Here is a 56,226-nt window from a genome sequence, read left to right as displayed (position 1 = left end):
TTTCAGGGCCATGCCGAAACTCCTCATGTGAGGGGTTGAAGGTCAGCGGACATTAGAGGGCCGCGTCCCTGACGGCAAATTCCGGTTGCTCATGACCCCATGAGCAACCGGAATAGCGAAGCGGCCAGGGTGCGATCAGGTGCGATATTCGGCGTTGATCTTGACGTATTCGTGAGACAGGTCGGTGGTCCAGATCGTTTCGCTGCAGGTGCCACGGCCGAGTTCGATGCGGATACCGATCTCGCTTTCGGCCATCACCGCCGCGCCCTGCTCTTCGGTATAGCTGGCCGAACGCCCACCCTTGCTGGCAATGCATACATCGCCAAGGAAGACATCGATCTTGCTCACATCCAGCTGCGCCACACCGGCACGGCCGACTGCCGCGAGAATGCGGCCCCAATTAGGGTCGGAAGCGAACAGTGCGGTTTTGATCAGCGGGGAGTGAGCGACCGCGTAAGCGACGTCCAGGCATTCCTGATGGGTCGCGCCGCCGTTGACCTTGACCGTGACGAACTTGGTCGCACCCTCACCGTCGCGGACGATCGCCTGGGCGAGCTCCATGGACACCTCCAGCACCGCCTGCTTGAGCGCGGCGAACAGCGGGCCCGACGCCTGGCCGATCTCCGGCAGCTGCGCCTGGCCGGTAGCGATCAGCATGCAGCAATCGTTGGTCGAGGTGTCGCCGTCGATGGTGATGCGGTTGAACGACTTGTTTGCCGCATCGCGCAACAAGTCTTGCAGTACGCCTTGGGCGACCTTGGCATCGGTGGCGATGTAGCCGAGCATGGTGGCCATGTTCGGGCGGATCATGCCTGCGCCCTTGGAGATGCCGGTCACGGTGACCGTCACGCCGTCATGCTCGAACTGGCGGCTGGCACCCTTGGGCAGCGTGTCGGTGGTCATGATGCCGCTGGCAGCCTGAGCCCAATTGTCGGGTGACAGGTCGGCGAGTGCCGCTTGCAGCGCGGCCTCGATCTTTTCCACCGGTAGCGGTTCGCCGATCACGCCCGTCGAGAACGGCAAGATCGCGCCCTCCTCGACCGAGGTCAGTTCGGCCAGACGGGCACAGGTACGGATCGCTGCAGCCATGCCGGGCTCGCCGGTGCCGGCGTTGGCATTGCCAGTGTTGGTCAGCAGGTAGCGCACACTGCCGGTGACACGCTTCTTGGCCAGCACCACGGGTGCCGCGCAAAAGGCATTGGTGGTGAACACGCCGGCGACGGTGGAACCTTCGGCGCAGCGCATCAACACCACGTCCTTGCGGCCGGGCCGCTTGATTCCCGCCGAGGCGATACCGAGCTCGAAGCCGGGAACCGGGTGCAGCGTGGGAAGTGGACCGAGACCGACAGGCATGGAAGCGCTCCTGAAGCAGTGAAGCCGAAAGGTACGAGTCAGACCTGTTCGGCGCGAATGGATTCAAAAACGCCGCGAGCAGCAGAGCCGGTCGCGGCGCGTGGGTCACAGGCGGGCTTAGCGGATCAGTTCACCTGGCCATGGCAGTGCTTGTACTTCTTGCCGGAACCGCAGGGGCAAGGCTCGTTGCGGCCGATCTTGGGCTCGGTGCGTACCGGCGACGGTACGACGGCGACATCGCCCTCCACTTCCGGCTCGTGCTCGGGCTGATCCAGGGCCGATACTTCGGCGTGCTGGAACTGCATGCGCTGGGCCAGAGCCTCGGCTTCACGGCGCAGACGCGCTTCTTCCTCGACTGGATCCTCACGGCGCACCTGCACGTGAGAGAGCACGCGGATGGCATCGCGCTTGATCGATTCGAGCAATTCCTGGAACAGGGTGAACGACTCGCGCTTGTATTCCTGCTTGGGGTTCTTCTGCGCATAACCGCGCAGGTGAATGCCGTGACGCAGGTGATCCATCGTCGACAGGTGATCCTTCCACAGGTCGTCGAGCACGCGCAGCACGATCTGCTTCTCGAAAGTGCGCAGCGCTTCGCTGCCAGCGGCCTCTTCCTTCTCCTGATAGGTCGCGAGCAACGCCTGCATGATGCGTTCGCGCAGGGTTTCTTCGTAGAGCTTCTCGTCTTCGTCCAGCCACTGCTGGATCGGCAACTGCAACCCGAAATCGCTGTAGAGGCCCGACTCCAGACCGGAGATGTCCCACTGCTCGGGTAGCGACTGCGGTGGAATATGCTCGTTGATGGCGGCGGTCAGCGCTTCCTCGCGGAACTCGGCGATCGTCGCGCCGATGTCTCCTGCAGACAGCAGGCTGTTGCGCATGTGATAGATCACCTTGCGCTGCTCGTTGGCCACGTCGTCGTATTCGAGCAACTGCTTGCGCATGTCGAAGTTGCGCCCCTCGACCTTGCGCTGGGCCTTTTCGATGGCGTTGGTGACCATGCGATGCTCGATCGCCTCGCCCGACTCCATGCCCAGCGCCTTCATGAAGTTCTTCACCCTGTCGGAGGCGAAGATGCGCATCAGGCTGTCTTCGAGCGACAGGTAGAAGCGGCTGGAACCGGCGTCACCCTGACGGCCGGCGCGGCCACGCAGCTGGTTATCGATACGACGCGACTCGTGACGCTCGGACGCGATCACATGCAGGCCGCCCGCTTCGAGCACCTGCTGATGGCGCTTCTGCCAGTCGGCCTTGATCTGCGCGACCTGCTCCTCGCTCGGGTTTTCCAGCGCGGCCACTTCGACTTCCCAATTGCCGCCGAGCAGGATGTCGGTACCACGACCGGCCATGTTGGTGGCAATGGTCACCGCACCCGGCCGACCAGCCTGGGCAATGATCTCGGCTTCCTTGTCGTGATGCTTGGCGTTGAGCACCTGGTGCTCGATGCCCTGCTGCTGCAGCAGATTCGAGACGTATTCGGAGCTTTCGATCGTGGCGGTACCGACGAGTACAGGCCGCCCCTGGGCCCGGCACTCCTGGATGTCCTTGATGATCGCGGCGAACTTCTCTTCCTGGGTCAGGTAAACCAGGTCGTTGAAATCCTTGCGCGCCAGCGGCTTGTTGGTAGGGATCACCATGACCGGCAGGTTGTAGATCTGATGGAACTCGAACGCCTCGGTGTCAGCCGTGCCGGTCATGCCGGAGAGCTTCTTGTACAGGCGGAAGTAATTCTGGAAGGTGGTGGACGCCAGGGTCTGGCTTTCGGCCTGGATCGGCAGTCCTTCCTTGGCCTCGATGGCCTGGTGCAGGCCCTCGGACAGGCGGCGGCCAGGCATGGTGCGGCCGGTGTGCTCGTCGATCAGCAGCACCTGGTTGTTCTGCACGATGTATTCGACGTTGCGATGGAACAGTTTGTGCGCGCGCAATGCCGCGTACACATGGGTCAGCAGGCCCAGGTTGTGCGCGGAGTAGAGGCTCTCGCCTTCGGCCAGCAAGCCGGCCTGAGTCAGCAGCTCCTCGACATACTGATGGCCCTGCTCGTTGAGTTCGATCTGGCGGGTCTTCTCATCAATACTGAAGTGACCTTCCTGGGTCACCACGCCCTCTTCTTCCTCGATATGCTGGGTCAGCCGGGGAATCAGAAGATTGATTTGCTGGTAGAGCTTCGAACTGTCTTCGGCCTGACCGGAAATGATCAGCGGGGTACGTGCTTCGTCGATGAGGATCGAGTCGACCTCGTCGATGACCGCGAAGTTGAGCTCGCGCTGGAACTTGTCTTCCAGGCTGAAGGCCATGTTATCGCGCAGATAATCAAAGCCGAATTCGTTGTTCGTGCCGTAGGTAATGTCGGAAGCATAGGCGGCGCGCTTTTCTTCCGGCGGCTGGAACGGCGTGACGATACCGACCGAGAGGCCGAGGAATTCGTACAGCGGGCGCATCCAGTTGGCGTCGCGGCGAGCCAGATAGTCGTTGACGGTCACGACGTGCACGCCCTTGCCTTCGAGCGCGTTCAGGTAGACAGCCAGTGTCGCCACCAGGGTCTTGCCTTCACCGGTACGCATTTCCGCGATGCGACCTTCATGCAGCGTCATGCCACCGATCAGCTGTACATCGAAGTGGCGCATGCCCATCACGCGCTTGCCTGCCTCGCGGCATACGGCGAAAGCTTCAGGGAGGATCTGGTCGAGGGTTTCGCCCTTGCCGAGGCGTGCCTTGAACTCTTCGGTCTTGCCTCTGAGCTGTTCGTCCGACAGCGAGATCATCTGCTCTTCGAGCGCATTGACGGCCTGAACCGCCTTGAGCATGCGTTTGACTTCACGCTCGTTCTTGCTTCCAAAGAGTTTCTTCAACAAAGGCGCAAACATATCGGCAAAAACTTCCACTCTGGGGATGGAGGGCACGACCGCGGGCCGCCACGGTTTCGTGCGAAGGGGGCATTCTACTCGGAAACCGTTTTGAGGAAAGCGACCTTATTGCGCTGTGCCAGCACGGGCGATATAGCTGGCCGGATTGACCAGACGGCCATCCTTGCGCACCTCGAAATGCACGTGTGCACCCGTGGAACGCCCTGTACTGCCGACAAGCGCTATCGCCTGACCGCGCTGCACCAGATCGCCAACCTGTACCAGGTTGCTCTGGTTGTGTGCATACAGCGTGGTGTAGCCCTCGGCATGACTGACCTCCACCAGATTGCCGTATGCCCCGCTGCGCTCGGAACGCGTAACCACGCCGGCGGCCACGGAAAGCACCTCGCTGCCTGCCTTGGCAGCGAAATCCATGCCGTTATGGGAACTCAGCCGTCCTGTTAGCGGATCACTGCGTCGACCGAAAGGCGAGGACACGTAGCCGAGCATCACGGGACGACCGGAGAGGCTCTCCGCTTCGCTGACACGCCGGTCGGCAAGAAGCTGCTCCAGCACTTCGAGCTGCTGCTCGCGGCTGTCGAGGCGCAACGCCAGCTCGTCGAGCGCCTGCATAAAGGAAGGGGGGCTATAGTCCACTCCCTCCACTGGCTCTTCCAGGCCGCCACGCCCGACATCAAGGGAAAAGTCGAATTCGCTGGCGTCCAGGTCGGCCAGCTCGGTCAGGCGCTCGCCCAGCGCGTCAAGGCGCGTCAGGCGCGCCTGGAGATCGGCGACGTGTAGGCTGAAGGCATCGAGCTGACGCTGGGCGTCCTCGCGGGTGGTGTCGATTCTGGCCAGTTGCTCGCTGAGCAACTGCGCAGCACCGTGCGGTTCCGGCGCCTGAACAGTAGGGGTCATCCAGGACCCCAGCGCGGCACCACCGGCTGCGACCGAAAGCAACACGCCGGCCAGCGCACCGCAAAGCAGACGCAGGTCGAGGTGAAGTGATCGCGTCGCGCCGTTACGGCGGCTCAGCATGATGATGTGCATGTAGTCGTAGTCCCTCAAGTGAAGACGCAGGCCGGCAACGATGATCTGCTACCATGCCGGCTGTTCATTCCCAGGCGTCCTGCCATGTCTTTTCGTCCATTGCCGGCCCGTGCTTCCGCCGCGCTGCTGCGCGAAGCGAAGCCACTCAGGGCCCTGTTCGGCGAAGCTCAACGGCTCGCCAAACTGCAACAGCTGCTGGAAAGCCAGCTTCAACCCGCCGCGCGGGAACACTGCCGCGTGGCGACCTGGCAGCAGGGCGCCCTGCTGTTGATCGTTACCGATGGTCACTGGGCTACCCGGCTGCGCTATCAACAACGTCGGCTATTGCGCCAACTGCAGGCATTCGAAGAGTTCGGGACCTTAACGAAAATACATTTCAAGGTGCAACCGCCCGACGTCCAAAGGCGTGCAGCCGGTCGCATAACGACGATTTCAGCCGGCGCATCGGAGAATATCAAGGCAACTGCCGAAGGAATTTCCGATCCGCGACTGCGCGCCGCGCTCGAACGGCTGGCCAGCCACACGCAGACGCCTGAGCGCTGAAACCCGCAGAGACACCTGTTTCCCGTCAGCTCGTTACCGCACGTTCCTGGGCACGTTAGGATGTGTCGACTCGCTCTGCCGACATACCCGCTCACCTCAGGAGGCTATATATGCTGATCGGCGCTCTGCTCGTCGTGGCCTGGTTCGTACTGCTCATCCGCTATCCGCTACGGGCGTTGCCGATTTCGCTCGGCGCTCTGGCCGGTCTCGGCCTGGTCGCAGCCTGGGTCCTCTGGCAGGAACACCGCGAGAACCAGCTGCTGGCGCGCCTGGAGATGCGCATGAACTACTCACCGACCAGCTGCCCGGCTGAGCGCCCGCTGCAGGTTCAACTGCGCAATCTCAGCGACAAACCCTTGCAAAGCCTGCGCTGGGATATCACCGCTTTCACCCCGGGCAGCCAGCTGGACCTGGTGACCTCAGCCTTCGAGTCGCCGCGCTACCAGGGGCCAGGTGACTTGCAGCCAGGCCAGAACTGGCAGACGTGCCTGCCGACTCCACCCCTGCGCCCGGGGTACCGAGCCAGCTCGCTGGAGTTTCGCGCCGAGCGCCTGCAAGGCAAGTTCGCCGACTGAGCAGCCCCGCAAGACAGCCGAGGCTCGCAATCGCTATGCTGCGGTCATTCCTAATATAAGCAGGAGGCTGCCCATGCCGATCCCCGTCGCGCTCATCACCGGATGCTCCAGCGGTATCGGCCTGGCGCTTGCCGAGGCCTTCCAGGCGGCGGGATACCGCGTATGGGCCACGGCCCGCAAACCGTCCGACCTGGTGGCACTCGACGCGGCAGGGTTCGTCTCCTGGCGGCTCGACGTGAACGACGCCGACATGATCGCCTCGCTGGCAGCAGCGCTGACCGCACAGGAAGGCCGCCTCGACGTGCTGATCAATAACGCCGGCTACGGCGCCATGGGGCCGTTGCTCGATGGCGGCGCCGAAGCATTGCGCCGACAGTTCGAAACCAACGTCTTCGCCCCCGTCGAACTGACCCGCGCCTGTTTCGGTCTGCTGCGCACGACGAGCGGCCTGGTGATCAACATCGGCAGCGTCTCGGGCGTGCTCGTCACGCCCTACGCGGGCGCCTACTGCGCCTCGAAGGCGGCGATACACGCGATCAACGAAGCCTTGCGCCTCGAGCTGTCACCATTCGGCATCGACGTGATGGAAGTCCAGCCCGGTGCCATCGCATCGCGTTTCGGCGAGCACGCCAGCGAACAGGTAGATCAGTTGGTGAGCGAGGCATCGCCCTGGTGGCCATTCAGGAATGGAATCCATGCCCGAGCGCGCGCCTCGCAGGACAACCCTACACCAGCACGGGAGCTGGCCGATGCGGTAATCGCCGCAATAGCCAGGCCCAAGCGGCCGCGTCTGTTACGCATCGGCAACGGCAGCCGCGCGCTGCCAATGCTGGCGCGCTGGATGCCAACGACCGTGATCGACGCCCTGCTGAAAAAGCGCTTCGGGCTGAACGAGCGACCATGAGAGGAGCGCTCGCCGCGCAACTCATTTTACTGTATAAATGAACAGCTATCGCATCTAGCGAATCACTTACCAATGGAGCGGAGGTGGCAAATGGCCGTCGAAGTGGTGTACCGCAGCAGCCGGGATCTGGAGCGTTTATTCATGGATAAAGCCGAAGCTGACCGTTACGACAAGATGCTGGAACTGGCCGAGGCGCTCGCTACGGTCCTGCACAAGGCGGTGCCGTCGCTGACCGAACAGCAGACAGAAGATGTCGGCATCTATATGGCCAGGCATCGCGAGCTCTTCGCCAAGGCATTCAAGAGCAGCCCCGAGGCGCTCTCTGAATTGCCTACGGACGACAGCGCGACCTGACACGCAAGCCCCGCGCCGTCATTCGGCGCCTGCGGGGTGGCCACCGCTCGGACGAAAGGCCAGGCTGCGGGAAACTGTTACCACGTATTTGGGTCCACTGCTGGCAGCCACCTATACAGGTAATCAGCATGAACAGTCCTTTCAAACTGATCAGTGACGTGTTCCAGCCCAAGTACCGAGTCAACTTCAGCATCGAAAAGCCCGACGGCAGCATTCTGCTGACGCTTTCGGATGACAACGGCGTTGCGGTGAAGCGTTTCATGTCCGCAGAACAGTGGCAGGATCAGGAAAAGCTGCAGCGCCTGATCACCAGCTTGAGCATGAGCCTGGCGATCGAGCGCGGCGATTCGTCGTCCAAGGTCGCCGCGTCCAGCGGCCGCCAGATGCCCGAATCGGCCATGGCCTGATCCAACAGCCTGATGCCTGCAGGCTGCCTCGCGTGATCCGCTCGTTACGATAAGAACAACAACAACCTTTCTACCCCTGTACCGTTCCATGCGAACGCGTGCTGGTTTCGCCACGTCCGCGCGAAGGAGAGCCGGACGCTGGACGAAACCGCCTCGGCGAGCTTTGATGAATGAGGCCTCCAATGGAGTTCTCATGAACCCTCGTCACGCCTGCCTGCAATGCCTGAACCGTAAGCCGCCGGACCTTTTCGGTGCCTCGCTCTGGGTAGCCGTCGAACATGACCGCTCGCTGGATATCGACGCGGTGCAGGCCAGCCTGTCGCAGCTTTGCCTGCAGCTGGATGCAATGCTCCCCGTGCTGCCGCCTCGCGAACTGGCCCAGCCACTGCTTCGCCAACTGTGCGCTCTGGGCTTTCACCAGGACGACGATCGCCCGCTGCTGCCCCGGGCGGCGCGAGTGGATCTGGTGCTACGGCGACGCCTGGGACAACCGCTGTCGATCGCGATCATTGCCCTGGAGCTGGCAAGACGGCTGGAGATCCCGCTGGTTGGAGTCAATTTCCCGGGTCATGTCCTGCTCAAGGCGCCGGGCAGTGACCATCTACTCGACCCCTGCACGGGACGGCGCCTCTATCCGCGAGAGTGCCAAGCCCTGCTCGACCGCTACTTCAAGGGTGGACTGGCCCTGCAAGCGCACCACCTGCTCCCATGCGATGCCCGCTATCTGGTGCAGCGCCTGTCGCGCAACCTGCGCCAGCTTCATCAGCAGACCTCAGACCCGCTGGCGGCGCTGCGCGATGCCGAAAGGGTCATCGAACTCGGCTCGCCAACACTGAACGATCATCTGGCGCGGGCTGACCTCTATCGCCTGCTGGAATGCCCCCAAGGTGAGCGCTTCGATCTCGAGCACGCCCTGTTGCTCAGCGAAGACCCGATGCAGCGCATCGCGCTGACGCAGCGTCTACGTTCGCTCCAGCGACCGCTCGCTTTCCACTAGCGCATCGCCCTTGCTCAGAGCAGCGCAAGCGCCTTGGCTTTGGCGACGGCCTGGGTACGACGGGCAACACCCAGCTTGGTGTTGATCCGCCGAGCATGGGTCTTCACCGTATGCAGCGAGATGAACAGTTGCTCGGCAATCTCCAGATTCGAGCAACCCTGGGCGATCAGTTTGAGCACCGTCAACTCACGGTTGCTGAGCACGCTCTCATCAGCCGGGACGGCAGGCTCTTCGACCTCCTGCTCGTATTGCAGCAAGCGTTCCCTCAGGCTTTCGCCGCGGCACGCAGGCAACACGCGAGCGAGCCACTGAGGCTGACGGAGCTGAAATTCGTAGAGCGGCTTGACCAGCTTCTGCCGGGCCGCTTCAGCCAGCGCCCTGCCCAGTTCCACCTCCGCTTCGGCTGGCCGCCCTGCCGCTGCGTAGGCTTCGGCGAGCGTAAAGCGGCACTCACAGGCAAGCCCCAGCTGTTGGGCCTGCACAGATCGCTCGATCAGCTCGCGCAGCCGAACCACCGCCTCCCCCGCATGCCCTTCGAGCACATCGGCCACGGCCAGATAGCGCTGCAGACGCGGTATCAGCTCGTAGAATCCTGAAGGAGGCAGGTAGTCGCCGCCCCGATACAGCTCCTCGACCTGGGCCAGCGCGCCGCGCGCCTTCTTCAGTTCGCCCTGATGCAGCCAGGCGACGCCCGTCAGCAACAGCAGCAACCCGCGAAAACGTGCTTCAGGCACGTGCCGCCACTGCATCAGCCGCTCGGCTTCGCGTAGCCAGTGATAGGCTGCGGTGAAGTCCTGGGTGCGCGCCGCCAGTTCGGCCAGGCCCAGGTAGCCATAGAACGCATAGGAATCGCCGCAGGTTTCGGTCTCCACACGGCCTTTCTGATAGGCGACACGCGCGCCTTCGTCGAGCCCCTGATAGGACAGCAAGTGCCCCTGCAACAACTGCAACCGCCCGAGGATCGGGCTATGGCGCACGGTATCGCGCAGGGCCAGCAAAGCCTCATCCAGCACACCGACGGCGCGGTCCAGCTCGCCAGTGATTTCCAACAGCTGGATGCGGTCGGTACTCAACATGACTTCGTAAAGCACGCTGCCCTTGAGGCGCGCCAGCTTCATACCTTCGCTGTTGTAATGCTGCGCCAGATCGAACCGCCCTTCTGCCATCGACTGCTGCGTCAAGGCCTGGAAGCACAGCACGCGCTGAGCCCAGGCATTGTCGGCCAACACCTCGAGTGCTTGCAGGCAATGCTCGCGCGCGCCCGGCTCACCCCTCAAGCGCGCAACGAAACCACGTAGCGCCTGCCACTGGGCCAGCAACTGCGTCTGCCGCCGCGCATCGGGTTGTGGGAAGAACTTCGCCAAATCGGCCAGGCACTCTTCGGCTTCGTCCAGCCGCGCGCAGATGACCAGCGCCCAGCCGTGAAGAACAATCAGGCGGGTGGTGCTGGCAAACAGCGCATGGGGTAGCTCGCTGCGCCATTTGAGGAAGTGCGAGACGTTTTCCCCGATCAGCAACTGCTCCTGACCGAAGCGCTGCAGGTAATTGGCCGCCACCTCCGGCTGTCCCGCCCATAGGGCATGCTCGACGGCTTCGCGCATCTCCCCGCGACTGGCGAACCACTGGCAGGCGCGCAGGTGAACCTGGGTGGGCAGCACCGCCTCGGGCAGACGCTGGAGGATCAGCGCGAGCGGACGCCACAGCCGATACCACTGGCCGCAGCTGTCGACCTGATGGACGAAGAGCTGGAAGGTCTTGAGCAGCTGCAACAGATCGCTGCCGCCACCTTCGAGCACATGGTCGCAAAGCTCGGCCGAGAAACGCGGCATGCGGGCCAATGCGAAAAGTGCGCGACGCACATCTTCGCCCTGGCCGTCGAGCACTTCACGGTGGATGTAATCGCGCAGCAACGGCGTGCCCGCCCCGAGCCGCTCGCGCAGAGCCTGCTCGTCGGCGTTGAGCAACAACAGACAGACGCCCGCCAGCCATCCTTCGGTGGTGCGCATCAGCTCGTCGAAGGTGTCGCTCGGCAGCCGATGCCCCTGCGCTTCAAGCAACCGTCGCAGTTCGTCCGCGGTCAGCGCCAGTGCTTCGGCCTCCACCTCCAGCAGGTCGCCCTGCAACAGCAGGCGAGGCAGCTTCCAGGCCGGCTGACGGCGACTGCTGACCCACCAAGAAAGCGAGCGAGGGCCCTGCTCGATGAGCGCATCGAGGCATTGATCGAGGTCCGGGCTGACGTGCCGCGGGTAATCGTCGAGCATGATCCACAACGGCCGATGCGATCGTCCGAGCAGCGCGATCAGGTCATCCTGCATCTGGCCATGCCGTTCACCGGAACAGCCGAGGGCGAGACTCAATCGGGTGTAGAGATCTTCAGGGGTGAACGACCGACCACCCAGATCCAGCCAGATGACCTGCATGTCCGATGGAGCCTGGCGCGCGCACTCGCTCATCAGCACGCTCTTGCCGAAACCTGCCGGCGCGCAGATCAGGCGTAGACGGCAATCGGCCGTCAGCAGTGATGTGGCCAGACGAGGGCGAGGCAGATGCAGGGGCGGCAGTCGGGGCACGCCTGCGACATGCAGCGGGGCGGGGGCGGACGCATTGATGGCACCAAGACTGAGGCGTACGGACATGGCTACCTTCTCTCTGCTCGAGACAATCCCTTGAAAAGCGTCGCGGGCATACGGATATGAAAGGAGGCGGCCTCCCTTTTGGCCGCCCTCTTCGCATTACTGCCTAACGTCGCCGGGCCGTCGTTCGCATTATTGTTCGATGGCCTTAATGGCCAACAAGTATCATCTATCCTCCTATTCAACACAAAAAAGGCGGCCAAATGGCCGCCTTATCCAGCAATCGAATACCTCTCGATCAACGTACCCCAGCGTTACGCAGCGCCGCTGGCGTGAAATCGCGAGCGGAAGCCTTGTATCCGTACTGGTGTGGTTTTTCCTCGTTCGACATGCCGATCGCGATGTAGCGACCGGAAATGATGTCGTACAGCGCCTCGAAGGCGTAGGTCGGCACCTTCAGGTTGTAGTACTGGATCATGTGGGCCTCGCCGACCCGCCAGAGCTGACCACGGCCGTCGTATAGCTCGGAGTGGGCAATGTTCCAAGTGTCTTCGTCGATGAAGAATCGACGCTTTCCATAAATGTTGCGCTCACCCTGCTTGAGCGTGGCCTCGACTTCCCACACGCGGTGCAGCTCGTAACGAGCCAGGTCTTGATTGACGTGGCCGGCCTTGATGATGTCGCTGTACTTGAGGTCGCTGGAGGCAATCTCGTAGCTGTTGTAGGGGATGTACAGCTCGCGCTTGCCGACCAGCTTCCAGTCGTAGCGGTCCGGCGCGCCGCTGAACATGTTGAAGTTATCGGTGGTGCGCATGCCGTCGGCGGCGGTACCGGGACCGTCGTAGGCCACCTGCGGCGCGCGACGCACACGACGCTGACCGGCGTTGTAGATCCAGGCCTGGCGCGGCTCCCTGACCTGGTCGATCGAGTCGTGGACCAGCAGCACGTTACCGGCCAGGCGCGACGGCGCCGTTACCCGCTGCTTGAAGAACAGCAGCGCGTTCTTCGCCCGCTCTGGATCGAGGTCGGTCATCTCGCTGGGGAACGCCACCTCGTCCTCGAAGGACACAAGGGTATAACTGCCGTTGGTCTGCGGGGTGGCCTGGACGATGTTGCGACGCACGTTGCCACCACGGTAGGCGGTCAAGTGGTTCCAGATGGCCTCGAGGCCGTTCTTCGGAATCGGGAAGGCGTAATAACGGCTATCGGTGAAATTCTGCAGGCCATTGCCGCCTTCGATCAGTTCAGTGTTCAGCGCGCTCTTCTTCGCTGCCTCGTAGATCGCATCGGGCGCCGCAGCCGTGCGGTGGGTCGGGAAGACCCGCATCTTGTAGGTTTCGGGATAGCGCTTGAACATGGCCAGCTGCCCGGCGGACAGCTTGTCCTTGTACTGCTCGACGTTCTGCGCCGTAATCACGAATTGCGGTTGTTCGTTGGCGAAAGGATTGCCGATATGGCCGGAGGACTTGAGCGGCGCGGCGTTGGTCGGCAGGCCACCCGTCCACTCGGGAATGGTGCCCGCGGCGTTGCCGGCTTTTTCGGCACCCAGCGGGGTCAGGGTGCTGCCGAGCTTGGCCGCCTCCTCTTGCGAAACGGCCGCCATCACGCTGCTGGCGAGCAGGGAGAAAGCCAGCGCACTGATCAGCTTCGTTGTTGTTTTCATACGATTCCACTTCCTCGTTAATCTTGTTTTTGGTCAGAGGCCTTGCGTATCGCTCGCCGATCGGCCAGCAGAAATACCCGGAGGCGTTCCTGCGGCCTGGCGTTGTAACTGAACAGACCTCCTTAGAAGTTCATGCCCACGCTGAGTGCGAGGAAGTCACGGTCAACCAGGGTGTTGTAGTCGCCGCCGAAGAAATCGGTGTACGACAGACTGACGGTGTAAGTGTTCTGGTATTCGGCATCCAGGCCGATGCTGACAGCCTTGGAGCCTTCGTTGAACACCGGGCTATAGCCGTGGACGTCATGCGAGAAGGTAATGTTCGGCGTCAGGTTCACACCTGCGAACACGTTGCTGTAGTTGGCCAAACCCCGCAGGCGGTAGCCCCACGAGTCGGCTGTAGCGAAGCCGTCGTTGCCGTATCGAGCGTTATCGAGACCGTAGATCGAATCACGCCCATAACGCAGGTCGCTCTTGCTTTCCAGGCCGCCGATATGGAGGTAGCCGATCTCACCCACCAAGGTGACCCGGCCTGCGCCCAGCACCTGATCGATGAAGTGAGTGAAGGTGGTTTGCAGCTGGGTCATCTCTTTGCGGTTGTAGCCGCGGTGAACCTGGTCGGCCGCCGCCGCTCCGCCAGCGACGACAGAGGTCGCCAGACGCTGCGTCAAATCGGTGGTATTGATCTGCAGCGGTGCATTCGGACGGTAGCTGATCTCGCCCGACCATGCCGTCCCGGTCGGCAGCGTCGTCGAGAAGCTGGCCCCGTAAAGCCGGATGTCCTCAGGGTATTCCAGATAGTAGGAACCCCTCCCGAGCAGAACCGCCTGGGCGCTGGCCCCTGCACCCAACGCAGCGCCGATGCTGGCCAGATCCGCGTTCTGCAGGGTCACGTTGGGAGTACGGCTGTGGTAGTTCATGAAATACACGCCGTACTCGGCGGCGTCGGCCAGCCAACGCAGCGCTACGCCGTACTGCCCGGAGTCCCGGGCATCGCGGTCACCGGCACGTCTTACCACCACACCTTCGGAGGTCGTGTCGATGCCAAAGCCCGCACGCAGTGCAGCCTGTTGGGCAGGGCTGAACGAGGTGGTGCCCACCGTATAGTTCATGTCGCAGCCATCGGCCAGCACGTCGGACCCGAAGAAGGTTCCGCAGTTATCGACGATGGTCTGGTCCCACTCCAGCTGGTAGAAGCCTTCGACGCTCAGTTGGTCAGACAAACCCTGGGAGAGGTAAACCATGTTCACCGGAATCAGACCTTCCTTGAGTTCGGCACCCGGACGACGCAGGGCGGCGGCGTCCAGCGGGTTGATCGAGTTGATCGAGTTGCCGATGAAGGTGCTTTCGCCCCAGCTGACCACCTGGCGGCCGAAGCGGACGGTGCCGGGCAGGTCGCCTGCCACGTAGTTGTGATAGATGAAGGCGTCGAGGATCTGCGCGCCCGAAGACTGGGCCGCGGTCTTACGATTACTGTCACTGATGTCCTTGAACAGCCGGCTCTCGTCCTTCAGTTCGAAGTCGTACCAGTACTTGCCGCGAACGAACGCGCCGCTGTCGCGATAGCGCAGTTCCAGGTCATGAACGCCTTTGAAGATCTTCGAAAACGTCTCGCCCTTCTTGAAGTTCAGACGGTTGTCATCGCCCGTCTGGGTGTAGCCGGTACCGCCATTGGTCACGCCGACCAGATCCATGTCGCGATCGGTGGTCGACCAGCTAGCGCCGATGGACATGGACGAATCGAACTGCCCCTCGATCTCACCGATGTTGAAGTTCACTGCGAAGGCCGGGGTGGCAGTCCCCAGTGCAATCGCAACGGCGAGCAGTTTTGGCTGGAAGAATCCTTGCCTTTTTGTTGTTGTCATACGGCACTCCTGGTTGGTTCTAATGTGAGCTAACCCTAACCAGACGGTAGAAAGCGGTTAAGCGCACTAAGGTTTGATTTGTCTTGTAATTCTTTAGTATGAATACCCTTCCCAGCACTGGCTCGCGGAGCTGCATTTCGCCAAGGGCGGCTGGCAGGTTCCATCGAGCTTAGTGCCGAAGCCCACCCCTGCAAAGCACAGCGCATCGGCGGTGGCCGGGGCGGGGCATCGCAGGCCACGGGACGCCAGGCCCGCGAGGCAATTGCGTCGCGACGAGACGTGACCGCTCACATTCACGCGCAGGCGATTGCCCTTGCGCATAAAGCGTTACCAAGCACTTGCGGATGGGGTGAAAGGAAACAGCCGAAACCGATCAGCTCTCGAACTGCTGGCGCATCCAGGCGAGATAGCGGTGCGCGTCCGGGTCGCCCTCATGCGGTGCCCAGTCTGGTCGTTCGGCCCCCTCGGGAGCGCGATAAGGGCCGGCCTTGCACTCGAACATCATGGTGTCGGCATCAAGCACGACGAATGCATGAAAGGTCCCCGGAGGCAGGTCAACACCGACACATTCGCCGCCGGCCTCCAGGATCCGCCGTTCGACCACCGCGCCAGCGTCATTGAACACCAGCAGACCGAGTCGACCACGCAGGACCAGGATGCCTTCCGATTTATCGGCTTCGAGGTGGCGATGAGGCGCGATATAGGTATCGGGCTGCAGCCCCACCGCCAAGCGATGGCAGGGTTCGCTCATCTGATGAAACGCGTGATGATGGCGTCGCCGTGTACTGGACCGGGCGGCGCCCGCGAGGTCATCGAAGAGCGCCTGGTCCAGGTAGCGCGGCGCGCTCATTACAGACCTTTTACCGCGTAGATACCGGCCGCGTTACGCCAGTAGCCTTTGTAGTCCATGCCGTAGCCGAAGATATAGCGATCGATGCAGCTCAGCCCGACGAAGTCCGCCTTGAGGTCGGGGCGCGCCTTGCGCTGATGATCCTTGTCGATCAGCACCGCGGTATGAACCGCTGCGGCGCCGGCGTGATGGCAGAAGTCGATGATCGCCCCCAGCGTATGGCCTTCATCGAGAATGTCATCGATGATCAGCACGTCCCGGTCGATAAAGGATATCTCCGGCTTCGCTTTCCAGAAAAGCTCACCACCGCTGGTCTCGTTGCGGTACCGCGTGGCATGCAGGTAGGACAGCTCCAGCGGGAAACCCAGCTTGGTCACCAACTTGCCGGCGAAGATCAGTCCACCATTCATCACGCAGAACACTACCGGATTGCGTTCGGCCAACTCGCCGTTGATTTTCTCGGCCACCTGGTCGATCGCCGCCTCCACCTCGGCTTCGGTGTAGAGGCAGTCGGCCTCGTCCATGACTTGGCGGATATGTGCGAGCTCGGCGGGCATAATGCTTGGTTCTCCAGAAGTGCAGGTGCGGACAGGCAACCAGCCTAGCAGCCATTACCGCCAGGTGGCATACACAGCGATCCAACGGGCCGCTGCGTCCAGATAAAAGGGCGCGACGATACCCATCCTCGGGGCGAGCGGCAAGCCGCAGGGCCCGATCCGCATAGCCGCTGGCCTGGGGATGCTTTAATCTAAGCCGGTTTTTTTGCCCGCCGGAGCCGTCATGCCCATTCAAGAGATCCGCCATCCGCTGATCCGTCACAAGGTCGGCCTCATGCGCCGCGCCGACATCAGCACCAAGAACTTCCGCGAACTGGCTCAAGAAGTCGGTTCCATCCTCACCTATGAAGCCACGCGGGACCTGCCGCTCGAGCATTATTCCATCGAGGGCTGGTGCGGGCCGGTCGAGGTCGAGAAGATTTCCGGCAAGAAGATCACCGTGGTGCCCATCCTGCGGGCCGGTATCGGCATGCTCGATGGCGTGCTCAGCCTGATTCCCGGCGCAAAGGTCAGTGCGGTGGGCATCGCACGCAACGAGGAAACCCTCAAGGCGCACACCTACCTGGAAAAGCTGGTTCCCGAAATCGACCAGCGCCTGGCGATGATCATCGATCCGATGTTGGCCACTGGCGGCTCGATGGTCGCGACCATCGACATGCTGAAGAAGGCTGGCTGCAAGGAGATCCGCGCGCTGGTACTGGTCGCAGCCCCGGAGGGCATCGCCGCCGTGGAGAAGGCCCACCCGGACGTGACCATCTTCACCGCCTCGATCGATCAGAAGCTCGATGCCAACGGCTACATCATTCCCGGCCTGGGCGATGCGGGCGACAAGATCTTCGGCACCAAGCAGAAGGACGTCTGAGCATGCAGGAACACATGAGCGATCCGCTCTGGCGTCAGGCGCTGGCCGGCTCGCAGATGCTGTTCGTGGCATTCGGCGCGCTAGTGCTGATGCCACTGATCACCGGGATGGACCCCAACGTCGCCCTTTTCACCGCCGGCCTGGGCACCCTGGTGTTCCACCTGGTCACCCGCAACCAGGTGCCGGTTTTCCTGGCGTCGAGCTTCGCCTTCATCGCCCCGATCCTGGCGGCCCAGGTCGAGTTCGGCCTGCCAGCGACCCTCGGGGGCCTGGTCGCGGCGGGAGTCATGTACATGCTGCTGGCCGGTGCGGTAAAGCTCAAGGGCACCGGCTTCATCGACCGCCTGCTGCCGCCCGTGGTGATTGGCCCGGTGATCATGTCGATCGGCCTGGGGCTCGCCCCGGTGGCGGCGAACATGGCGATGGGCAAGGCCGGTGACGCCAGCGTGCAGCTGGTACCCTACGACACCGCATTGATGATCTCGCTGCCTGCGCTGCTGACCACACTGGTGGTGGCGGTGGTCGGCAAGGGCATTTTCCGCCTGGTGCCAATCCTGGCCGGTGTGGCCGTTGGCTACCTCCTCTCCTGGCTGCTGGGTGTGGTGAGTTTCGCGTCCATCGCGGCCGCGCCCTGGCTGGCACTGCCGAAGTTCGTCGCTCCCGAGTTCCACTGGGGGGCGATCCTGTTCATGCTGCCGGTCGCCATCGCGCCGGCAATCGAGCACATCGGCGATGTCCTGGCGATCGGCACCGTGACGGGCAAGAACTACCTGAAGAAGCCCGGCCTGCACCGCACCCTGCTCGGCGATGGCCTTGCCACCTCGGCGGCAGGACTGCTGGGTGGGCCGCCCAACACCACCTACTCGGAGGTGACGGGGGCCGTCATGCTGACGAAGAACTTCAACCCACGAGTGATGCTGTGGGCCGCTGGCGTCGCCATCGTGCTGGCCTTCATCGGCAAGTTCGGCGCAGCACTGCAGAGCATCCCGGTACCGGTCATGGGCGGCATTCTGTGCCTGCTGTTCGGCTCCATTGCGGTGGTCGGGCTGAACACGCTGATCCGTCACCAGGTCGATCTTTCCGAAGCGCGTAATCTGGTGATCGTCGCGGTGACGCTTGTGTTCGGTATCGGCGGGATGGTCATCGGGGCAGGCGATGTCAGCCTCAAGGGCATCTCGCTGTGCGGAATCATCGCCATTCTGCTCAACCTGCTGCTCCCCGGCGGCCACGGCTGGCGTGACCGCGACGGCCACGACCCGCTCACTGACGACTAACCGGCTGGCTGAAAGGCGCGCTCGGGCGCGCCTTTTTCATGCCTGAGCTTTGCCAGCGAGCCAGAGACTGCTGCTCAAATGGCCTGAGCGGCCCGACGACAAAGCTGCGCCAGTGCCGTGACCCAGCGAGGGTGATCGTTCATGCAGGGCACCAGTGCCAGTTCCTCGCCTCCCGCCGCGATGAACTGATCGCGTCCGCGATCACCGATTTCTTCCAGCGTTTCGATGCAATCGGCGACGAATGCCGGACACATCACCAGCAGTCGCTTCACGCCCTGCGCGGCGAGCTCGTCGATCCGCGTCTCGGTGTAGGGCTCAATCCACTTGTCCTTGCCCAGCCGGGACTGGAACGACACCGACCATTGGCCCGGATGCAACCCCGCGCGCTCAGCAAACAGTTCGGCGGTGCGCAGGCACTGACTGCGATAACAGCATGCAAGCACCTCGTCGCTGACCCCGTGGCTGTCGGCGGCGCGCAGATCATGTCCAGCATCCTTGACCAGCTTGCGGATATGCCGCTCGGGCAAGCCATGAAAGCTCAGCAGCAGGTGGTCGAAACTCTCCTGCAAGTGAGGCCGCGCACTTTCAACCAGCGCATCGAGGTATTCGGGCTGATCGTAGAACGGCGGCAGCACATTGATCTCGAACTTCAGCCCGTGCTTGGCGACCACCCGTCGCGCTTCTTCAATCGCGGTAGTGGTGGTGCTGTCGGCGAATTGGGGATAGAGCGGCGCCAGGGTCAGGGTGTCGACGCCCCGCTCTGCCAGGCGCAGCAGGACCGGCTCGATCGACGGCTCGCCATAGCGCATCGCGAGTTCTACCGGCCCCTGGGTCCACTGCGCTTGCATCTTCTCCTGCAGCCGCCGGCTGAGCACGATCAGCGGCGAACCCTCCTCCCACCAGATCGACTCGTAGGCGCGTGCCGATTGCGCCGGACGTCGGATCAATATCAACGACACCAGCAAGCGCCTCAAGGGCCAGGGCAAGTCGACGACATTGGGATCCATCAGGAACTGGTCGAGGTAGCGACGCACATCGCCGACCTGAGGTGAAGCAGGCGAACCCAGGTTAACCAGCAAAAGCGCATGGGTCATGGCAGATCCTATCGATAGAGCCGGCAAGCCGACGTGAACGTGGCGTCATTATAAAAACGCCCGGCCCTGTGTGCCGCTTATAAACATTGATGGGCTCGATTGGGTTTTTTTCGCTGCGCCGGGAAGACCATCGGTCAGCAAATCCAGCCGTGAAGGTCGTCGCGCAACCACGAGCAAACCATCCGTTTTAGTCTGTCGAGATGACAAGGCGTATTGCGCCCAGCCCTGAGGTCTGATTAGTTACTGGCTGCAATCTGCAGGAGCACCGAGCGCCCGCATGGCATCCCGGCCTGCTGCCCCGGCCTGCAAGAAACGAGGATAACCATGAGCATCCCCATCGCCATCATCGGCACCGGCATCGCCGGGCTATCCGCCGCACAGGCTCTGGTCGAGGCGGGCCTGGACGTTCAATTGTTCGACAAAAGCCGCGGCAGCGGCGGACGCATGGCCAGCAAGCGCAGCGAAAGCGGCTCGCTCGATCTCGGCGCACAGTACTTCACCGCCCGTGATCGCCGCTTCGCCGAAGCGGTGCAGCAATGGCGCGCCCGGGGCTGGGCAGCCGAGTGGACACCGGCCCTGTATCACGCCCGCGAGGGTCGCTTGAGCCCGTCGCCGGACGAACAGGTTCGCTGGGTCGGCACGCCGCGCATGAGTTCGATCACCCGCGCCATGCTCGGCGCGCTACCCGTGCAGTTTTCCTGCCGCATCACCGAGGTGTTCCGCGGAGACCAGCACTGGCACCTGCAGGACGCCGACGGCAACAGCCATGGCCCGTTCAGTCACGCCATCGTCGCCACCCCTGCCCCGCAGGCGACCAATCTGCTGGCGGCGGCCCCCAAGCTTGCCAGCGTGGCGGCCAGTGTCACCATGGAGCCCACCTGGTCGGTGGCGCTGAGCTTTGCAGAGCCGCTCGACACCCCGGTCGAAGGCTGCTTCGCCCAGGACAGCCCACTCGACTGGCTGGCGCGCACCCAGAGCAAGCCGGGCCGCGCGCCCAGCCCTGACAGCTGGGTGCTGCACGCCAGCAGTGAATGGAGCCGACACAACCTGGACCTTTCCAAGGAGTGTGTCATCGAAGCCCTGCACGGCGCATTCGCCGAGATGATTGGATGCGCCGTACCACCTCCGGTCGAAAGCATCGCCCACCGCTGGCTCTATGCCAGACCGGCGACCGCCCATCAGTGGGGTGCTCTGTCCGACGGCGACCTGGGCCTTTATGCCTGCGGCGATTGGTGCTCGTCCGGGCGAGTCGAAGGCGCCTGGCTCAGTGGCCAGGAAACGGCCAAGCGACTGCAGGCGCATATCGCCAACCACGCATGGAATTGACCTGCGATCCGGCCGCTATCGCGGCTGGCGCCCGCCTCGCAGAACCGCACCGCCCGGCCGCCAAGCATGCACTCGCGCCTGGCGGACGTTAGACTGCGCCGATGAACGACTCGCTGATCCCGCACCAAGACCTCTCCCCCCAAGAACCCGCCGTTAGCTGCTCGACCTGCGCCGCCTGCTGCTGCCGGCTGGAGGTCATGCTGATCAGCGAAACCGGAGTTCCCGAGCGCTATATCGAGACCGACCGTTGGGGTGGCCAGGTGATGCGCCGACTCGACGATGGCTGGTGTGCGGCACTGGACCGCGACAGCATGCGCTGCACCATCTACGCCAACCGTCCATGGATCTGCAGGGAATTCGAAACAGGCTCGCAGGACTGCCTGGAAGAGCGCAGCGACCTGCTGGTCGCCTACCGCTGAAGCGGGCGGATCGACGGCGCGATCCGCCCGTCAGGCTCAGAACGCCATGCGGTAGTGCACCGCGTAGCTCTCGACGCCGTCGTTGGGCTTCTTGATGCCCGCGTTGGAATAATGGATCGCCCGCACACCGATTTCGTGCCCGCCGTTGAAGCGAAGGCCCAGGCCGATGCGGTCTTCGAACTGGAAGGCAGTGCTCAGGTCGTTGTTTTCCAGCTCGGTGTTCTCGAACAGCGCGACGCCGATACCCGCTTCGATATAAGGCCGCACGGTCTGTCCGGCGAACTCGTAAACGAACACGGGCGCGAACGAAAGGCTGTGGTTGGCGGTGGTCTCGTCACCTTCCCAATAGGTGTAACCAGCATCCCAGTAGCCGGTCAGTCGGCCAACACTGGTCTGGAACCAGCTTCTCTGGAAATCGAACTGCGCCCCCAGACGGTAGGTCATGGTCGATTCGCCAGTCTGGCCGACCGCCGCAGTCAGCGACATGGCGTTAGCAGCTACAGGTGCCAGAGAGCAGGCTGTCAGCGCAGCCAGGGCGATCAGTTTTTTCATCGGAACATCCTTATCGACGCGGAAATGAATTATTTTGTATCGACTTCATGTCAGAAACCAGGCGAAGCGGGGAGTTCCTAACCGGAGAAAAACGACACCTCTGCCGCCTCGCCCCAGAGCGCCGGCAACACCTTTTCCAGACGCTGCGGATCGCCGCTGCTCCAGAACTCGACACCCCCTGCGCCCGGCCGCCTCAGGCCCTTTTCGGCGAGCAACGCCTCGAGCCGTCTGGCAACCGCTTCGCCGGTATCGATCAGGCTGATATCGGCCGGCAGCATCTCGCGCAGCAGCGGCTTGATGAAGGGATAATGCGTACAGCCGAGGATCAGCGTATCGCAGCCGGCCTCAAGCAGCGGCGCGACGAAGCTTTCGAGCAGTTTTCGTGTATGCGCCCCGTCCAGCGCCCCCGCCTCGATGCACTCGACCAGCCCCGGACAGGGCTGAGTCACGACCCGTACGTCGCTGGCGAACCGATCGAGCAAGGCGGCGAACTTGGCGCTCTGCAGGGTTCCCGTGGTCGCGAGCACGCCCACCACGCCGCTGCGGGTAGCCCGCGCGGCAGGCTTGACGGCGGGTTCCATACCAACCAGCGGCAGGTTTGGATAACGCTCGCGCAGCTCGACGATGCCCGCGGCCGTGGCCGTATTGCAGGCCACCACCAGGGCCTTGGCGCCGCGCTCGAGGAGGAAGCGGGCAATCACCTGGCAGCGTTCGCGGATGAAGGCCTGGGTTTTCTCGCCATAGGGGACGTGGCCGCTGTCGGCCAGATAGAGCAACGACTCGCCCGGCAGCCGCGATCGGATCTCGCGCAGTACCGACAGCCCGCCCACGCCGGAATCGAATACCCCGATGGGCGCATGACTAGCCACTGAGGCCACCACACACCGCGCAGGCCGGGTCGCGCTTGACGCGCAGCTCGCGGATCCGCGAGGAAAACCCGTCGATCAGCAACAGGCGCCCCACCAGCGGCTCGCCGAAGCCGGCCAGCAACTTCAGCGCCTCGAGCGCCTGCAGGCTGCCGACCAGCCCCACCAGCGGCCCGAGCACACCAGCCTCGCTGCAGGTCAACTCCCCTTCGCTGCCATGACCATAGAGGCAGTGGTAGCAGGGACTGAGCTCATCTCGCGGATCGAACACCGAGAGCTGCCCCTCCAGACGGATCGCCGCACCGCTGACCAGCGGTTTGCGCGCCTCCACACACGCCTTGTTGATCGCCTCGCGAATGGAGAAGTTGTCGGTGCAGTCCACCACCAGGTCAACCGCCTGTACCGCGGTCTCCAGCGAGTCGGCATCGAGCCCCGCCCGATGCCCCTGCGTCACCACCTCGGGGTTGAGCGCGGTAAGTCGTGCGATAGCCGAATCGACCTTGGACAGACCGACCGACTCGGTGTCATGGGCGATCTGCCGCTGCAAATTGGTCAGATCGACCTGATCGAAATCGGCCAGATGCAGTTCGCCGACACCGGCGGCGGCGAGGTATAGCGCGACCGGCGAGCCCAACCCCCCAAGCCCCACGATCAGCACGCGGCTGCCCTTGAGCTTGAGCTGCCCCTCGATATCGACCTGCTTGAGCAGGATCTGCCGGCTGTAGCGCAGCAGTTCGTCGTCAGTGAGCATCGCCACCCTCCTCCGGGACAGGCAGGTTAGAGGCCAGCCGCCCGAGGCTGACCCGTGGATTGCCGCCCAGATCCGTGCGGCTGCGGACCTGGACGAACCCCTGCGCGATCAGCAGCGCCCGCACCGCGTCGGCCTGATCGTAGCCGTGCTCGAGCAGCAGCCAGCCGTCGGCCTCCAGGTGCTGCGGCGCCTGATCGATGATCAGGCGAATATCGTCCAAACCATCGTCACCGGCCACGAGCGCGCTGCGCGGCTCGAAGCGCACATCGCCCTGGGTCAGATGGGGATCGCTTGAAGGAATGTAAGGGGGGTTGCTGACGATCAGCGCGAAACGCGCATCCGCCAGACCGACGAACCAGTCACTCGCCATGAAGCTCGCGTTGCGCACGCCAAGCCGCTGGCGATTGCGCTCGGCCAACGCCACCGCCGCCTCGATCCGGTCGACGCCCAGCACCCGCCAGGCGGGACGCTCGATCGCAAGAGCCAACGCAATAGCGCCGGTTCCGCTCCCCAGATCCAGCACCCGGGCGGTCACAGACGCGGGCAGCACATCAAGGGCGGTTTCCACCAGCAGTTCGGTATCCGGGCGGGGAATCAGGGTATCCGGCGCGACTTCCAGATCCAGGCTCCAGAAGCCCTGCCGGCCAAGGATGTAGGCGACCGGCTCGCCCTGCCGCCGACGCGCCAGGCTGGCCGCGAAACGCTCGGCCGCCTCGGCCGGCACTTCGCGTTCCGGCCAGGTACGCAGATAGCTCAAGGGTTTGTCGAGTGCAGCGGCCAGCAGCCATTCGCTGTCCACCCGAGGACTCGGCGAATCGGGCAGGTCGGCGTTTTTCAGCAGTGCGGCAATGGTGGGCAGTAGCATCTGGGATCCGGCAGGCAGAACATCCATGGCGGCAAAATTATCGGCCACCGTCTCGGCGGTGGCACGCATCAATCGCCCAGCGCGGCCAACTGATCGGCCTGGTACTCGAGCAGCAGCGGCTCGATCACCTGCTCGACCGCGCCCCCGACCACCTCGTTGAGCGAATACAGGGTCAGGTTGATGCGGTGATCGGTCACCCGCCCCTGGGGAAAGTTGTAGGTGCGGATTCGCTCGGAGCGATCACCCGACCCCACCAGCAGCTTGCGCGTGTCGGAAATCTCCTTGTGCGCGGCGGCGTCCTGCTGGTCCTGCAGCTTGGCCGCCAGCCAGGCCATGGCCTTGGCGCGGTTCTTGTGCTGCGAGCGTTCCTCCTGGCACTCCACCACGATGCCGGTGGGCAGGTGCGTGATGCGGATCGCCGAATCCGTCTTGTTCACGTGCTGGCCGCCCGCACCGGAAGAGCGGTAGGTGTCGACGCGCAAGTCGGCGGGGTTGATCTCGATGGCCGTCTGCTCGTCCGGCTCTGGCAACACCGCGACGGTGCAGGCCGAGGTGTGGATACGGCCCTGGGACTCGGTTTCCGGTACGCGCTGAACGCGGTGGGCGCCGGATTCGAACTTGAGCTTGGCGTAGACGTTGTCGCCTTCCACCCGTGCGATCACTTCCTTGTAGCCGCCATGCTCGCCGAGGCTTTCGGACAGGATCTCGACACGCCAGCCCTGACGCTCGGCGTAGCGCGAATACATGCGGAACAGATCCCCGGAGAAGATCGCCGCCTCGTCGCCACCCGTGCCGGCACGAATCTCGAGAAACACGTTGCGTCCGTCGTTTGGATCCCTGGGCAGCAGCATCCGTTGCAAGTCCTGCTCGAGCCGCGCCAGGTGCTCACGTGCCTGCTCGACTTCTTCGGCAGCCATTTCCCGCAGGTCGGGGTCGCTGTCCTTGAGCAGCGCCTGGGCACCTTCCAGATCGCTCTCCACCTTGCGCAATTCGCGGTAGGCACCGATGACCGGCTCGACCTCGGCGTATTCCTTGGAATAACTGCGAAATTTGTTCTGGTCGCTGATCACTTCGGCATCGCCGAGCAGCGCCGTCAGTTCCTCGAAACGATCCTGCAGGGTGTCGAGCTTGTTGAGCAGCGAGGCTTTCATCATTTGTCCGGGCTCTCGTTGAGAGCGAAGAGTTCCTGCGCCATGGTCAGGGCCTCGATACGGCCTTCGGCAGAAAGTTTTTTCAGCTGCACGCTGGGTGCATGCAGCAGTTTGTTGGTGAGTCCGCGGGCAAGCGCCGCCAGCACGTCATCGGCGGACGCGCCGTTGGCCAGCAGTCGCTGCGCGCGGGAAAGCTCTTCATCGCGAATACGCTCGGCCTGCTGACGATAGGCCTTGAGCACGTCCACCGCGGCCAGCTCGCGCAGCCGCAGCATAAAGTCTTCGGTGCCAGCGGCCACCAGCTCTTCGGCGGCCATCGCGGCGCCCTGGCGACTTTTGAGGTTTTCGGCGACGACCTCATGCAGGTCGTCGACCGTATAGAGGTAGACGTCGTCCAGCTCGCCAACCTGCGGCTCTATGTCGCGCGGCACCGCAATGTCGACCATGAACATCGGCTTGTGTTTACGGCGTTTGAGTGCCTGTTCGACAGCACCCTTGCCGAGAATCGGCAGCTGGCTGGCCGTGGAGCTGATGACGATGTCGCTATTGGCCAGCTCGTCCGGAATGTCGGCGAGCAGGATCGCATGAGCACCGAACTGCTCGGCCAATGCACTGGCGCGCTCCAGCGTACGGTTGGCGACGACGATGCGCTTGACGCCCTGCTCGTGCAGGTGCCGGGCAACCAGGGTAATGGTCTCGCCCGCGCCGATCAGCAGCGCCTGGCTGCGGTCGAGGTTGCTGAAGATCTGTCGCGCCAGGCTGACCGCGGCAAAGGCCACGGAGACCGGGTTCTCACCGATGGCCGTATCGGTCCGCACCGTCTTGGCCGTGCTGAACGTGGCCTGGAACAACCGCCCAAGCAATGGTCCGACGCTGCCCGCTTCCCGCGCCACGGCATAGGCGGACTTCATCTGCCCGAGGATCTGCGGCTCGCCGAGAACCATCGAGTCGAGCCCGGCGGCGACGCGCATCATATGCCGCACCGCTTCGTCGTCCGTGTGCACGTAGGCGCAGGCCTTGAGATCGTCCAGGTCGAGGCGGTGATAGCTGGCCAGCCAGGCCAGCACGGCGTCGGCCTCCACCTGATCCTGCTCCAGGTAGAGCTCGCTGCGGTTGCAGGTCGACAGGATCGCCGCTTCGCGAGTAGCCGTAACCCGGCACAACTGCTGCAGAGCTTCAACGGTCTGCTCGGGTGTGAAAGCCACGCGCTCACGGACGTCCACCGAGGCGGTCTTGTGGTTGATGCCAAGCGCGATGAAGGGCATGCAGGGTCGCTGACTAAAAAACGGAGCCCGCAATTGTCCTACTTCGCCTGATCCAGAACAACCACCGCCGCCAATTGTCCCAGCTGCTGTTGAACCCAGCCGACCACCTCGCCAGGGCCGCCCCATGTGCTTGCCCCATGGCTTGTGTCATCATGCCGCGAACGCAGAGCAGCCGTACCCATACCTATGAAAAAACACTTCGCCCTCACCGCCATGCTGCTTCTCGGTGGCTGCCAGACCTTCGCGCCGCCTGCCTCCGACAGCACCGCACCGGCAGAGGGCGCAGCACTCGAATCGCCAAAAGTCGAGCCCGCCCACTACGGCACCTTCAGCCGCGAATCGCTCTATGCATTGCTGGTCGCCGAACTCGCCGGGCAGCGCAATCGCTTCGACATCGCTCTGGGCAACTACGTCCAGCAAGCCAACGCCACCCAGGATCCCGGCGTGGCCGAGCGAGGCTTTCGCATCGCCGAGTACCTCGGCGCCGAGCAGGCCGCCCTCGACACAGCGCTGATCTGGGCCCGTAACACCGATAGCCTCGACGCCCAGCGCGCCGCCGCGATCCAGCTGGCACGTGCCGGCCGCTATGAAGAATCGCTGGAGTTCATGGAAAAGGTGCTCCAGGGGCAAGGCGATACGCATTTCGACTTCCTCGCGCTTTCGGCCGCCGAGACCGACCCGGACACCCGCGCCGGGCTGCTGCAGAGTTTCGACCAGTTGCTGGTCCGCAATCCCGGCAATCCGCAACTGTTGTTCGGCAAGGCGGTGCTGCTGCAGCAGGACGGCAAAGCCGAAGAAGCGCTCCAACTGCTCGAATCCCAGCAGGCAGACAAGCAGCAGGTGCCTTCTATCCTCTTGCGCGCCAGGCTTCTGCATGTGCTCGATCGCGGCAAGGAAGCCCTGCCGCTGCTCGAGCGCAGCCTGCGCCTGCACCCGGAAGACAAACGCCTGCGCCTGACTTACGCGCGGATGCTGGTCGAACACGAACGCCTCGACCAGGCGATGGGCGAATTCGCCACCCTGGTCCAACAGTACCCAGGCGACGACGACTTGCGCTTTTCCATGGCCCTGGTGTGCCTGGAAGCCGAAGCCTGGCGCGAGGCGATCGTCTATCTGGAAGAGCTGATCATGCGCGGCAGCCATGTGGACGCGGCCTATTTCAATCTCGGCCGCGCTCGCCAGGCACTGGGCGAGACCGACGAAGCGCTTGCCGCTTTCGCCGAAGTCGGGCCGGGTAACGACTACCTGCCCGCAAAACTGTTCCAGACCCAGCTGCTGTTCCAGAACGGTCGCGACGCGCAAGCCACCCAGCTTCTAGCCGAGGCCCGTAACGAGCAACCCGACTACGCCATCCAGCTGTACCTGATCGAAATGGAGGCGCTGTCGGGCGCGCAGCGTAACGATCAGGCCTGGCAGGTGATGAGCGAAGCGGTACACCAGTTTCCCGATGACCTGAACCTGCTCTACACCCGCGCGATGCTGGCCGAGAAGCGTGGGGACTTGGCGGCCCTGGAAAAGGACCTGCGTTTCATCATCGAGCGCGATCCGGAAAACGCCACTGCACTCAATGCGCTGGGCTATACGCTGACCGACCGCACCAGTCGCCACGAAGAAGCCAAGGTGTTGATCGAACAGGCGCTGGCGCTCAAACCCGACGACCCGGCGATCCTCGACAGCCTCGGCTGGGTGAACTTTCGACTGGGCAATTACGCCGAAGCCGAGCGCCTGCTGCGTCACGCGCTGGAGCTGTTCCCCGATCATGAAGTGGCCGCACACCTCGGCGAGGTGCTCTGGGCCCAGGGCAAGCAACGCGAGGCACGTCGCGTGTGGGCCGATGCCCTGAAACAGCAACCCGACAGCGAGATCCTGCGGGACACGCTGCAGCGCCTGACCGGCTCGGAGAAACCCTGACAGATGACCGTTTTGCGTAATTACCTGCTTATCGGACTGATCGCCCTGCTCGCTGGCTGCGCCGGCATCACGCCGCACGAATCGGTGGAAGGGCCCGGCAACGCAGCCGCCTGGAGCGATCACAAAAGCCGGATCGCCTCGCTCGACGGCTGGCAGATCAGCGGCAAGGTCGGCATCCGCGCCCCGCGGGATTCGGGCAGCGGCACCCTGTTCTGGCTGCAGCGCCAGGACTATTTCGACATTCGCCTGTCCGGCCCACTCGGGCGCGGAGCGACCCGCCTGACCGGCCGCTCCGACGCTGTGACGCTGGAAGTCGCCGGCCAGGGACGCTTCGAAGCCGACTCTCCCGAGGCGCTACTGGAAGCCCAGCTTGGCTGGCGATTGCCGGTCTCGCATCTGCTCTGGTGGGTACGCGGACTGCCGGCGCCCGACAGCCGCAGCCGTATCGGCCTCGACAGTGACGGCCGACTGGCTCGCCTGGACCAGGACGGCTGGCAGGTCGAGTACCTGAGCTATCTGGAACAGGATGGCTATTCACTGCCTGAGCGAATCCGCCTGCAGGGTCACGACCTGCAGGTGACGCTGGTGATCAAGGACTGGCAACCACGCGAGCTGGGGCGCTGATGCCGACGCTGTCCCTCCCCGCCCCCGCCAAGCTCAACCTGATGCTGCATATCGTCGGCCGCCGCGCCGACGGTTATCACGAGCTGCAGACGCTGTTTCAGTTCCTTGATTACAGCGATGAGCTGCATTTCATCCGACGCGACGACGGCCAGATCCGCCTGCACGGTGAGCTCACCGGTGTCGATCACGAAAGCAACCTAATCGTTCGAGCAGCACGCCTGTTACAGCGCGAAAGCGCCACCCGATATGGCGCCGATATTCGCCTCGAAAAGCGCCTACCCATGGGCGGCGGCCTCGGAGGCGGCAGCTCGGACGCGGCCACGACACTGCTGGGATTGAATCGCCTCTGGAACCTGGACATAAACCCTGAACGCCTAGCCACACTAGGCCTGAGCCTGGGTGCGGACGTCCCGGTGTTTATCCATGGGCGGGCAGCGTTCGCGGAAGGTGTGGGTGAGCGCCTCACCTTCGTCGAGCCCGATGAGCCCTGGTTTCTAGTCGTGGTTCCGCAAGTCTTTGTCAGCACAGCAGAAATTTTCTCTGCGCCGGAGTTGACACGAGATACCCCTCCCATTAAAGTGCGCACCGTTCTCGAGCGGGGCGGTCAGAATGACTGTCAGTCGGTTGTCGAGGAGCGTTACAGCGAAGTACGTAACGCTTTGATCTTGCTAAACAAATTTGTTTCAGCTAGATTAACCGGCACTGGTGGTTGTGTATTTGGGGCCTTCCCCAACGAAGCCGAAGCTGTTAAAGTCGCGGCCCAACTTCCAGCCACCCTGCCAGGTTTCGTAGCCAAGGGTAGCAACATCTCGATGTTGCATCGGAAGCTGCAAAGTCTGTCCTGAGACAGGATGCCGAACGGCATCTACACGATACAGGGGCGTCGCCAAGCGGTAAGGCAGCAGGTTTTGATCCTGCCATGCGTTGGTTCGAATCCAGCCGCCCCTGCCATTTTCTTTCATCAGGTCCACCCTCAGCCGGCAGGTACTGCGCGTGTCCAAGATGATGGTCTTCACGGGGAATGCCAACCCCGATCTGGCCCGGCGTGTCGTACGTCAGCTGCATATCCCTCTCGGTGACGCCTCCGTCGGAAAATTTTCCGATGGCGAGATCAGCGTTGAAATCAACGAAAACGTTCGCGGCAAGGATGTGTTCCTCATCCAGCCTACGTGCGCACCGACCAACGATAACCTGATGGAACTGGTAGTGATGGCCGACGCCTTCCGCCGTTCTTCAGCTACCCGCATCACTGCGGTACTCCCCTACTTCGGTTACGCCCGCCAGGATCGCCGTCCGCGCTCCGCTCGCGTGGCGATCAGCGCGAAAGTCGTCGCTGACATGCTGACCGTAGTGGGTGTCGACCGCGTGCTCACCGTCGACCTCCACGCCGACCAGATCCAGGGTTTCTTCGACATTCCCGTCGATAACATCTATGGCTCTCCGGTTCTGGTGGACGACATCGAAGACCAGCGCTTCGACAACCTGATGATCGTCTCCCCCGATATCGGTGGTGTGGTGCGCGCGCGTGCCGTGGCCAAGACGCTCGGCGTGGATCTCGCGATCATCGACAAGCGCCGGCCGAAGGCCAACCAGTCGGAAGTCATGCACATCATCGGCGACGTTGAAGGCCGTACCTGCGTACTGGTCGACGACATGGTCGACACCGCCGGCACCCTTGGCCATGCGGCCAAGGCGCTGAAGGAGCATGGCGCAGCGAAGGTCTACGCCTATTGCACGCATCCGGTACTGTCGGGCCGCGCTATCGAGAACATCGAAAATTCGGTTCTCGATGAGCTGGTGGTGACCAACACCATTCCGCTGTCGGCCGCCGCGCAGTCCTGCACACGCATTCGCCAACTGGACATCGCGCCAGTGGTGGCTGAAGCGGTTCGCCGCATCAGCAACGAAGAATCGATCAGCGCGATGTTCCGCTAAGGCCTCGCGCCTCAGCTATCACGCCGACGACATACGCCCCGCCACCGTGCGGGGCTTTTTGCCCAACCGCCCGAGCGCTGGTCGCAAGCGCTGCGGGCGTTGTTGTTATTTTGGAGAAACACAATGACCGATTTCACCCTGAATGCCCAAGCGCGTTCCGACCTGGGGAAAGGTGCGAGCCGCCGCCTGCGTCGTAACGCCAGCCTCGTTCCTGCTGTCATCTACGGCGGCGACGAGGCTCCTCAGTCCATCGCTATCCTGGCGAAGGAACTGGCCAAGCTGCTCGAGACCGAGGCTTCCTTCAGCCACGTGATCAGCCTGAACGTCGATGGCACGGCCGAGCCTGTGCTAATCAAGGCACTGCAGCGCCACCCGGCCAAGAGCTTCGTGCTGCACGCCGACTTCATGCGCGTCGTCGAAGGCCACAAGCTGACCGCTACCGTTCCACTGCACTTCATCAACCAGGAATCTTCCGTGGGCGTGAAGCAGCAAGGCGGCGAAGTACTGCACAACATCAACGAAGTCGAAGTCTCCTGCCTGCCGCAAGACCTGCCGGAATTCATCGAAGTCGACTTGGCCAAGGTCGAGATCGGTCAGGTTGTACACATGACCGACATCAAGCTGCCGAAGGGCGTTGAGCTGGTATCGCTGGCGCATGGCAGCGACCTGCCAGTTGCCAACATTCACGCCCCGCGCGTGAGCAAGGAAGACGCACCGAAAGAAGAAGGCGCCGACGAGTAATCCACTCGTTTCAGCCTGAGGAAGGGCCCCCGACGTGACCGCCGTACAACTGATCGTTGGCCTGGGAAATCCAGGCCCGGAATACGACCAGACCCGGCATAACGCGGGGGCCCTTTTCGTTGAGCGACTCGCTGACCGGCAGGGCGCCAGCCTCAGCGTCGATCGCAAGTACTTCGGCCTGGTCGGTAAATTCCGTCATCAGGGCGAAGATGTCCGGCTATTGATTCCCACCACCTTCATGAACCGCAGCGGCCAAGCCGTCGCGGCACTGGCGGGTTTCTTCCGGATACCTCCCGAGGCCATTCTTGTGGCCCACGACGAACTCGACATGCCTCCGGGGGTCGCCAAACTCAAACAGGGCGGCGGACACGGTGGTCACAACGGCCTGCGCGACATCATCGCCAGGCTCGGCAATCAGAACAGCTTTTATCGTCTGCGCCTTGGCATCGGCCATCCCGGCCATGCGAGCCTGGTGTCCGGCTATGTACTGGGCCGCGCGCCCCAGGCCGAACGCGAAATGCTCGACACCGCCATCGGCTTTGCGCTGGACGTCACGCCGGAGATACTTACCGGCGACTGGACCCGGGCGATGCAGCGACTGCATAGCCAGAAGGCCTGAACCTAACTCCGAGGCAACACATCATGGGATTCAACTGCGGCATCGTCGGCCTGCCCAATGTCGGCAAGTCCACCCTGTTCAACGCCCTCACCAAGTCCGGCATCGCTGCGGAGAACTTCCCCTTCTGCACCATTGAGCCGAACAGTGGCATCGTGCCGATGCCGGATCCCCGCCTGCAGGCCCTGGCCGACATCGTCAAGCCAGAGCGCATCCTGCCGACGACCATGGAGTTCGTCGACATCGCCGGCCTCGTCGCGGGCGCATCCAAGGGTGAAGGCCTGGGCAACAAATTCCTGGCCAACATCCGCGAGACCGATGCGATCGCCCATGTGGTGCGCTGCTTCCAGGACGACAACGTCATACACGTGGCCAACAGCGTCGATCCCAAGCGCGACATCGAAATCATCGATCTGGAACTGATCTTCGCCGACCTCGACAGCTGCGAGAAGCAGCTCCAGAAAGTCACGCGCAACGCTAAGGGCGGCGACAAGGAAGCCCTGGCCCAGAAGGCCTTGCTGGAAAAGCTGATCCCCCATTTCACCGAAGGCAAGCCTGCACGCACCCTTATGCGCAGCCTCGGCGATGACGAGAAGCAACTGGTACGCAGCTTCCACCTGCTGACAAGCAAGCCGGTGATGTACATCGCCAACGTGGCCGAAGACGGCTTCGACAACAACCCACTGCTCGACGTGGTCAACGCCATCGCCGCAGCCGAAGGGGCTATAGTGGTGCCGGTGTGCAACAAGATCGAGGCCGAGATCGCCGAGCTCGACGATGGCGAGGAAAAGGACATGTTCCTCGAATCGCTGGGGCTCGAAGAACCGGGCCTGAACCGCGTGATCCGCGCCGGCTACGAACTGCTCAACCTGCAGACCTACTTCACCGCCGGGGTCAAGGAAGTGCGCGCCTGGACGGTGAAGGTTGGCGCCACCGCGCCACAAGCCGCCGGCGTGATCCACACCGACTTCGAGAAAGGCTTCATCCGCGCCGAAGTCGTCGCCTATGACGACTTCATTGCCTACAAGGGCGAGAACGGTGCAAAGGACGCGGGCAAATGGCGCCTGGAAGGCAAGGATTACATCGTCAAGGACGGCGACGTGATGCACTTCCGCTTCAACGTCTAACCACGCGCCTGTCAAAGAAGCCCGGCCATGCGCCGGGCTTTTTCGTTATGCCGTCATCGCCCCTCTCGCCGTCATGCGCTCAAGCGAGGGTTCTGCTCGAGGTAGTCTCGATAGAAATCCAGGCTTGCGAGATTCTTGTCCTTGGCCTCGAACATGATGTCGAACCGGTCGAGAAATTCGCGCGCATAACGATTGGTCCAGCGGTTCCACATGCGCTTGCTGTGGCTGTAGAGATCGCGCTTGCTGACATGCTGCAGGAGCGCAGGCATTTCCAGCTTGTCGTCTGCGCTGAAACCGACCTCCATCAGGCTTTCCGGCGGTTGCGAGTAGTGCATGGTCGGCCGCACGCCACGCCAGCTTTCGAGGATCCGGTCGATTCGCGGATCGTTCGGATCGATATAGCGCTCCTCGTTGATCCAGCAATGATGGATGTCGAGCACCACAGGCGCGAGATCTGCCAGTGCCAGACAATCATCAACGCCGTAGGTCCTCTCCTCGTTTTCGAAAGTGATGCAATGGCGCGCCTCCTGCGACAGTCGAGGCCACAGCACCCGAATGCCCTCCCCGCCCAGCCGGCCGGCGATATGCACGTTGCACTTGAAGTCCTGAAACTGCCGCCCATAGCCCATCATGCGAATCATGTCGGCGTGGTATTCGAATTCGGCCAGGCTGTTCTCCACCACCTGCGGCTTGTCCGAGCCGAGTACGCAGTACTGCCCCGGATGCATCGACAACCGAATGCCATGCGTGCGGGCGCGCTCCCCGATGCGAGCGAAGCGCTCCTCGAGTAGCGCCCGTACTTCGGCACATCGGTAAAACTCGCTGACCTGCGCGTGACTGTAGAACGGTAGAAGATCGCTACTCAATCGGAGCATTCGCAACGGAGCAGGCAGGGTGGCGACGTAATCGAGCAACCGTAATTGCGCGTCCAGATTGTGGGCGATGATGCTGTGGAGCTTCTCCTGCGCCTGATCCTGCGAGACGCTGTTGAGCCAGCGCAGGGTCGTCGAGCGGGGATTGAAGGTGCGCTCGATGCTTTCCAGCTCCTTGAGCGACTCGCTATGGCCGGGATGCCGGTACATGCAGGCAAAACCAAGTTTGTACATCTTGAGCTCCGCTCGGGCGGCGCAAGCTTTCGGCCTGCGCGAGAAGGTCTAGACGTTAGTGCCCGTTTAGCCGTCAGCGTGCCGCTGGACCGACGAAGCGTGTGTCGCTTACCAGGACATGGGCTGGTCCACCTGACGCTGATTGCGGCTCAGCACGCCGAAATCTTGCGCCAGACGCGCGCTCGCCCCGCCGGGGACCAGATCGCCGCGAACATGGCCTCGACTTTCACCAGGATCGAGTTCGAACAGCAGCTCGTGCTGACCAGGCCGCTGCAGCCGTAGGCGCACTGGCAGTTCAGCGCCGCAGTCGAGACTGAACTCGGCGCTGCCGAACGCCACGGGCGGAAACGCCCACGAGGCCTCGTCAGCTTGTAGAGCGCCACTGGAGCTCTGACATCCGCTGCGGTCACCCTTCAATTGCATGTCGCCACCGAAGCGAGCCTGGAGCAGTCCCAGCTCACCGCCCTGCATCCACTGCAGGTCGCCTCCCGTCACGACCGCTCGCCAGCGCCACGGCCAGCCTGAAAGCCGCGCCTGCCAGTCACCCTCGCCGGCTCGCCCGAGCCGTACATCGAGCACGCCGTTGGCGCGCAGTTGCCAGGCCCATGGACCGATCGGCTGGTTGCGCCAGTACAGTCGCTCGGCCGTACCCGCATACAGCGAGCCCTCCACGCCCTGGACACGCATATCGTCAGGCAATACCCGAGGCAGCCACTGCGCCGCCGGCCAAAACAGCAAAAGGCCGAGCAGCATGGCAAGCAGTAGCAGGCACGGCAGAACGAGCCGCGCTAATGCAGAGCGCGGGCGGCTCATTGCCGGACCCCAGGCACAGGCAGGACGCCCAGGCAGTGCGGAAGAAGGGATAACGAAGAACGATCGAAGCCAGCCATCGAGATACGCCTGCAAGTAGCCAGCGCACATGCGCCAAGCCCGCTTGTCTACCTGCTAGCCCGCCCGCGTGCAACCACGACAGGCCATTGCCTCCGCAAAACGGCCGCCGCCCTCTCGCTAAGCGCTTGAAAGCACGTAAAAAAGCGCACCGGCAGGGTTGACAGCACGAACGCGGCCGAGAATAATGCGCGCCACTTGGCTACGTAGCTCAGCTGGTTAGAGCATAGCATTCATAATGCTGGGGTCCGGGGTTCAAGTCCCTGCGTAGCCACCATATTGAAAAGGGGTTCAGCGAAAGCTGAACCCCTTTTTTCTTTGCCTGCGATTCAAGCGCGCCCCTCGATGCGGGCCCCTTCTCGATGACCTGCGCGCCGCGCAGCATCAGCCGTTCGTGCAGGTTCCCAGCCGACCTCTGGGCAGGAACGAACGCCGCTCATCCTCGCCACCCCATCTGGATGCACCCTTTGCGCGGATTGGGTTCAAATGTCGCGCCTTTGAATGTTCCGGAGACGCGCCCATGCTCAGAACGATCGCCCTCGCCCCGCTTCTAATCCTATTGGCGGCCTGCCAGACGGTGGAAACAGTGCCGCCTGCAGCTGCCGACGACGAATACATCTTCGCCTGCGACGGTGCCAGCGCCGGCTGGGCCGATTGCGAAACGCTTGCGCGCAAGGCCTGCCCAAACGGCTACCGGACACTCGATGACGAGCAAAGCACGAGCCGCACCGAGCTGCGTATCCGCTGCACCCCGGACTGAGACGGGACCGGGTCGAACGGCCGTTCACCAGGCAAGAAAAAGCCCGCTCAGGGCGGGCTTAAAACACATCAAGGGAGCTTGGGCTGCTCCTTCAGCCTGGTACCGACTTTACGCCGCAAGGCGTCAAGTTACCGTGAAGGACATGTAAAGAACATGTAAGGAGCCCATGGCATTTAACCAGCATCGCTGGTCGCCTATCGCTCAGGCCCGGTACCGTTAGGCCGCCTCTTGTCGCAACGGCCCTCACCCACATGCGGTCGGTGCGCCAGCGGTGGACGACTGACCCTACACTCCGGCGCGACGCGTTTCATACGCGTCTTTCGCCACCGCCGTTCGCGCAGGTAGGCCGACGGCAGAAACAACGCGTCGTCCAGATAGCGCTTCACCAGGCGACGAGGGTCGCTAAGCATTCGGTGCAGCCACTCCAGACGCATCCGCTGTATCCAGAGAGGTGCACGCTTTAGGGTTCCAGTGGCAAAAGAGATCGAAGCACCGATGCAGAACCCCATTCCAGTGCGCTCGTCCCGGCGAACCAGGCTGGCCAGGATTTCCTGTCGCGGCGCACCGACTGCATAAAACACCAGTTCGGATGGGGTTTCACGGACGAACTTCAGGCAGCGCTCGACGTCTTCAGGGCGGTCGATGAACCCCATCGGCGGGTTGTGGTGGAACAGGCAGATCGATGGATAAAGGATGCGCAGCCGCTCGCACTCCTCATCCGTGGCACCGATGAGCACCAGCCGCAGCCGTTGCTTGTCGGCCCAGCGAAGCAGGTCCAGGGTCAGGTCGCTGCCCGGAATGGTCTGCTTGATAGCGATGCCCAGGCGACGCATCAGCCATTCGAGGATGCGGCTATCGCAGATGCGCAGCCTGGCCCCTGCATAGGCTTTGCGCAGCTCCCCGCTGCGTTGCAGCAACACCAGATGATCGACGTTGGGGGTGACCACGTATGAATAAGGCTTATGAACCGCCTTGGCGATATCGCTCAGCAGAGACGCTTTGCTACCGGTGTAGAAATCCACGCCAAATGCCCAGGCAGTCTCTTGTGACAGCATATCGCCCCCGTTTGAAATGCGAGACCGGTCGGCCCGAACACGGCCAACCACATCGAACAACGGTTCAGAGGCACACACCGGAAAAGGTCTTCAGGGCTGTAATAGCTGATCTAGACCGCCTCGAACACGTAGAGGCATTCTTTCAATGCAGCTGGAATGACACAACCCGCCGGGCGAAAAATGTGAAGAGGTCTTTTTTCTTGGGACTGCAATAGACCGTTCGTCGGCGAGCGACGCGCGCCTAGAAGCGATCGTGATGTCAGCAAGACATGACGCGAGGATGATTCAAGGAAAGGGAAAGCGAAATATATTCATGATGTTACGAAGCGGCTGGAGACTAACCTTGCTGGCAGCCTCCAGGACGCGCATCACTGCACGGCGTGCAATTGACGCACTGCGGGGCTGCGTTGCTGCTTGTAGGCCAGCGCGGCAGCCGGAACCGGAGTGATCCGCCCGGTTTCCAACCAGGTGCGCAGGCGGCTGGCATCGGCGATGTGGGTGTATTTGCCAAAGGCGTCGAGCACCACGAAGGCGACCGGACGGCGGTTCATCACCGTGCGCATGACCAGGCAGTGGCCAGCATCATTGGTGAATCCTGTTTTGGTCACCTCGATCTTCCAGTCCGGCTTGCGCACCAGGCTGTTGGTGTTGCGGAAGCCCAGCGTGTAGTTCGGCTTGGTGAAGGCGACGGTCCGCTCGGGCGTGGCGCTAAGCTGGCTGATCAGAGGGTACTTGCCGGCCGCCTGAAGCAGACGCACCAGATCGCGCGCAGTCGAGACATTGCCCGCGGATAAGCCGGTCGGCTCAACGAAGTGGCTATGACTCATGCCGAGCGCATGCGCCTTGGCGTTCATCGCCTTGATGAAGCCGGGCACCCCGCCGGGATAATGGTGGGCGAGACTGGCCGCCGCGCGGTTCTCCGAGGACATCAGTGCAAGCGACAGCATGTCACGGCGACTGATGACGCTGCCCAGGCGCACCCGCGAATAGACGCCGCGCATTTCGGCGACATCGCTGATCACGATCGGCAGACGTTCGTCCAGCGGCAGGTTGGCGTCGAGGGTCACCATGGCGGTCATCAGTTTGGTCACCGATGCGATCGGCGCGACCGCATCGGGATTACTCGAATAGAGCTCCTTGCCGGTTTCCAGATCCACCAGCATGGCGCTGCCGGCGGCCAGTTCCTGGACAGCGGTGGACGTTCGGCTGGTCGTTGCAGCTGCGCTGGCCGCGCCGAGTGCAAGGGAAGAAAACAGCAGGCAGAGAATTGAATGACGGAGTTTCACGACAGCTCCTGGGCGTGGCGGACAGCGTAGCGCTTTGCTGGCGCAGTGTACGCTTCGGGACGCCATCGGCAACTATCGCGTCTGTAATCACACGAATGTGATGCCCCGCCTTGCCAGAACCGCGCTCATCAGAGGGCCCAACGGGTCAACGAAAAGCCGGGCGCGTTGCCAGCAGAAGACCGGCGAAGATCATCGCCCCGCCCACCCAATGGAAGAACTGCAGCGTTTCGCCGAGCACCAGCCAGCCGAGCAGTGCCGTGAACAGCGGCATCGAATAGCTGGTAATCGCCGCCTTCGCGGCGCCGACCACCCGCACGCCATGGTTCCAGGCCAGATATGCCACCAATGAAGCGCATACCGCCGTATAGGCAACCGCCCCGAGGTTGCTGGCCGTTACCGCAAAGCCGCCCACGCGCGACAGCTCCCACAGGTAGAACGGCAGGATCATCGGCACGCCGAGCAACACCAGCGTGCCCAGCAGCACCAGCGGCGGCAGGCCGAGCGCCGGCGTCCAGCGGCGGATCAGCAGCGTATAAAGCGCCCAGACCACCACTGCCAGCAACATCACCAGATCGCCCGGGTTGAACGCCAGGCCGGCAAGGTTGGCCAAGCTGCCGCGGCTGATCAGGGCGACCAGCCCGGCTGCCGCCACGCCAAGCCCGATCCAGCTGCGCCGCTCGGGCCACTCGCCGAACAGCAGGCCGCCGCCGATGAAGGTCGCCAGCGGCAGGCAGGTATTGACCAGGGTGAGGTTGATGGCCGCCGTGCTCTGGGCAGCGGTATAGAGCAACGAGTTGTAGCTGCTGATACCGAGTGCGGCGAGTACCGAGAGGCGCCAGCCGGCACGGCTGAGCGCAATGCGGTGCTGCCACATAGGTTGCACGACGAAAGGCAGCAGGAGCACCAGCGCCGTGACCCAGCGCCAGAACGACAGGCTCAGCGGCGGAATGTCCTGGTAGAACGCCCGAGCGACCAGGGCATTGCCACCCCAGCATAGACACGCGACGAGCAAGCCGCAGTAGGCGAGAACCAGGCGCGACGGCACGGTCAGGCTTGGCCGAGTGGGCGCAGGCGATATTGCGGCGGCAGTTGCTCGGGACCGCTGACGGTGACGTTGAGGTTCTTCCAGAGGCCGTCCTTGATCCCGTAGATGCAGCCATGCACCTGCAAGGACTGCCCGCGATGCCAGGCATTCTGGACGATGCTGGTGTGGCTGACGTTGGCTACCTGCTGGATCACGTTGAGTTCGCACATCCGGTCCACCTGCTCCTCCTCGGTCGGCAGGCTGGAGATATGCTCACGGTGCTCGTAATACAGGTCGCGGATGGTACGCAGCCAACCGTCGATGAGGCCCAGCTGGCCGTCGCGCATCGAGGCACGAACGCCACCGCAGCCGTAGTGGCCGGTTACCAGGATGTGCTTGACCTTGAGCACGTCGACGGCGAACTGGATGACCGACAAGCAATTCAGGTCGGTATGCAGCACGACGTTGGCGACGTTGCGGTGCACGAACAGATCGCCCGGGAGCAGCCCGACGATCTCGTTGGCCGGCACCCGCGCATCGGAGCAGCCAATCCACAGGTATTCGGGTGTCTGCTGCTTGGCCAGCTTGGCGAAGAATCCGGGATCTTCTTCCTTGATCGCTTCAGCCCAGCGCTTGTTGTTCTCGAACAGCGAATCCAGATCGCTCATCATTTGCCCCTCTGACAGCCGACACGCACCTTACGAATCGATCCCGCCTTTGACAAGCCTGTCGAGAACGGGGTCACACCCCCTTATGACGCGTATGCCTGCGCGCTGAGGTCCTTGGGGCGCGATACGAACGAGCGCAGATCACGCAGGAAGTTATCGCGCCAGGCGTCCAGATCGGCGGCACGGATCGCCCGCATCATGTGCTCGTAGCGGTCCTTGCGTTCCTCGAGCGGCATGCGAAGTGCGCGGTCCAGCGCTTCGGCCATGCCGATGCGGTCGTAGGGGTTGATGATCAGCGCCGAGGTCAGCTCGCGCGCGGCGCCGGCAAAGCGCGACAGCACCAGCACGCCGGGGTCGGCAGGGTTCTGCGCGGCGACGTATTCCTTGGCGACCAGGTTCATCCCATCTCGCAACGGCGTGACGAATCCGATGTTGGCCGCTCGGAACAAGCCCATCAGCACCCGCCGATCATGGCTCTTGTTGAGATAATGCAAGGGCGTCCAGTCGAGGTCCGAAAGGCGGCCGTTCAGGTGCCCGGCCTCGCTTTCCAGCTGCTCGCGGATGCGCTGATAGGTTTTGACGTCCGAACGCGACGTCGGTGCGATCTGGATGAACTCGACGTTACGCCGGTGCTCGGGGAAACGATCGAGAAACTCCTCGTAAGCCAGAAAGCGCTCGAGCAGCCCCTTGGAATAATCCAGCCGGTCGACACTGATGATGGTCTTGCGTGGACCGCCTTCGGTATTGCGGCCCACCGGATGTCGGCGACCTTTATAGGATTCGGCTACCTTGGCGATCTCGTCGGGCACCACGCCGATCGGGTAGACGCCGGCGCGAAAGTTCTGCCCGTAGGCGGTCAGGCTGCCGTCGGATTCGACCAGGCCACGAACCTCGCGCACGATGTAGTCCTGAAACGCCAGCCGGTCGGTTTCAGTCTGGAAGCCGATCAGGTCGTAGTAGCACAACGTCTTGAGCAGTTCGTTGTGCGGCGGGATGGCGGTGAGAATTTCCGGCGCTGGAAACGGGATATGCAGGAAGAAGCCGATGCGGTTGCGAATGCCGAGCATCCGGCAGGCCTCCGCGAACGGGATCAGATGATAGTCGTGGATCCAGATGATGTCGTCAGGCTTGAGCAGCGGCTTGAGCTTTTCGGCCAGCATCACGTTGACGCGGCGATAGCCGTCGTACTCTTCACGACTGTATCGGGCCAGATCGATGCGGTAATGGAAGATCGGCCAGAGCGTCGCGTTGGAAAACCCCCGGTAGTACTGATCGTAATCGCGCTTGTTGAGACCGAGAGTGACGTAATTGATGTTGCCTACCACCTCGCTATGGGTCTGCGGGTTGGCAGAGACCTCACCGCTCCAGCCGAACCAGATCCCGCCAGATTGGCGCAAGGCTTCGTATACGCCTACGGCCAGACCGCCAGCCGCCGGCTTGCCTTCGCGAATGGGCGCGACTCGATTGGAAACCACGACTAAACGGCTCATGACTGTCCTTCACTCTTATTTTTCGTAGAAACGGCACCCGGCGCTTCGGCAGCGCTCAGCAACTCGTTCAACCAGAGGCTGACGGCAGCGACGGAATCGAACCGCTGCCTGGCTAGCGTTTCGCCAGTGCCCACTTTGTATGTATAGCCCCCCAGCTCATCGACCACGGCAAAACCGGCCTCGTCGGTGAGATCGTCGCCAACGAAGACCGGCACACGCCCGTTGAACGGCGCTTCGCGCATCATGTCGCGGATGACTTCGCCCTTGCTCGCACCCTTGGGTTTGAGTTCGAACACGCACTTCCCCGGCTGCAGGCTCAGCACGTCGGCATAGCGCTGGGCAAAATCCTCGGCCAGTTCGCGCACCTGCGGCTCGAGTTCGGGCGCCTGGCGATAGTGCAGGGCAAAGGCGACGCCTTTGTTTTCCAGGCGCAGGCCGGGGTATCTGTCACAGGCCGTAGTCAGCTCCTGCTCGATGCGCTGCAAGGCCTGGGCATCCAGGGCCAGATGATGAAGCGTGCCATCAATGCCGCGACGTTCTGCGCCGTGAACGCCGGCAGCGGGCAGACGCAACGGTGAGAGCAGACGGTCGAGTTCTTCGATACGGCGACCGGAGACGACCGCCACCGGCACACCAAGGGTCTGCAATTGCTCGATCGAGCGCAGAGTCACAGGTGGGATGAACACTTGTTCCGGACGGGGCTGAATTTCGGCCAGCGTTCCGTCGACATCGAAGAAGAAAGCGCAGTGCCGGAGATCCAGCGGGGATGAATCCTGTTGAGTAGTCATGCCTTTCAGACTGCCGATCGGCTCCGGTGGTTCGCCTTTTTTGCACAGCCGGCGACGCTGACGTACTTGTCCGGCTCGCCGTCGCATCGCCTGAATCTTTCGCTGGCTGCTCGGGTCACACCTGCAAGACCACTGTTTCCAGCAGGAGGATTCCATGAACGACAAACCCTACACGCCTACCGAAATCGATGATACCGAAGATCGCATGGGCTCGATGGAGCTGCTTGACTTCGACCAGCGCAAGGACGACCGGGTCGGGCGCATCGGTGATGAAGTACCTGCCCAGGAGGTCGAGAACACCTTTCCGCCCGAGCGTGAGGCCGAAGCCGGGATGACTGTCGGTGAGGTGCCGTCCGGCGAGACGACGATGGATGACCTGTCGCCTGAAACCCAGATCCCCGACGACGGCTCGCGCTCGCCGAACGAGAAAGGCCACGGGCTTCCCACCGACCAGGACCTTTCCGTGGTCAGCGAGCACAGCATTGGCGCCGACACCGGGCTCGATGAGGCCGAAGAAGGACGCCGTCACCCTCTGGACGGCAAGCCCTGGGATGGGCCGGCCGACGGCGACGAGGACACTGGCGTCAGCGAGGGCAACGCGGTACTCAGCAACGACGAGGACGTGCTCTCGGACGAAGAACTCGAAGGCGACGCGCCCCTCGACTCGGGGCGCGACAAGGCACCGGGACGCTGATCAATCCAGCAGCGTGCAGGCCATCACCAGCGCATCTTCGCGCCCGCCGGCGGCCGGGTAATAACCGCGCCGCCGGCCGATCTCGTTGAATCCGTAGCGCTCGTAGAGCCGGTAGGCCGGCAGGTTGCTGGCACGCACCTCGAGAAAGCACTCGCGGGCCTCGCACTCCCGAGCACGCAACATCAGGTGTTCGAGAAGGCGAAGCCCCAGCCCACGCCCCTGGCTTTGCGGCTTGACCGTGATGTTGAGCAGATGCGCTTCGTCGAGGATTACGTTGATCACGCCGTGGCCGACCTGCTGTTGCCCCTCGAACATCACCCAGCATTCGTAGGAGCTGAGGCTGTCGGTAAATATGCCGCGGGTCCAGGGATGGCTGAACGCCGCGAACTCGATCTTCAGTACTTCATCGATATCCGCCTCGGTCATCCGGCGGAAACTTACCGCATCGCTCATGTCTGCTCGTTCCAACGGGCCTTGCTGCGGCGCAACGCCTTCCACAACTCCGCCTTGCGCTCGGGTTCTTCCATCATCTGTTCGAGGCCCGGCATGGCGAACGCGGCGCCGATGCCCTCGACATTCAGCTCACGATTGCAGGCATCCGCCTCGACTTCGCCAGCGAAACGCAGCGCAGGCAGGCCGACCAGCCAAAGGCAGGCACAGCGGGCCTCTTCGAGCTCCACCGCGACCACGCCCTGAACGTAGTCACGTGCGGCCTGGGCGCCCTGGTCGAGGTTGCCGCCGTGCAGCAGCGGCCAGCGGATCGGCTCGCCGTCACCGACCTGGGTGGGGCTGTCTGGCAGCCCGGCTGCACGCAGCAAATCCTTGAGCAGCAGATAGGCCGGGTCGCGGCTGGCAAAGGGCTCGCCAGTGGGCAACTCGACCAGCAAGAGACAACTGCCGGCGCGCAGCAGTTGCAGCGCAAAGCGCGGCGGCGGGGCAACCGGCGCAGGCTCGCTGGTTACCGGTATCGCGTCGTCGACCACTGCGGGCTTCGGCTCCGGCAGCGAGACGCGCGGGCGCGGCATCTCGACCCTTTTCTGAGGCGGTGATGCTGGCTGCGGGTCGACCTCAGGTTCCGGCGTCGACAACGTCAGCTCGGGCTCAGGCTCGGCCTGCAACAAATATGGACGCGAAGGCGCGGCAAATGGCAGCTCCACCCGTGGTAGCCAGCTATCCACCTGCATCGCATCGAGAAAGGCGCGGCGCCGCGCTTCGGCGATCAAACCGCAGCCGCCTGTGGATGTGCCTTGGCGTTGACCTGCATGAGATTGAGCGCATTCAAGTAGGCCTTGACCGAGGCGACGATGATGTCGGTGTCCGCACCGTTGCCATTGACGATGCGCCCGCCCTTCTCCAGCCGTACCGTGACCTCGCCCTGGGAGTCGGTGCCCTCGGTTATGGCATTGACCGAATACAACTGCAGCGTCGCGGACGACGCGGCGATCGACTCTATTGCCTTGAAGGCAGCATCCACCGGCCCCGAACCCTGCGCGATGGCCCTGCGCACCTGACCGGCCACGCCCAGCATCAGCTGCACCCTGGGCACGCTGCCCGTCTTGCTCGTCACCTCAAGGCTGATCAGATTGAAATGCTCGGGCGCATCGTTCCCCAGCGTATCGGAGACCAGCGCCTGCAGGTCCTCGTCGAAGACCTCATGCTTCTTGTCGGCCAGCGCCTTGAACCGCGCGAAGGCAGCATTGAGCTCCGCGTCGCCGGCAAGGGAGATGCCCAACTCATCGAGGCGGGTGCGAAAGGCGTTGCGCCCGGACAACTTGCCCAGTGACAGCCTGTTGGCGTGCCAGCCGACCGACTGCGCGGACATGATTTCGTAGGTTTCGCGGTGCTTGAGTACGCCGTCCTGATGGATACCGGACTCATGGGCGAAGGCGTTGGCGCCGACGATGGCCTTGTTCGGCTGCACCGCAAAGCCGGTGATGCCGGAGACCAGACGCGACGCGCTGAGAATCTGCTCAGTCTTGATGCCGGTGTGCACGCCGAGCAGGTCCTGACGCGTACGGATCGCCATCACGATCTCTTCCAGCGCGGCGTTACCGGCCCGCTCGCCCAACCCGTTTAGAGTGCATTCGACCTGTCGCGCACCCGCGACCACGGCAGCCAGCGAGTTGGCGACGGCAAGCCCGAGGTCGTTGTGACAATGCACCGAGAACACCGCCTTATCGGCGTTGGCGATGCGCGCGAGCAGCTCACCGATCAGGGCGCCGTACTCGTGCGGCACGGCATAGCCGACCGTATCGGGAATGTTGATGGTGCGCGCACCGGCGTCGATCGCCGCCTCGATGATACGGCAAAGGAAGTCTATCTCCGAGCGCCCGGCATCTTCGCAGGAGAACTCGACGTCGCTGCACAGGTTGCGCGCCTTCTTCACCGCCCGCACCGCCTGCTCGACCACCGCATCGGGCTGCATGCGCAGTTTGTACTGCATGTGGATGGGGCTGGTGGCGATGAAAGTGTGTATGCGCCCGGAATTGGCCCCGGCCAGCGCCTCGGCGGCGCGTTCGATATCGGCGTCGACCGCGCGCGACAGACTGCACACGGTGCTGTCCTTGATAGCATCGGCGATCGTCTTGACCGCGGCGAAGTCACCGGGACTCGCAACCGCGAAGCCCGCCTCGATGACATCCACCTTCAGCCGCTCGAGGGCCTTGGCGATGCGCAGCTTCTCTTCACCGGTCATCGACGCGCCGGGGCTCTGCTCGCCGTCGCGCAGGGTGGTATCGAAAATGATGACGCGGTCGTTGTGGCCCATGATGCTCTCCTCTCGCCTGACGCAGATACGCCAGGATCAGCTGCGGCGTGTCGCCGTGATGCCGGTGCAGCAGTGACCCGAATTGTCGCCGGAAACCCGCTGGCGGCGAAAGCCTAGCCAGCGCCGAATGTGCCGATCGGTAATAGGCTTCAGGCGTTGCAGCCCTGGCGGAACAGCCCGATCAAATGGTCGGCAATGGCGGCCCTGAGCGTATCCATCTGCGCCTGTGAGCAGCGGCGCAAGCGCTTGAGGTTCAGCCGATGCAGATGCAGTGACGGCACCCGCGACTCGTATTCGCGCAGGTCGCCCTTGATGAGGACCGGCAGGAACTGCTCATCGCGCACCTGGTAGCGCTGGATCAGCAGACGGAGCCCGTCGAGAAAGGGCATCTCGCGGGACGGGGCGAGGCGATGCTCACCGGGAATCTTCAGAAAAAGGCCAGCGCCTCCGACCGTCTCGCCAGGCATCAATTGGATACCGGTGGGTTCCACCGCGTCGGCAGGAATATCGTGGAAGGTGTCTTGCCAAGCTTGTTCGCTCGGCAGGATGGTGATGCCGCCCTGATTCTCGTCGGGCACTACGAAACTGTAGGTGCCGTAGAGCTTCTCGACATAACTGGAATAGACGCACAGGCGGCTCTCGAAACGCCGCAAAAAGGCGATCGCCTCGTTGCGGTCGGTGATGGCATCGAGATTCCACGCCAGATCGCTCTGATCCTCGAGCTCCTTCCAGCGTGCAGCGGCGTAGGCGGCGGACGTAACGGGCATAAGCGTTCCAGAGTGGCGCTCGTGGCACAACGCAGAAAACGTGCCACGCCTTGCTATGCTGGCGGGCACGGCCGCGGGCTTATGCCGAACAGGATTCGCCGGGAAGATGGCGACAGAAAATGTCACATCCAGTCCGTCTGGCGTCAGCCGATCACCTAAGGCTGAGCCACCGGCCCTTCTGCAGTACAATCGGCGCTTTTGCAAACCGGCCCCTTCGATGATCGAACCCAAGCGCGTCCTGCGCGCCCTAGCCGAACACTGGACGTTGATCGAGCCGCTCTGTGAGCGTTTCGACCAGGGCACCCTGAGTCTGGTTGAACTGCGCCTGCAGCTCGCCGGACAGTTGCCGGAGGGCACGCCTACCGACATCACCGCCCTGCTCGACCAATGGATACGCCTGGACATTCTGGTCCCGGTGGCCAAGAGTCCGAACCGCTTCGAGCTCAACGCCCAGATCCATGATTTCCTGGCCTACCTGCGCCGTGAGCACCGGCTCGGCCTGTGCCTCGAAATAGAAGCCTACCTGCGCCACCTCGAGCGCCTGGCCGGCTACATCCAGGACGCCTTCGAGATTCGCGACGCCCACGACCTGGCCCGCCAGCTGCGGCTGCTGGACATGCGCGTACGCGACGTGTTGAAGAAGCTCGACAACGACGAACAAGCGCTGGTCGGTGTCGCCGATCGGGCCAAGACCAGCGACCGCCAGATTCCGCTGCGCCAGCGTTACGCCGAAGTACTGGCGACCTGGGACGAGTACGTCGAGCCGATGATCCAGCTGGTCGCTGCCGATGGCGCCTTCGAACAGGGCGTGCGACGTGTCGAGCAGGTCCTGCTCAAGCTGCTCGGTGATCAGCAGCGCCTCGGCCAGCTGGTCGACGACGACCTCCTGCTGCGCACCCACGCGCGCATCCTGGAGATGCAGACCACCGCCCAGCTCACCCTGCGCCGAGCCCGCGAATTGCTGCTGCCGCTGCGCGAAGAAGCCCGCCGCCACAACGCGGTGACCCGTGGCGCCGCGCTCGCCTTGTCGGTGATTCGAAAGAAGGGAATCGATGCGGTCCCGCAGGCATCGATGCCGCTGTTCAGCCGCCCGCAGAGTACCTTTCTCGGCAGCGCCGCCCAGGTCGAGGCGTATGTCTATGCCCTGGCTCGCTTCGAACCCAAGCCGGCGCAGTTTCCCAAGGCCACTGCCAGCCGCAGAAGCGGTACGCCGCAGGCGCCGCGAACCGCTCGCGAGATGCTCGACCGCTGCGAGCAGGCGCTGCCCTTGCCGGACCTCATGAACTGGCTACTTGAACAGGAACCCGAAGGCGGCACCGATGAGCTGCTCTACTGGTTCTCGCGCCTGTCGCGTGACGCCCGTTTCCAGCGCGAACGGCTGGAGCGGCGCGAGTACCTGACCCGCGAGCATCGCGTCAGCCTCAGCTCGTTCGCCTTGGTGGCCAACACGAATGGTTGAGCCCTACGCAGGGTGGACAACGCGAAGCTTGTCCGCCTTTGATCGCACCGAACTTTCCGCTGGACGAGGCCTTGCCCTTATCCGCCCAACGATCTTCGAGCAACCTGAATGAACATCGACCTCAAGGAAATGACCCAGCTGGCGCCGATCTTCCGCGAGCTGTTCAAGGGCTATCATCTGTCGCGCAGCGAGCCGGAGTGCTACGCCCAGCTGTCCAACCTGCAGGACCAGTACCGCGCGCTGTTCAAGGCGCTCGGCTTCGAGCTGGTCTGCGATCCGCGCGGCTTCTATTACTTCGTCCCCGAGCAGATGGGCGCCCAGGTGAACAAGACCGCCCAGCGCTTGGCGCTGTTCACTTTCATCCTGGTCGAACACATCGCCGACCAGGGCCGCGACCCGCTGGCCGTGCTCGACGGTGGCACCCTCGGCCGCGACGAGCTGCCGGCCCTGCTCGACAAGTATCGCGACCTGTTCACCCAGGCCGAAGTCAGCACCCAGGAAGAGCTCGAAGAAAAGATCATCCGACGCTTGCTGCAGCTGGGGTTCGCCGAGGACAGCAACGGCGTCTATCGCTTCCTGCCACCGATGCACCGCTTCCTCGACGTCTGCCTGTCCGTCCAGCAGGACCGCGACCTGGCCGCCAGCCTGCACAGCAGCGATCTAACGCTGCCCGCTCCGATGCTGATCGACGAAGGTAGCGAAGAAGACATCATCCTGCTCGATGAAGACGCCGAGCAATCCGAGGAACAGGCCTTGGCGCGCGCCATCGCCGAAGAACAGGAGCTGCAAGCATGAGCGCCGAACGTTATGGCATCCGCCGCTTCGCCCTGCTCAACACCGCCGGATACAGCCTCGGCATCTTTCCGCTGGAAACACCCCTGTCGGTCTACGGCGCCAACAACCTCGGCAAGAGCGCCTCGATCAACGCATTGCAGTTCCCCATCCTGGCGCGCATGTCCGACATGAGTTTCGGCAAGTACAGCCTGGAACAGTCACGACGCTTCTACTTCGCCACCGACACCAGCTACATCCTGGTCGAGGTCATGCTGCCCCATGGCCCCCATGTGATCGGCGTCGCAGGGCGCGGCCCCGGTGGCGGTTTCGGCCACCAGTTCTTCGCCTATGCCGGCTCTCTGGACCTGACGCACTATCAGGACAACGGGACCTGCCTGCGTCAGCGCGAGCTGTTCAAGAATCTCGGCCAGGCCGGCATCACCGCCTATGAACTCAAGCCCGACGAACTGCGCCGCTTGCTCGTCGGCGGCCATACCTCGATTCCGTTGGACCTGACCCTGATCCCGTTGCGTTCGACCAGCGAGCAGAGCCTCAAGACCTTCCGCGCGCTGTTCATCAACCTGCTGCACATGCGCGAGATCACCGCGGCCAAGCTCAAACAGCTGTTTCTCGACGCCTTCGAGCACAGCCTGCGCTCAGGCAGCGTCGATTACATCGCCGCCACCGAAGAGGCCTTCCGCGACGTGCGCCGCATGGAAGGCGACTACCAGGCCCTGGTGACCGCCGGCCCGCTGATCGAAGCCCTGGCCGCAGGCGTCGCCCAGCGTGAAGTCCTGCGCGGCAAGCTGCACCGCCTATCCCCGCTGCTCGACTCGCTGCTTGGCACCTGGCAGGACTACGCCGATGCGCGCCGCGAGGAGCTGGTCATCCAGGCAGAGCACTATCGGCGCGAACAAGACGGCCTGCAAAGCGAACAGCGCGGCGGCACCGCAGAGCTGATGCGCCTGGAGCGCGAAATCAGCGACACCCAGCGCTGGCTAGGTGAGCTGGCCGTGTTGAAGAACCGCTTCGCCCTGGTCGACGACGTCAAGGTGCTCGAAGCCGGCCTGCTCGCAGCCAAGGACGCCCACGACGAACTCGCCGGCGCCCTGGCACAGTCGCGCCAGTTCACCAGCGAAGACCTTGGCGAGCGGGTGCGCGATCTGGAGCAGCGCCTTAAGTCGGTCCGCCAGCAGCTCGATCACGCCGACAACAACAGCTATTCACGCCTGCGCGAAGAGTTTTCCCAGGCGGACGTCGATCGTCTCATGCGCCTGTTCAACGGCCAGCTATTCAGCCTGCCGCTCGGCGCTAACGGTATCGCGCTGGACGACGACGAGCGCTGGGTAAAGTCTCTCGAAGCCATTCTCGACGGCTTCAAGGGCGAGCGTTTCGAGGTGCCAGGTCTTTCCATCGACCTGTCCCACATCGAGCCGCCTGCGTTGCAGGCGCTGGCCGACCGTGCCGCTTTGCGCGACCAGCGCGACCGCCTGGAGCGCGAACTCAAGCAACTTCGGGCGCAACAGGCCGTCGTCGGCGACCGTGCGGCGAGCAAGGCGCAGGCCGAGCAGCTCTACCAGACGGTATTGGATGCCCAGAAGGCCTTGGAAGATTATCGCCGCAGTCAGACGCTGGCGGCCGAGGAGTCGCAGAAGCTCGAGCAGCTAGCGCAGGCGGAGGCCGCGCAGGACGAATACAAGCGCGCCAGCGAGGCCTTCACCGAGCGCGTCCAGCAGCTGTCAGCCAAACTCCAGCTGGTCGGCCGTCAGCTGGCCGACCTCGAAGCCAAGCAGCGCACCCTCGAGGATGCGCTGCGTCGTCGCCAGCTGCTGCCGGCGAACCTGCCGTTCGGCACACCGTTCATGGAGCCGGTCGACGACTCGCTGGACAATCTTCTGCCGCTGCTCAATGACTACCAGGACAGCTGGCAGGCCCTGCAGCGCGTCGACGGGCAGATCGAGGCGCTCTATGCCCAGGTTCGCCTCAAGGGCGTCGCCAAGTTCGACAGCGAGGATGACCCCGAGCGGCGTCTGCAACTGTTAGTGAACGCCTACGCCCACCGTCAGGACGAAGCCCTGACCCTGGCCAAGGCGCGCCGCGCCGCCGTCACCGACATCGCCCGCACGCTGCGCAACATTCGCAGCGACTACGATAACCTGGAACACCAGCTGGCGCTGTTCAACCGCGAGATCAACAAGCGTCAGGTCTCCAACCTCGCCAGCTTCCGCATCGTGCTCGCGCCGAACAAGGAGGCGCTCAAGCACATCGACCAGATCATCCACAGCGCCGGGCAATACGAAGAAGGCGAAACCCTTTCGGTGTTCGACCTGCAGCAGAGCAGCGAGCAGGACAACCGTAACGAGGAAGCCAAGGAATACCTGGCCCGTCTGGTGGCGGCGAACAACAACCAGCTGGGGCTCAAGGACCTGTTCGAGCTGGCGTTCGAAATCACCAAGGTGGGCGGTCAGCCGGTGATTCACACCGACATCGACGGCGCGGCGAGCAACGGCACCACGATGACAATCAAGGCGCTGACCAACATGTACCTGCTGCTGCACCTGATGGACCGCGACCAGGCCGGGCGTATCCGCCTGCCCTATTACCTGGATGAGGCCGCGGACATCGATGAGCGAAACCAGCAGGCATTGATCGAAACCAGCCAGCAGCTGGGTTTCGTGCCGATTCTGGCATCGGTAAAACCGCAGGTGTCGGCCCAGGTAGCTATCGACCTGGAAGCGGGCAGCGGCCCCAACGGCATCTACATCGACGAGGCCGACTGGAAATATATCGCCCGTCGAGAGTCGGAGACCGCGACGACAACACCGTCAGAGGCCGAAACTCAAACCGCCTGAAGAGATAAGCTCGGCGGCAGAACATGGCCTGCTGGGGCAGGTCATGCTGGATGGTGGGACGCGCTCATATCACGCCATGTCCGGCGCTCGCTAAACCGCCCAAACGACGAAGGAGCGATGGGCTGGCAGGTTGCCAACCCATCGCTCCTTCGCTTCATGGCTTGAGCGGTATTTTCGGCGACCAGCTCAGCCACTCGTCGCGCACGCCCTTGAACAGCACAAACGTCTGCCCCGGCAGTGCAGCGTTGCCCATCTGATCGCCTTCGGGCGTCGCAAAGGCGATACCGCCTTCGATCATCGACTCGAGCGAGTCCGTGCGGAACTGGGCGCCCTTGAGCAGACTGATGTCGACGCCGAACCCACTGGTTTCCCAAAAGCGGCTGCCGGTATGCACTAACGGCGCATAGCGCGGCTCGATCAGCAGCCTGATCAGCACGCGGTCACCATTGGGACCTAGCTGGTAATCCAGCACTCGCCCCACCGGTACTTCGCGATAGGTAACCGAATTCCCCGCCTTGATCGACCCGAGACGATCGGCACTGAGCGTCAGTTGCAGCCCCTCGAGCGCCGGTTCCAGCGGAGCCTTGTCCAGGGCGACGAAGTCGTGCTGGCGCGAAGCGCCCCGCTTGCCCGGTTGCAGTTCCAGATAGGGCCCGGTCACCAGCGTCTCCAGGTTGGCGGTACGCATCAGGCCCAGCTCCGGGCGCACCACCCAGAACATCGAGCCGGCGCGCGTGGTCGGCTCGATTGCGGTGGTGATCCGGGCATTGAGCATCACAGCGCTCAGGTCTTCGGTCAGCTCTACCGTCTCGACCCGCCCAACTTCGATGCCCTTGTAGCGAATGGATGTGCCGGACGACAGGCCATCTCCCCGCTCGACCCGGATACGAATTTCCTCACCGAGCTGCATCGCTGCCTCACGATTCTTGTGCAGGCTGTAGCGTTGCACACGTTTTCCCACTGGCGCCTTGGGGTCCGGCGTCTCAAAGGCGATACCCCCGGCCAGAAGGCTTTGCAGCGACTCGCTGCGCACTTCGATGCCCGACAAGCCCCCGGTCAGGGAGATCCCGCTGGCATTCCAGAAACGCGTCGAGTTATTGACCAGGTTCTCGTACGCCGGCTCGATATGCACCCCGACGATGACTTGCTGCAAGTCCCGGGAGAACTGATAGCTCTGCACCGACCCGACCCGAACCTGGCGGTAGAGCACAGGACTACCCACATCCAGCGAACCCAGCTGATCGGTCGCCAGCACGAGGTGCCGGCCCGGCGCGCGTATATCCAGCGGTGGCGCCTTTGTCCTCGCCTGGAATTCGCGCCGCGGTGGAGCGCCCTTCTCGCCCGGCCGAATCTCGATGTAGTTGCCCTTCACCAGCGCCTCGAGGCCGTTGATCCCGGCCAGCGAGATCGAGGGCTTCACCGTCCAGAAGTCGGTGCCCTCGACCAGCGAGTCCTCCATCAACGGGTCCATGGTCAGCTCCGCGGTTGCCTGGGTGAGGTCGCTGTCGACACTCAGCACCTTGAGCGTGCCTACTTGCATGCCCTTGTACATTACCGGCGTACGCCCGGCCTGCAGCCCTTCGAAATCAGCCAGGCGCACCGCGACCTTGATGCCGGTCTGGGCCGCATCGAAATCGTCATACAGGCGAAACGGAAGGCTCGGGTCGGTGGGCGGGCTGTCCTTGCGGTACTCCGGCGTAGCGAAGGCGATGCCACCGGCAACGATGCTGGCCAGGGAATCGGCGTGAACCTTCACGCCGGAAAGGTTCGCATCGACCGTAATTCCGCTGGCGTTCCAAAAGCGCGTGTGCTTGCGGACCAGCGCTGCGTAGGCCGGCTCGATGTAGACCTTGATCTCCACCGTATGCTGATCGTCAGCGAGCACATAGTTCTTCACCTGGCCAACCTGGATCTGCTTGTAGAACACCGGGCTACCGCGGTTGATCGAGCCCAGTCGTTCGGCCTTGAGGGTCAGATGCAGCCCCGGCCGGGCGTCAGACATTGGTGGCTCTTCGGAGAGTGCGGTAAAGCTGCGCGCTTCATCACCGCCGCCCGGTGCGACACCGATGTAATTGCCCGAGACCAAGGTTTCAAGGCCGGTGATGCCGGCGAGCGTCACGCTGGGTCTGACCAGCCAGAAACGGGTGTCCTGCCGCAGATAGTCCTCGGCATCCTTGTCGATTTCGAGGGTCGCGATGACACCTTCCCTCGCTTCGCTACTATCGAGCGTCAACGAGCGCACGGCACCAATGGACATGCCCTTGTAGACGACCTGGGTCTTGCCAACCTCGATGCCTTCTCCACTGTCGAAGATCACCTCGATCAAAATGCCGCGCTGGCTGTACGCCTGCCAGGCGAGCCAGCCGCCAATCAGAAGGGCGATCAAGGGCAGAATCCAGATGGCTGACCAATTGGATGCCGGACGGGTTCGGGCGACTGGAAGGTCAGTCATGGTGCTCTGGAGTCTCCGTGTTGTCCCAGATAAGGCGCGGATCGAACGTCAGCGCAGCGAGCATGGTCAGGATCACCACGCTGGCGAAGGCCACTGCACCGAAACCGGCTTCCACACTGGCCAAACTGCCAAAATTCACCACCGCGACCAGAATCGCGATGACGAAGATGTCGAGCATGGACCAGCGGCCAATCCACTCAATGAAGCGAAACATGAATATCCGCTGTCGCGGCGAAAGTTGCTGATGACGCTGCACTGAAACGAGCAACAGGCCGATGCCGACCAGCTTGAAGGTCGGCACGACAATGCTCGCCACGAACACGACGGCCGCAATGGGCAACATGCCGTGCTGAACGAGGGTAATCACGCCGGACATGATTGTGTCAGGGGTCCCCTGCCCCAGCGAACGCACGGTCATGATGGGAAGCAGGTTGGCCGGTAGATAGAGCAACGCCGCCGTAATCAGCAACGCCCACGTTCGACCAAGGCTGTTTGGGCGACGCGGATGAATGCGTGCGCCGCAGCGCAGACAGCTCTGGTTGTCGGTTTCGGTTTGCCGGTTCAGCTGATGGCATTCATGGCAAAGCAGCAGGCCGGCATCAATGGCGCGCATCGTCACGCACCGACAAGGCTTCCCATATCTGATGGGGAGACATGATGATTTCCAGGAAAATCTGCACCAACAGCAACCCCACGAAGCAGGCCAGACCGACGCCCAAGCTCAGGTCGGCCATGTCGTTCAATTTGATGATCGAGACCAGAATCCCGAGTAGATAGACTTCGAGCATCCCCCATTCACGCAGATGGTGGTAAGCGCGGTAGAGAAACAGCCCACCACGGCGTCCCCGTCCGGACACGATACTCAGTAGCACGGCCAGCTGGCAGAGCAGCTTCATCAGCGGAACAGCCATGCTGCATAGGAACACCACCACCGCGATGCCCTCCATGCCGCTCCGATAAAGGCCGAGCACACCGCTCCATAAGGTCTCGTGGGCGGTACGTCCCATCACGTTCAGGTACATGATCGGAAGGAAATTGGCCGGAACATAAAGCAGCAAGGCGGTAATCACCAAGGCCAGGCTGCGACCGATGAAGCGGTCGCGCTCGGTGCGCAGACCGTAGCCACAGCGCGGGCATTCAGCCTGCTCGCCAACCCTGAGCTCGGCCTTGAGCATCAGCAGATCGCATTCGGGGCACGCCGCCAGCCGCTCCAATGGCTGATCGATCAACGAAACGCTATCGACTGAATCCTTTGGCATTCCTGAACCGGCCTCGCGGGCAAAAGCGCCATTCTAAGGCATAGCATTCGGCGCGTCGCAGGTAGCAGGATTTTTACGAACTCCCTTCCACTCAGCGCATAAAGACAAACCCCCAACCCGATTGCTCGGATTGGGGGTTTGGGATAGAAGCTTGACGATGACCTACTCTCACATGGGGAAACCCCACACTACCATCGGCGATGCGTCGTTTCACTACTGAGTTCGGG

General features: G+C 63.0%; 53 protein-coding genes, 2 tRNA genes and 1 rRNA gene (1 of these 56 only partly in view). 24 read left to right on the top strand and 32 right to left on the bottom strand.

The annotated features are described in order from the left end of the window. The 4 genes from G7026_RS22005 to G7026_RS21990 form a co-directional block, all read right to left on the bottom strand. Window positions 1-12 carry the start of a glutathione S-transferase family protein gene (locus G7026_RS22005; protein WP_181073198.1) on the bottom strand. The gene continues 621 nt to the left of window position 1, outside the view, so the window shows 12 of its 633 coding nt (coding positions 1-12); the start codon lies at window positions 10-12; its stop codon lies off the left edge, out of view. Between the two features lie 123 nt (window positions 13-135). Further along, on the bottom strand, window positions 136-1,353 hold the full coding sequence (argJ, locus tag G7026_RS22000) for a bifunctional glutamate N-acetyltransferase/amino-acid acetyltransferase ArgJ (protein WP_181073197.1): 1,218 nt from the start codon (window positions 1,351-1,353) through the stop codon (window positions 136-138). 125 nt (window positions 1,354-1,478) lie between these two features. Beyond that, window positions 1,479-4,217, bottom strand: coding sequence for a preprotein translocase subunit SecA (gene secA, locus G7026_RS21995; protein ID WP_181073196.1), 2,739 nt, complete (start codon window positions 4,215-4,217; stop codon window positions 1,479-1,481). A 105-nt stretch (window positions 4,218-4,322) separates the two neighbouring features. After that, window positions 4,323-5,246 carry a M23 family metallopeptidase gene (locus G7026_RS21990; protein ID WP_181073195.1) on the bottom strand — a complete coding sequence of 308 codons (924 nt, stop codon included), beginning with the start codon at window positions 5,244-5,246 and terminating at the stop codon, window positions 4,323-4,325. 84 nt (window positions 5,247-5,330) lie between these two features. Here G7026_RS21990 and G7026_RS21985 point away from each other — a divergent pair, with 84 nt between their 5' ends. From G7026_RS21985 to G7026_RS21960, 6 genes are all read left to right on the top strand, one after another. Continuing rightward, window positions 5,331-5,789: a DciA family protein gene (locus G7026_RS21985; protein WP_181073203.1), complete on the top strand. Its 459-nt coding sequence runs from the start codon at window positions 5,331-5,333 to the stop codon at window positions 5,787-5,789. A 110-nt stretch (window positions 5,790-5,899) separates the two neighbouring features. Then, window positions 5,900-6,364 carry a multidrug transporter gene (locus tag G7026_RS21980; RefSeq protein WP_181073194.1) on the top strand — a complete coding sequence of 155 codons (465 nt, stop codon included), beginning with the start codon at window positions 5,900-5,902 and terminating at the stop codon, window positions 6,362-6,364. Between the two features lie 73 nt (window positions 6,365-6,437). Further along, entirely contained in the window at window positions 6,438-7,268 is an 831-nt protein-coding gene (locus G7026_RS21975; RefSeq protein WP_181073193.1) for an SDR family oxidoreductase, read from the top strand. 90 nt (window positions 7,269-7,358) lie between these two features. Continuing rightward, entirely contained in the window at window positions 7,359-7,622 is a 264-nt protein-coding gene (locus G7026_RS21970; RefSeq protein WP_181073192.1) for a YebG family protein, read from the top strand. 128 nt (window positions 7,623-7,750) lie between these two features. Further along, window positions 7,751-8,029 carry a DUF3509 domain-containing protein gene (locus tag G7026_RS21965; RefSeq protein WP_181073191.1) on the top strand — a complete coding sequence of 93 codons (279 nt, stop codon included), beginning with the start codon at window positions 7,751-7,753 and terminating at the stop codon, window positions 8,027-8,029. Window positions 8,030-8,222: 193 nt separating this feature from the next. Continuing rightward, a complete protein-coding gene (locus tag G7026_RS21960) occupies window positions 8,223-9,026 on the top strand; it encodes a SirB1 family protein (protein ID WP_181073190.1) in 804 nt (267 codons plus the stop codon). 14 nt (window positions 9,027-9,040) lie between these two features. Here G7026_RS21960 and G7026_RS21955 read toward each other — a convergent pair whose 3' ends face one another. From G7026_RS21955 to G7026_RS21935, 5 genes are all read right to left on the bottom strand, one after another. Beyond that, entirely contained in the window at window positions 9,041-11,662 is a 2,622-nt protein-coding gene (locus G7026_RS21955) for a LuxR C-terminal-related transcriptional regulator (RefSeq protein WP_181073189.1), read from the bottom strand. Between the two features lie 235 nt (window positions 11,663-11,897). Continuing rightward, the gene (locus G7026_RS21950; RefSeq protein ID WP_181073188.1) at window positions 11,898-13,262 is read right to left on the bottom strand and encodes a DUF1329 domain-containing protein; all 1,365 of its coding nucleotides are present in this window, start codon (window positions 13,260-13,262) and stop codon (window positions 11,898-11,900) included. Window positions 13,263-13,384: 122 nt separating this feature from the next. Beyond that, window positions 13,385-15,124 carry a DUF1302 domain-containing protein gene (locus G7026_RS21945; protein ID WP_181073187.1) on the bottom strand — a complete coding sequence of 580 codons (1,740 nt, stop codon included), beginning with the start codon at window positions 15,122-15,124 and terminating at the stop codon, window positions 13,385-13,387. A 373-nt stretch (window positions 15,125-15,497) separates the two neighbouring features. Further along, on the bottom strand, window positions 15,498-15,974 hold the full coding sequence (locus G7026_RS21940; RefSeq protein WP_181073186.1) for a WbuC family cupin fold metalloprotein: 477 nt from the start codon (window positions 15,972-15,974) through the stop codon (window positions 15,498-15,500). Further along, a complete protein-coding gene (locus tag G7026_RS21935) occupies window positions 15,974-16,531 on the bottom strand; it encodes a hypoxanthine-guanine phosphoribosyltransferase (RefSeq protein WP_181073185.1) in 558 nt (185 codons plus the stop codon). The genes G7026_RS21940 and G7026_RS21935 overlap by 1 nt, the downstream gene beginning before the upstream one ends. 223 nt (window positions 16,532-16,754) lie before the next feature. Here G7026_RS21935 and upp point away from each other — a divergent pair, with 223 nt between their 5' ends. Both upp and G7026_RS21925 read left to right on the top strand, forming a co-directional pair. Beyond that, complete coding sequence (upp, locus tag G7026_RS21930) at window positions 16,755-17,393, top strand: uracil phosphoribosyltransferase (protein WP_181073184.1); 639 nt, start codon at window positions 16,755-16,757, stop codon at window positions 17,391-17,393. 2 nt (window positions 17,394-17,395) lie between these two features. Then, window positions 17,396-18,667, top strand: a complete 1,272-nt coding sequence (locus tag G7026_RS21925; protein ID WP_181073183.1) for a uracil-xanthine permease family protein — start codon at window positions 17,396-17,398, stop codon at window positions 18,665-18,667. A 74-nt stretch (window positions 18,668-18,741) separates the two neighbouring features. On the opposite strand, the gene hemH is transcribed toward G7026_RS21925, so the two are convergent. Then, a complete protein-coding gene (gene hemH, locus G7026_RS21920) occupies window positions 18,742-19,761 on the bottom strand; it encodes a ferrochelatase (RefSeq protein WP_181073182.1) in 1,020 nt (339 codons plus the stop codon). Between the two features lie 324 nt (window positions 19,762-20,085). Between hemH and G7026_RS21915 the strand changes: the two genes are divergently transcribed. Both G7026_RS21915 and G7026_RS21910 read left to right on the top strand, forming a co-directional pair. Next, window positions 20,086-21,087, top strand: a complete 1,002-nt coding sequence (locus G7026_RS21915) for an NAD(P)/FAD-dependent oxidoreductase (RefSeq protein WP_181073181.1) — start codon at window positions 20,086-20,088, stop codon at window positions 21,085-21,087. Window positions 21,088-21,188: 101 nt separating this feature from the next. Then, entirely contained in the window at window positions 21,189-21,506 is a 318-nt protein-coding gene (locus G7026_RS21910; RefSeq protein WP_181073180.1) for a YkgJ family cysteine cluster protein, read from the top strand. A gap of 36 nt (window positions 21,507-21,542) precedes the next feature. Here the strand turns inward: G7026_RS21910 and G7026_RS21905 are convergent, their stop codons facing one another. From G7026_RS21905 to hemA, 6 genes are all read right to left on the bottom strand, one after another. Further along, the gene (locus G7026_RS21905) at window positions 21,543-22,058 is read right to left on the bottom strand and encodes an acyloxyacyl hydrolase (protein WP_181073179.1); all 516 of its coding nucleotides are present in this window, start codon (window positions 22,056-22,058) and stop codon (window positions 21,543-21,545) included. Between the two features lie 77 nt (window positions 22,059-22,135). Continuing rightward, window positions 22,136-22,927 carry a glutamate racemase gene (gene murI, locus G7026_RS21900; protein WP_181073178.1) on the bottom strand — a complete coding sequence of 264 codons (792 nt, stop codon included), beginning with the start codon at window positions 22,925-22,927 and terminating at the stop codon, window positions 22,136-22,138. After that, window positions 22,920-23,675 carry a molybdopterin-synthase adenylyltransferase MoeB gene (locus tag G7026_RS21895; protein WP_181073177.1) on the bottom strand — a complete coding sequence of 252 codons (756 nt, stop codon included), beginning with the start codon at window positions 23,673-23,675 and terminating at the stop codon, window positions 22,920-22,922. Before G7026_RS21895 ends, murI begins: the two co-directional genes overlap by 8 nt. After that, window positions 23,665-24,534, bottom strand: coding sequence for a peptide chain release factor N(5)-glutamine methyltransferase (gene prmC, locus G7026_RS21890; protein ID WP_181073202.1), 870 nt, complete (start codon window positions 24,532-24,534; stop codon window positions 23,665-23,667). Before prmC ends, G7026_RS21895 begins: the two co-directional genes overlap by 11 nt. Before the next feature lie 74 nt (window positions 24,535-24,608). Then, window positions 24,609-25,691: a peptide chain release factor 1 gene (gene prfA / locus G7026_RS21885; protein WP_181073176.1), complete on the bottom strand. Its 1,083-nt coding sequence runs from the start codon at window positions 25,689-25,691 to the stop codon at window positions 24,609-24,611. Continuing rightward, window positions 25,691-26,956, bottom strand: a complete 1,266-nt coding sequence (gene hemA / locus G7026_RS21880; protein ID WP_181073175.1) for a glutamyl-tRNA reductase — start codon at window positions 26,954-26,956, stop codon at window positions 25,691-25,693. Before hemA ends, prfA begins: the two co-directional genes overlap by 1 nt. Before the next feature lie 186 nt (window positions 26,957-27,142). Here hemA and G7026_RS21875 point away from each other — a divergent pair, with 186 nt between their 5' ends. From G7026_RS21875 to ychF, 8 genes are all read left to right on the top strand, one after another. Then, window positions 27,143-28,867, top strand: coding sequence for a tetratricopeptide repeat protein (locus tag G7026_RS21875; RefSeq protein WP_181073174.1), 1,725 nt, complete (start codon window positions 27,143-27,145; stop codon window positions 28,865-28,867). A gap of 3 nt (window positions 28,868-28,870) precedes the next feature. Beyond that, window positions 28,871-29,491, top strand: a complete 621-nt coding sequence (lolB, locus tag G7026_RS21870) for a lipoprotein insertase outer membrane protein LolB (RefSeq protein ID WP_181073173.1) — start codon at window positions 28,871-28,873, stop codon at window positions 29,489-29,491. Continuing rightward, window positions 29,491-30,336, top strand: a complete 846-nt coding sequence (ispE, locus tag G7026_RS21865; protein WP_258190405.1) for a 4-(cytidine 5'-diphospho)-2-C-methyl-D-erythritol kinase — start codon at window positions 29,491-29,493, stop codon at window positions 30,334-30,336. Before lolB ends, ispE begins: the two co-directional genes overlap by 1 nt. Before the next feature lie 31 nt (window positions 30,337-30,367). Further along, window positions 30,368-30,442 (top strand) — tRNA-Gln (locus tag G7026_RS21860). Window positions 30,443-30,484: 42 nt separating this feature from the next. Then, window positions 30,485-31,426, top strand: coding sequence for a ribose-phosphate pyrophosphokinase (locus G7026_RS21855; RefSeq protein WP_181073172.1), 942 nt, complete (start codon window positions 30,485-30,487; stop codon window positions 31,424-31,426). A gap of 123 nt (window positions 31,427-31,549) precedes the next feature. After that, entirely contained in the window at window positions 31,550-32,167 is a 618-nt protein-coding gene (locus G7026_RS21850; RefSeq protein ID WP_181073171.1) for a 50S ribosomal protein L25/general stress protein Ctc, read from the top strand. A 34-nt stretch (window positions 32,168-32,201) separates the two neighbouring features. Further along, entirely contained in the window at window positions 32,202-32,786 is a 585-nt protein-coding gene (pth, locus tag G7026_RS21845; RefSeq protein WP_181073170.1) for an aminoacyl-tRNA hydrolase, read from the top strand. A gap of 23 nt (window positions 32,787-32,809) precedes the next feature. Further along, entirely contained in the window at window positions 32,810-33,910 is a 1,101-nt protein-coding gene (gene ychF / locus G7026_RS21840) for a redox-regulated ATPase YchF (RefSeq protein ID WP_181073169.1), read from the top strand. A 71-nt stretch (window positions 33,911-33,981) separates the two neighbouring features. Here ychF and uvsE read toward each other — a convergent pair whose 3' ends face one another. After that, window positions 33,982-35,016, bottom strand: a complete 1,035-nt coding sequence (uvsE, locus tag G7026_RS21835) for a UV DNA damage repair endonuclease UvsE (RefSeq protein WP_181073168.1) — start codon at window positions 35,014-35,016, stop codon at window positions 33,982-33,984. A gap of 108 nt (window positions 35,017-35,124) precedes the next feature. Further along, window positions 35,125-35,829: a hypothetical protein gene (locus G7026_RS21830; protein ID WP_181073167.1), complete on the bottom strand. Its 705-nt coding sequence runs from the start codon at window positions 35,827-35,829 to the stop codon at window positions 35,125-35,127. A 275-nt stretch (window positions 35,830-36,104) separates the two neighbouring features. On the opposite strand from G7026_RS21830, the gene G7026_RS21825 reads away from it, so the two are divergent. Together G7026_RS21825 and G7026_RS21820 are read left to right on the top strand one after the other, a co-directional pair. Continuing rightward, a tRNA-Met gene (locus G7026_RS21825) sits at window positions 36,105-36,181 on the top strand. A gap of 243 nt (window positions 36,182-36,424) precedes the next feature. After that, entirely contained in the window at window positions 36,425-36,664 is a 240-nt protein-coding gene (locus tag G7026_RS21820; RefSeq protein ID WP_181073166.1) for a hypothetical protein, read from the top strand. A 194-nt stretch (window positions 36,665-36,858) separates the two neighbouring features. Here G7026_RS21820 and G7026_RS21815 read toward each other — a convergent pair whose 3' ends face one another. From G7026_RS21815 to otsB, 6 genes are all read right to left on the bottom strand, one after another. Further along, the gene (locus G7026_RS21815; protein ID WP_181073200.1) at window positions 36,859-37,716 is read right to left on the bottom strand and encodes a WecB/TagA/CpsF family glycosyltransferase; all 858 of its coding nucleotides are present in this window, start codon (window positions 37,714-37,716) and stop codon (window positions 36,859-36,861) included. Between the two features lie 371 nt (window positions 37,717-38,087). After that, window positions 38,088-39,005, bottom strand: a complete 918-nt coding sequence (gene pbpG / locus G7026_RS21810; protein WP_308811827.1) for a D-alanyl-D-alanine endopeptidase — start codon at window positions 39,003-39,005, stop codon at window positions 38,088-38,090. A 145-nt stretch (window positions 39,006-39,150) separates the two neighbouring features. Next, complete coding sequence (locus tag G7026_RS21805; protein ID WP_181073164.1) at window positions 39,151-40,050, bottom strand: DMT family transporter; 900 nt, start codon at window positions 40,048-40,050, stop codon at window positions 39,151-39,153. Window positions 40,051-40,052: 2 nt separating this feature from the next. Continuing rightward, window positions 40,053-40,697 carry a carbonate dehydratase gene (gene can / locus G7026_RS21800; RefSeq protein ID WP_181073163.1) on the bottom strand — a complete coding sequence of 215 codons (645 nt, stop codon included), beginning with the start codon at window positions 40,695-40,697 and terminating at the stop codon, window positions 40,053-40,055. Window positions 40,698-40,780: 83 nt separating this feature from the next. After that, window positions 40,781-42,187, bottom strand: coding sequence for an alpha,alpha-trehalose-phosphate synthase (UDP-forming) (otsA, locus tag G7026_RS21795; RefSeq protein WP_181073162.1), 1,407 nt, complete (start codon window positions 42,185-42,187; stop codon window positions 40,781-40,783). Then, window positions 42,184-42,975 carry a trehalose-phosphatase gene (gene otsB / locus G7026_RS21790; protein WP_181073161.1) on the bottom strand — a complete coding sequence of 264 codons (792 nt, stop codon included), beginning with the start codon at window positions 42,973-42,975 and terminating at the stop codon, window positions 42,184-42,186. Before otsB ends, otsA begins: the two co-directional genes overlap by 4 nt. Window positions 42,976-43,129: 154 nt before the next feature. Between otsB and G7026_RS21785 the strand changes: the two genes are divergently transcribed. Continuing rightward, on the top strand, window positions 43,130-43,669 hold the full coding sequence (locus G7026_RS21785) for a hypothetical protein (protein ID WP_181073160.1): 540 nt from the start codon (window positions 43,130-43,132) through the stop codon (window positions 43,667-43,669). On the opposite strand, the gene rimI is transcribed toward G7026_RS21785, so the two are convergent. The 4 genes from rimI to G7026_RS21765 all read right to left on the bottom strand — a co-directional run bounded on the left by rimI (window position 43,670) and on the right by G7026_RS21765 (window position 47,203). After that, complete coding sequence (gene rimI, locus G7026_RS21780) at window positions 43,670-44,122, bottom strand: ribosomal protein S18-alanine N-acetyltransferase (protein WP_181073159.1); 453 nt, start codon at window positions 44,120-44,122, stop codon at window positions 43,670-43,672. It abuts the gene before it with no gap. After that, window positions 44,119-44,892: an energy transducer TonB gene (locus G7026_RS21775; RefSeq protein ID WP_181073158.1), complete on the bottom strand. Its 774-nt coding sequence runs from the start codon at window positions 44,890-44,892 to the stop codon at window positions 44,119-44,121. The genes rimI and G7026_RS21775 overlap by 4 nt, the downstream gene beginning before the upstream one ends. Further along, window positions 44,889-46,436, bottom strand: coding sequence for a 2-isopropylmalate synthase (locus G7026_RS21770; protein ID WP_181073157.1), 1,548 nt, complete (start codon window positions 46,434-46,436; stop codon window positions 44,889-44,891). Before G7026_RS21770 ends, G7026_RS21775 begins: the two co-directional genes overlap by 4 nt. A gap of 149 nt (window positions 46,437-46,585) precedes the next feature. Further along, entirely contained in the window at window positions 46,586-47,203 is a 618-nt protein-coding gene (locus tag G7026_RS21765; protein ID WP_181073156.1) for a hypothetical protein, read from the bottom strand. A gap of 217 nt (window positions 47,204-47,420) precedes the next feature. Between G7026_RS21765 and mksB the strand changes: the two genes are divergently transcribed. The 3 genes from mksB (at window position 47,421) to mksF (ending at window position 52,288) form a co-directional block, all read left to right on the top strand. Further along, complete coding sequence (mksB, locus tag G7026_RS21760) at window positions 47,421-48,662, top strand: Mks condensin complex protein MksB (RefSeq protein WP_181073155.1); 1,242 nt, start codon at window positions 47,421-47,423, stop codon at window positions 48,660-48,662. A 108-nt stretch (window positions 48,663-48,770) separates the two neighbouring features. Further along, window positions 48,771-49,457, top strand: coding sequence for an Mks condensin complex protein MksE (mksE, locus tag G7026_RS21755; protein ID WP_181073154.1), 687 nt, complete (start codon window positions 48,771-48,773; stop codon window positions 49,455-49,457). Then, the gene (mksF, locus tag G7026_RS21750) at window positions 49,454-52,288 is read left to right on the top strand and encodes an Mks condensin complex protein MksF (RefSeq protein WP_181073153.1); all 2,835 of its coding nucleotides are present in this window, start codon (window positions 49,454-49,456) and stop codon (window positions 52,286-52,288) included. The genes mksE and mksF overlap by 4 nt, the downstream gene beginning before the upstream one ends. Before the next feature lie 154 nt (window positions 52,289-52,442). On the opposite strand, the gene G7026_RS21745 is transcribed toward mksF, so the two are convergent. The 4 genes from G7026_RS21745 to rrf form a co-directional block, all read right to left on the bottom strand. Beyond that, window positions 52,443-54,740, bottom strand: a complete 2,298-nt coding sequence (locus tag G7026_RS21745; protein ID WP_181073152.1) for a PqiB family protein — start codon at window positions 54,738-54,740, stop codon at window positions 52,443-52,445. Beyond that, complete coding sequence (locus G7026_RS21740) at window positions 54,733-55,353, bottom strand: paraquat-inducible protein A (RefSeq protein ID WP_181073151.1); 621 nt, start codon at window positions 55,351-55,353, stop codon at window positions 54,733-54,735. Before G7026_RS21740 ends, G7026_RS21745 begins: the two co-directional genes overlap by 8 nt. Then, complete coding sequence (locus tag G7026_RS21735; protein ID WP_181073150.1) at window positions 55,340-55,999, bottom strand: paraquat-inducible protein A; 660 nt, start codon at window positions 55,997-55,999, stop codon at window positions 55,340-55,342. Before G7026_RS21735 ends, G7026_RS21740 begins: the two co-directional genes overlap by 14 nt. Window positions 56,000-56,148: 149 nt before the next feature. After that, window positions 56,149-56,226: ribosomal RNA gene (gene rrf / locus G7026_RS22845) — 5S ribosomal RNA — on the bottom strand; the annotation flags it as partial.

The organism is Stutzerimonas azotifigens (assembly GCF_013522725.1).
GTDB lineage: Bacteria > Pseudomonadota > Gammaproteobacteria > Pseudomonadales > Pseudomonadaceae > Stutzerimonas > Stutzerimonas azotifigens_A.
This window is presented reverse-complemented; position numbering and strand designations above follow the sequence as displayed.

Bases quoted from the DNA above. Each gene is read 5' to 3' on its own strand.
- ychF (WP_181073169.1), top strand. From the start codon at position 32,810: ATGGGATTCAACTGCGGCATCGTCGGCCTGCCCAATGTCGGCAAGTCC.
- G7026_RS21940 (WP_181073186.1), bottom strand. From the start codon at position 15,974: ATGAGCGCGCCGCGCTACCTGGACCAGGCGCTCTTCGATGACCTCGCG.
- prfA (WP_181073176.1), bottom strand. From the start codon at position 25,691: ATGAAAGCCTCGCTGCTCAACAAGCTCGACACCCTGCAGGATCGTTTC.
- lolB (WP_181073173.1), top strand. From the start codon at position 28,871: ATGACCGTTTTGCGTAATTACCTGCTTATCGGACTGATCGCCCTGCTC.
- G7026_RS21915 (WP_181073181.1), top strand. From the start codon at position 20,086: ATGAGCATCCCCATCGCCATCATCGGCACCGGCATCGCCGGGCTATCC.
- G7026_RS21935 (WP_181073185.1), bottom strand. From the start codon at position 16,531: ATGCCCGCCGAGCTCGCACATATCCGCCAAGTCATGGACGAGGCCGAC.
- G7026_RS21770 (WP_181073157.1), bottom strand. From the start codon at position 46,436: ATGGGCCACAACGACCGCGTCATCATTTTCGATACCACCCTGCGCGAC.
- G7026_RS21735 (WP_181073150.1), bottom strand. From the start codon at position 55,999: ATGCCAAAGGATTCAGTCGATAGCGTTTCGTTGATCGATCAGCCATTG.
- G7026_RS21955 (WP_181073189.1), bottom strand. From the start codon at position 11,662: ATGTCCGTACGCCTCAGTCTTGGTGCCATCAATGCGTCCGCCCCCGCC.
- G7026_RS21970 (WP_181073192.1), top strand. From the start codon at position 7,359: ATGGCCGTCGAAGTGGTGTACCGCAGCAGCCGGGATCTGGAGCGTTTA.
- uvsE (WP_181073168.1), bottom strand. From the start codon at position 35,016: ATGTACAAACTTGGTTTTGCCTGCATGTACCGGCATCCCGGCCATAGC.
- G7026_RS21975 (WP_181073193.1), top strand. From the start codon at position 6,438: ATGCCGATCCCCGTCGCGCTCATCACCGGATGCTCCAGCGGTATCGGC.
- G7026_RS21850 (WP_181073171.1), top strand. From the start codon at position 31,550: ATGACCGATTTCACCCTGAATGCCCAAGCGCGTTCCGACCTGGGGAAA.
- mksF (WP_181073153.1), top strand. From the start codon at position 49,454: ATGAGCGCCGAACGTTATGGCATCCGCCGCTTCGCCCTGCTCAACACC.
- hemH (WP_181073182.1), bottom strand. From the start codon at position 19,761: ATGACCCATGCGCTTTTGCTGGTTAACCTGGGTTCGCCTGCTTCACCT.
- G7026_RS21765 (WP_181073156.1), bottom strand. From the start codon at position 47,203: ATGCCCGTTACGTCCGCCGCCTACGCCGCTGCACGCTGGAAGGAGCTC.
- G7026_RS21950 (WP_181073188.1), bottom strand. From the start codon at position 13,262: ATGAAAACAACAACGAAGCTGATCAGTGCGCTGGCTTTCTCCCTGCTC.
- G7026_RS21945 (WP_181073187.1), bottom strand. From the start codon at position 15,124: ATGACAACAACAAAAAGGCAAGGATTCTTCCAGCCAAAACTGCTCGCC.
- G7026_RS21990 (WP_181073195.1), bottom strand. From the start codon at position 5,246: ATGCACATCATCATGCTGAGCCGCCGTAACGGCGCGACGCGATCACTT.
- rimI (WP_181073159.1), bottom strand. From the start codon at position 44,122: ATGAGCGATGCGGTAAGTTTCCGCCGGATGACCGAGGCGGATATCGAT.
- secA (WP_181073196.1), bottom strand. From the start codon at position 4,217: ATGTTTGCGCCTTTGTTGAAGAAACTCTTTGGAAGCAAGAACGAGCGT.
- G7026_RS21740 (WP_181073151.1), bottom strand. From the start codon at position 55,353: ATGCGCGCCATTGATGCCGGCCTGCTGCTTTGCCATGAATGCCATCAG.
- G7026_RS21925 (WP_181073183.1), top strand. From the start codon at position 17,396: ATGCAGGAACACATGAGCGATCCGCTCTGGCGTCAGGCGCTGGCCGGC.
- argJ (WP_181073197.1), bottom strand. From the start codon at position 1,353: ATGCCTGTCGGTCTCGGTCCACTTCCCACGCTGCACCCGGTTCCCGGC.
- G7026_RS21820 (WP_181073166.1), top strand. From the start codon at position 36,425: ATGCTCAGAACGATCGCCCTCGCCCCGCTTCTAATCCTATTGGCGGCC.
- ispE (WP_258190405.1), top strand. From the start codon at position 29,491: ATGCCGACGCTGTCCCTCCCCGCCCCCGCCAAGCTCAACCTGATGCTG.
- mksE (WP_181073154.1), top strand. From the start codon at position 48,771: ATGAACATCGACCTCAAGGAAATGACCCAGCTGGCGCCGATCTTCCGC.
- can (WP_181073163.1), bottom strand. From the start codon at position 40,697: ATGAGCGATCTGGATTCGCTGTTCGAGAACAACAAGCGCTGGGCTGAA.
- G7026_RS21965 (WP_181073191.1), top strand. From the start codon at position 7,751: ATGAACAGTCCTTTCAAACTGATCAGTGACGTGTTCCAGCCCAAGTAC.
- G7026_RS21895 (WP_181073177.1), bottom strand. From the start codon at position 23,675: ATGCTCACTGACGACGAACTGCTGCGCTACAGCCGGCAGATCCTGCTC.
- otsB (WP_181073161.1), bottom strand. From the start codon at position 42,975: ATGACTACTCAACAGGATTCATCCCCGCTGGATCTCCGGCACTGCGCT.
- otsA (WP_181073162.1), bottom strand. From the start codon at position 42,187: ATGAGCCGTTTAGTCGTGGTTTCCAATCGAGTCGCGCCCATTCGCGAA.
- mksB (WP_181073155.1), top strand. From the start codon at position 47,421: ATGATCGAACCCAAGCGCGTCCTGCGCGCCCTAGCCGAACACTGGACG.
- G7026_RS21905 (WP_181073179.1), bottom strand. From the start codon at position 22,058: ATGAAAAAACTGATCGCCCTGGCTGCGCTGACAGCCTGCTCTCTGGCA.
- G7026_RS21745 (WP_181073152.1), bottom strand. From the start codon at position 54,740: ATGACTGACCTTCCAGTCGCCCGAACCCGTCCGGCATCCAATTGGTCA.
- G7026_RS21785 (WP_181073160.1), top strand. From the start codon at position 43,130: ATGAACGACAAACCCTACACGCCTACCGAAATCGATGATACCGAAGAT.
- G7026_RS21985 (WP_181073203.1), top strand. From the start codon at position 5,331: ATGTCTTTTCGTCCATTGCCGGCCCGTGCTTCCGCCGCGCTGCTGCGC.
- hemA (WP_181073175.1), bottom strand. From the start codon at position 26,956: ATGCCCTTCATCGCGCTTGGCATCAACCACAAGACCGCCTCGGTGGAC.
- upp (WP_181073184.1), top strand. From the start codon at position 16,755: ATGCCCATTCAAGAGATCCGCCATCCGCTGATCCGTCACAAGGTCGGC.
- G7026_RS21960 (WP_181073190.1), top strand. From the start codon at position 8,223: ATGAACCCTCGTCACGCCTGCCTGCAATGCCTGAACCGTAAGCCGCCG.
- G7026_RS21830 (WP_181073167.1), bottom strand. From the start codon at position 35,829: ATGAGCCGCCCGCGCTCTGCATTAGCGCGGCTCGTTCTGCCGTGCCTG.
- G7026_RS21910 (WP_181073180.1), top strand. From the start codon at position 21,189: ATGAACGACTCGCTGATCCCGCACCAAGACCTCTCCCCCCAAGAACCC.
- G7026_RS21875 (WP_181073174.1), top strand. From the start codon at position 27,143: ATGAAAAAACACTTCGCCCTCACCGCCATGCTGCTTCTCGGTGGCTGC.
- G7026_RS21980 (WP_181073194.1), top strand. From the start codon at position 5,900: ATGCTGATCGGCGCTCTGCTCGTCGTGGCCTGGTTCGTACTGCTCATC.